At 65.2% G+C, this 49,803-nt stretch carries 42 protein-coding genes and 2 pseudogenes; 24 read left to right on the top strand and 20 right to left on the bottom strand.

From position 1 onward, the window contains the following. Positions 1 to 31: 31 nt before the first annotated feature. The 5 genes from HMPREF0321_RS04520 to trpS form a co-directional block, all read right to left on the bottom strand. Positions 32 to 772, bottom strand: a complete 741-nt coding sequence (locus tag HMPREF0321_RS04520) for a succinate dehydrogenase/fumarate reductase iron-sulfur subunit (RefSeq protein WP_006944460.1) — start codon at positions 770 to 772, stop codon at positions 32 to 34. Continuing rightward, positions 769 to 2,703 carry a fumarate reductase/succinate dehydrogenase flavoprotein subunit gene (locus HMPREF0321_RS04515; protein WP_040014475.1) on the bottom strand — a complete coding sequence of 645 codons (1,935 nt, stop codon included), beginning with the start codon at positions 2,701 to 2,703 and terminating at the stop codon, positions 769 to 771. Before HMPREF0321_RS04515 ends, HMPREF0321_RS04520 begins: the two co-directional genes overlap by 4 nt. Before the next feature lie 169 nt (positions 2,704 to 2,872). Next, a complete protein-coding gene (locus HMPREF0321_RS04510; RefSeq protein WP_040014462.1) occupies positions 2,873 to 3,577 on the bottom strand; it encodes a succinate dehydrogenase cytochrome b subunit in 705 nt (234 codons plus the stop codon). A gap of 134 nt (positions 3,578 to 3,711) precedes the next feature. Continuing rightward, positions 3,712 to 4,224, bottom strand: a complete 513-nt coding sequence (locus tag HMPREF0321_RS04505) for a 2'-5' RNA ligase family protein (protein ID WP_006944501.1) — start codon at positions 4,222 to 4,224, stop codon at positions 3,712 to 3,714. A gap of 12 nt (positions 4,225 to 4,236) precedes the next feature. Next, positions 4,237 to 5,280 carry a tryptophan--tRNA ligase gene (trpS, locus tag HMPREF0321_RS04500; protein ID WP_006944447.1) on the bottom strand — a complete coding sequence of 348 codons (1,044 nt, stop codon included), beginning with the start codon at positions 5,278 to 5,280 and terminating at the stop codon, positions 4,237 to 4,239. Positions 5,281 to 5,525: 245 nt separating this feature from the next. Here trpS and HMPREF0321_RS04495 point away from each other — a divergent pair, with 245 nt between their 5' ends. After that, on the top strand, positions 5,526 to 6,329 hold the full coding sequence (locus tag HMPREF0321_RS04495) for a DeoR/GlpR family DNA-binding transcription regulator (RefSeq protein WP_006944445.1): 804 nt from the start codon (positions 5,526 to 5,528) through the stop codon (positions 6,327 to 6,329). A gap of 146 nt (positions 6,330 to 6,475) precedes the next feature. After that, entirely contained in the window at positions 6,476 to 8,152 is a 1,677-nt protein-coding gene (locus HMPREF0321_RS04490; RefSeq protein ID WP_006944462.1) for a polysaccharide biosynthesis tyrosine autokinase, read from the top strand. Positions 8,153 to 8,158: 6 nt separating this feature from the next. Here the strand turns inward: HMPREF0321_RS04490 and HMPREF0321_RS04485 are convergent, their stop codons facing one another. Then, positions 8,159 to 9,346: a glycosyltransferase gene (locus HMPREF0321_RS04485; protein ID WP_006944461.1), complete on the bottom strand. Its 1,188-nt coding sequence runs from the start codon at positions 9,344 to 9,346 to the stop codon at positions 8,159 to 8,161. Between the two features lie 2 nt (positions 9,347 to 9,348). Beyond that, positions 9,349 to 10,389: a hypothetical protein gene (locus HMPREF0321_RS04480; RefSeq protein WP_006944477.1), complete on the bottom strand. Its 1,041-nt coding sequence runs from the start codon at positions 10,387 to 10,389 to the stop codon at positions 9,349 to 9,351. Positions 10,390 to 10,479: 90 nt separating this feature from the next. Here HMPREF0321_RS04480 and HMPREF0321_RS14700 point away from each other — a divergent pair, with 90 nt between their 5' ends. Further along, a complete protein-coding gene (locus HMPREF0321_RS14700) occupies positions 10,480 to 11,526 on the top strand; it encodes a hypothetical protein (protein ID WP_006944443.1) in 1,047 nt (348 codons plus the stop codon). Here HMPREF0321_RS14700 and HMPREF0321_RS14695 read toward each other — a convergent pair. Next, the gene (locus tag HMPREF0321_RS14695; RefSeq protein WP_139023550.1) at positions 11,481 to 12,431 is read right to left on the bottom strand and encodes a glycosyltransferase family 2 protein; all 951 of its coding nucleotides are present in this window, start codon (positions 12,429 to 12,431) and stop codon (positions 11,481 to 11,483) included. The two genes, HMPREF0321_RS14700 and HMPREF0321_RS14695, sit on opposite strands and share 46 nt — an antisense overlap. A gap of 112 nt (positions 12,432 to 12,543) precedes the next feature. Between HMPREF0321_RS14695 and HMPREF0321_RS04465 the strand changes: the two genes are divergently transcribed. The 7 genes and pseudogenes from HMPREF0321_RS04465 to HMPREF0321_RS04440 all read left to right on the top strand — a co-directional run bounded on the left by HMPREF0321_RS04465 (position 12,544) and on the right by HMPREF0321_RS04440 (position 20,879). Next, entirely contained in the window at positions 12,544 to 13,236 is a 693-nt protein-coding gene (locus HMPREF0321_RS04465) for a cytidylyltransferase domain-containing protein (RefSeq protein ID WP_040014461.1), read from the top strand. 178 nt (positions 13,237 to 13,414) lie between these two features. Continuing rightward, positions 13,415 to 15,697 carry an N-acetylneuraminate synthase family protein gene (locus HMPREF0321_RS04460; RefSeq protein WP_006944502.1) on the top strand — a complete coding sequence of 761 codons (2,283 nt, stop codon included), beginning with the start codon at positions 13,415 to 13,417 and terminating at the stop codon, positions 15,695 to 15,697. Next, positions 15,694 to 16,206, top strand: a pseudogene (locus HMPREF0321_RS17345) (glycosyltransferase family 4 protein); the annotation flags it as partial. The gene HMPREF0321_RS04460 and the pseudogene HMPREF0321_RS17345, both read left to right, overlap by 4 nt. A 45-nt stretch (positions 16,207 to 16,251) precedes the next feature. Continuing rightward, positions 16,252 to 17,721 carry a glycosyltransferase gene (locus HMPREF0321_RS15375; protein WP_254653966.1) on the top strand — a complete coding sequence of 490 codons (1,470 nt, stop codon included), beginning with the start codon at positions 16,252 to 16,254 and terminating at the stop codon, positions 17,719 to 17,721. 332 nt (positions 17,722 to 18,053) lie between these two features. Then, positions 18,054 to 18,752, top strand: a complete 699-nt coding sequence (locus HMPREF0321_RS04450; protein ID WP_160126225.1) for a glycosyltransferase — start codon at positions 18,054 to 18,056, stop codon at positions 18,750 to 18,752. After that, positions 18,749 to 19,678, top strand: coding sequence for a glycosyltransferase family 2 protein (locus HMPREF0321_RS04445; protein WP_040014460.1), 930 nt, complete (start codon positions 18,749 to 18,751; stop codon positions 19,676 to 19,678). Before HMPREF0321_RS04450 ends, HMPREF0321_RS04445 begins: the two co-directional genes overlap by 4 nt. Beyond that, a complete protein-coding gene (locus HMPREF0321_RS04440; RefSeq protein ID WP_083803194.1) occupies positions 19,671 to 20,879 on the top strand; it encodes a glycosyltransferase in 1,209 nt (402 codons plus the stop codon). Before HMPREF0321_RS04445 ends, HMPREF0321_RS04440 begins: the two co-directional genes overlap by 8 nt. Here the strand turns inward: HMPREF0321_RS04440 and HMPREF0321_RS14690 are convergent. From HMPREF0321_RS14690 to HMPREF0321_RS04385, 11 genes and pseudogenes are all read right to left on the bottom strand, one after another. Further along, on the bottom strand, positions 20,856 to 21,707 hold the full coding sequence (locus HMPREF0321_RS14690; RefSeq protein ID WP_082740771.1) for a glycosyltransferase family A protein: 852 nt from the start codon (positions 21,705 to 21,707) through the stop codon (positions 20,856 to 20,858). The two genes, HMPREF0321_RS04440 and HMPREF0321_RS14690, sit on opposite strands and share 24 nt — an antisense overlap. Then, a complete protein-coding gene (locus HMPREF0321_RS04430) occupies positions 21,704 to 22,726 on the bottom strand; it encodes a glycosyltransferase (RefSeq protein WP_050786469.1) in 1,023 nt (340 codons plus the stop codon). The genes HMPREF0321_RS14690 and HMPREF0321_RS04430 overlap by 4 nt, the downstream gene beginning before the upstream one ends. Positions 22,727 to 22,731: 5 nt before the next feature. After that, positions 22,732 to 24,591 carry an ABC transporter ATP-binding protein gene (locus HMPREF0321_RS04425; protein ID WP_006944463.1) on the bottom strand — a complete coding sequence of 620 codons (1,860 nt, stop codon included), beginning with the start codon at positions 24,589 to 24,591 and terminating at the stop codon, positions 22,732 to 22,734. Further along, positions 24,588 to 25,778 carry a glycosyltransferase gene (locus HMPREF0321_RS04420; RefSeq protein WP_006944481.1) on the bottom strand — a complete coding sequence of 397 codons (1,191 nt, stop codon included), beginning with the start codon at positions 25,776 to 25,778 and terminating at the stop codon, positions 24,588 to 24,590. Before HMPREF0321_RS04420 ends, HMPREF0321_RS04425 begins: the two co-directional genes overlap by 4 nt. Next, positions 25,775 to 26,791 carry a glycosyltransferase gene (locus HMPREF0321_RS04415; protein WP_006944450.1) on the bottom strand — a complete coding sequence of 339 codons (1,017 nt, stop codon included), beginning with the start codon at positions 26,789 to 26,791 and terminating at the stop codon, positions 25,775 to 25,777. The genes HMPREF0321_RS04420 and HMPREF0321_RS04415 overlap by 4 nt, the downstream gene beginning before the upstream one ends. Further along, positions 26,788 to 26,958, bottom strand: a pseudogene (locus HMPREF0321_RS16955) (DapH/DapD/GlmU-related protein); the annotation flags it as partial. The pseudogene HMPREF0321_RS16955 and the gene HMPREF0321_RS04415, both read right to left, overlap by 4 nt. Positions 26,959 to 27,332: 374 nt before the next feature. Then, positions 27,333 to 28,676: an O-antigen ligase family protein gene (locus HMPREF0321_RS16385; protein ID WP_006944503.1), complete on the bottom strand. Its 1,344-nt coding sequence runs from the start codon at positions 28,674 to 28,676 to the stop codon at positions 27,333 to 27,335. Further along, a complete protein-coding gene (locus HMPREF0321_RS04400; protein WP_038569058.1) occupies positions 28,663 to 28,974 on the bottom strand; it encodes a PqqD family protein in 312 nt (103 codons plus the stop codon). Before HMPREF0321_RS04400 ends, HMPREF0321_RS16385 begins: the two co-directional genes overlap by 14 nt. Beyond that, positions 28,971 to 29,858 (bottom strand): nucleotidyltransferase family protein, encoded by an 888-nt coding sequence (locus HMPREF0321_RS04395; protein WP_050786466.1) that lies wholly within the window; start codon positions 29,856 to 29,858, stop codon positions 28,971 to 28,973. Before HMPREF0321_RS04395 ends, HMPREF0321_RS04400 begins: the two co-directional genes overlap by 4 nt. A gap of 78 nt (positions 29,859 to 29,936) precedes the next feature. Continuing rightward, complete coding sequence (locus HMPREF0321_RS04390) at positions 29,937 to 30,992, bottom strand: NAD(P)-dependent oxidoreductase (protein ID WP_006944451.1); 1,056 nt, start codon at positions 30,990 to 30,992, stop codon at positions 29,937 to 29,939. Between the two features lie 130 nt (positions 30,993 to 31,122). Beyond that, complete coding sequence (locus HMPREF0321_RS04385; protein WP_006944448.1) at positions 31,123 to 32,343, bottom strand: NADP-dependent isocitrate dehydrogenase; 1,221 nt, start codon at positions 32,341 to 32,343, stop codon at positions 31,123 to 31,125. 423 nt (positions 32,344 to 32,766) lie between these two features. On the opposite strand from HMPREF0321_RS04385, the gene HMPREF0321_RS04380 reads away from it, so the two are divergent. The 13 genes from HMPREF0321_RS04380 (at position 32,767) to wecC (ending at position 48,134) form a co-directional block, all read left to right on the top strand. After that, positions 32,767 to 34,182 carry a polysaccharide biosynthesis tyrosine autokinase gene (locus tag HMPREF0321_RS04380; protein WP_006944458.1) on the top strand — a complete coding sequence of 472 codons (1,416 nt, stop codon included), beginning with the start codon at positions 32,767 to 32,769 and terminating at the stop codon, positions 34,180 to 34,182. A 4-nt stretch (positions 34,183 to 34,186) separates the two neighbouring features. Beyond that, a complete protein-coding gene (locus HMPREF0321_RS04375) occupies positions 34,187 to 36,103 on the top strand; it encodes a nucleoside-diphosphate sugar epimerase/dehydratase (protein WP_040014459.1) in 1,917 nt (638 codons plus the stop codon). Then, positions 36,103 to 37,236 carry a DegT/DnrJ/EryC1/StrS aminotransferase family protein gene (locus HMPREF0321_RS04370; RefSeq protein WP_006944470.1) on the top strand — a complete coding sequence of 378 codons (1,134 nt, stop codon included), beginning with the start codon at positions 36,103 to 36,105 and terminating at the stop codon, positions 37,234 to 37,236. Before HMPREF0321_RS04375 ends, HMPREF0321_RS04370 begins: the two co-directional genes overlap by 1 nt. Beyond that, on the top strand, positions 37,236 to 37,922 hold the full coding sequence (locus HMPREF0321_RS04365; RefSeq protein ID WP_006944499.1) for a sugar transferase: 687 nt from the start codon (positions 37,236 to 37,238) through the stop codon (positions 37,920 to 37,922). Before HMPREF0321_RS04370 ends, HMPREF0321_RS04365 begins: the two co-directional genes overlap by 1 nt. Then, positions 37,919 to 38,548, top strand: coding sequence for an acetyltransferase (locus tag HMPREF0321_RS04360; RefSeq protein WP_040014458.1), 630 nt, complete (start codon positions 37,919 to 37,921; stop codon positions 38,546 to 38,548). The genes HMPREF0321_RS04365 and HMPREF0321_RS04360 overlap by 4 nt, the downstream gene beginning before the upstream one ends. Then, positions 38,515 to 39,765 (top strand): glycosyltransferase family 4 protein, encoded by a 1,251-nt coding sequence (locus tag HMPREF0321_RS04355; RefSeq protein ID WP_006944497.1) that lies wholly within the window; start codon positions 38,515 to 38,517, stop codon positions 39,763 to 39,765. The genes HMPREF0321_RS04360 and HMPREF0321_RS04355 overlap by 34 nt, the downstream gene beginning before the upstream one ends. Further along, positions 39,762 to 40,787, top strand: coding sequence for a polysaccharide biosynthesis protein (locus HMPREF0321_RS04350; protein ID WP_006944500.1), 1,026 nt, complete (start codon positions 39,762 to 39,764; stop codon positions 40,785 to 40,787). Before HMPREF0321_RS04355 ends, HMPREF0321_RS04350 begins: the two co-directional genes overlap by 4 nt. Continuing rightward, positions 40,784 to 41,896, top strand: a complete 1,113-nt coding sequence (locus HMPREF0321_RS04345; protein WP_006944465.1) for an NAD-dependent epimerase/dehydratase family protein — start codon at positions 40,784 to 40,786, stop codon at positions 41,894 to 41,896. The genes HMPREF0321_RS04350 and HMPREF0321_RS04345 overlap by 4 nt, the downstream gene beginning before the upstream one ends. A gap of 3 nt (positions 41,897 to 41,899) precedes the next feature. Then, a complete protein-coding gene (gene wecB, locus HMPREF0321_RS04340; RefSeq protein WP_006944456.1) occupies positions 41,900 to 43,030 on the top strand; it encodes a non-hydrolyzing UDP-N-acetylglucosamine 2-epimerase in 1,131 nt (376 codons plus the stop codon). A 75-nt stretch (positions 43,031 to 43,105) separates the two neighbouring features. Further along, positions 43,106 to 44,254 (top strand): hypothetical protein, encoded by a 1,149-nt coding sequence (locus HMPREF0321_RS15945; protein WP_139023549.1) that lies wholly within the window; start codon positions 43,106 to 43,108, stop codon positions 44,252 to 44,254. 895 nt (positions 44,255 to 45,149) lie between these two features. Next, positions 45,150 to 45,731 (top strand): hypothetical protein, encoded by a 582-nt coding sequence (locus HMPREF0321_RS15940; RefSeq protein ID WP_139023548.1) that lies wholly within the window; start codon positions 45,150 to 45,152, stop codon positions 45,729 to 45,731. After that, the gene (locus HMPREF0321_RS15365) at positions 45,709 to 46,905 is read left to right on the top strand and encodes a glycosyltransferase (RefSeq protein WP_083803191.1); all 1,197 of its coding nucleotides are present in this window, start codon (positions 45,709 to 45,711) and stop codon (positions 46,903 to 46,905) included. Before HMPREF0321_RS15940 ends, HMPREF0321_RS15365 begins: the two co-directional genes overlap by 23 nt. Continuing rightward, entirely contained in the window at positions 46,902 to 48,134 is a 1,233-nt protein-coding gene (gene wecC, locus HMPREF0321_RS04330; protein ID WP_040014456.1) for a UDP-N-acetyl-D-mannosamine dehydrogenase, read from the top strand. The genes HMPREF0321_RS15365 and wecC overlap by 4 nt, the downstream gene beginning before the upstream one ends. Before the next feature lie 8 nt (positions 48,135 to 48,142). Here the strand turns inward: wecC and wecB (HMPREF0321_RS04325) are convergent, their stop codons facing one another. Further along, the gene (gene wecB / locus HMPREF0321_RS04325; RefSeq protein ID WP_040014463.1) at positions 48,143 to 49,273 is read right to left on the bottom strand and encodes a non-hydrolyzing UDP-N-acetylglucosamine 2-epimerase; all 1,131 of its coding nucleotides are present in this window, start codon (positions 49,271 to 49,273) and stop codon (positions 48,143 to 48,145) included. A gap of 67 nt (positions 49,274 to 49,340) precedes the next feature. On the opposite strand from wecB (HMPREF0321_RS04325), the gene HMPREF0321_RS04320 reads away from it, so the two are divergent. After that, on the top strand, positions 49,341 to 49,724 hold the full coding sequence (locus HMPREF0321_RS04320; RefSeq protein ID WP_083803190.1) for an AAA family ATPase: 384 nt from the start codon (positions 49,341 to 49,343) through the stop codon (positions 49,722 to 49,724). Positions 49,725 to 49,803 lie beyond the last annotated feature (79 nt).

Below are 49,803 nucleotides of genomic sequence, written 5' to 3'. Positions count from 1 at the left end.
ATTAATGACGCGCGACACTAGATGGCGATCGTCAGTGACGCGACCTGGCTGTCCGGAAGTCGGCGTTCAGCTGGCTGATGACGTCCAGCGGGATCTCCTTCGGGCAGGCCTCGGCGCACTCACCGATGTTGGTGCAGCCACCGAAGCCCTCGTGGTCGTGCGTGTTGACCATCGACACGACGCGGGCGTCGCGCTCCGGCTGGCCCTGCGGCAGCTCCCCGAGGTGCGTGATCTTCGCACCGAGGAAGAGCATGCCCGAGGCGTTCGGGCACGCCGCGACGCAGGCACCGCAGCCGATGCACTTCGCCGTCTCGAACGCACGGTCCGCGTGATCCTTCGGCACGAGCTGGCTGTGAGCCTCCGGTGCAGCGCCCGTGTTGACGGAGATGTACCCGCCCGACTGGATGATGCGGTCGAACGCGCTGCGATCGACGACGAGGTCACGCACGACCGGGAACGCGTCCGCGCGCCACGGCTCGACGGTGATCTCGTCGCCGTCCTTGAACGAGCGCATGTGCAGCTGGCAGGTCGTCGTGACCTCGGGGCCGTGCGCCATGCCCGAGATCATGAGACCGCACATGCCGCAGATGCCTTCACGGCAGTCGGAGTCGAACGCGATCGGCTCGATGCCGTCGGCCTGCAGCTGCTCGTTGAGCACGTCGAGCATCTCGAGGAACGACATGTCGTCGCTGATGTCACTGACCGGGTAGGTCTCGAAACGCCCAGCGGCGGCCGCGTTGTCCTGACGCCAGATCTTGAGGGTGAGGTTCACTTGTAGCTCCGCTGCTTCAGTTCGATGAACTTGTAGACGAGGTCTTCCTTGTGCAGGACGGGCGAGTTGGCCGCGTCCTCGGACACGAGGCCGTCCTGGCCGTACTCCCAGGCAGCGACGTAGGCGAACTCGTCGTCGTGACGCAGCGCCTCGCCGTCCTCGGTCTGGCTCTCGGCGCGGAAGTGACCACCACACGATTCGCGGCGGTGCAGCGCGTCGATGCACATGAGCTCGCCCAGCTCGATGAAGTCGGCCACACGACCGGCCTTCTCGAGCGACTGGTTGAGGGTGTCGGCAGCGCCGAGCACCTTGACGTTGCTCCAGAACTCCTTCTTGAGCTCGCGGATGAGACCGATGGCCTTCGTCAGGCCGGCCTCTGAGCGCTCCATGCCGCAGTACTCCCACATGATGCGGCCGAGCTCCTTGTGGAAGCTGTCGACCGTGCGGGTGCCGTTGATGGAGAGGAACTTGTTGATGCGCTCCTCGACCGAGCGACGCGCCTCGACGACGGCCGGGTCGTTCTCGTCGACCTTCTCGAACGGACCCTCGGCGAGGTAGTTGCGGATCGTGTTCGGCAGGACGAAGTAGCCGTCCGCGAGGCACTGCATGAGCGAGCTGGCGCCCAGACGGTTCGCACCGTGGTCCGAGAAGTTCGCCTCGCCCGTGCAGTACAGACCGGTGATGGAGGTCTCGAGGTCGTAGTCGACCCACAGGCCACCCATCGTGTAGTGCACAGCCGGGTAGATGCGCATCGGCGTCTTGTACGGGTCCTCACCGGTGATGCGGGCGTACATGTCGAACAGGTTGCCGTACTTCTCCTTGACGGCCGCCTCACCCATGCGCTCCATGGCGGCGGTGAAGTCGAGGTAGACACCGCGACGCATCTGGCGCTTGTTGCCGTGCTCGTCGACCTCGTCGACGAGCGGGCCGACGCCGCGGCCCTCGTCACACATGTTCTTCGCCTGACGCGACGCGATGTCACGCGGCACGAGGTTTCCGAACGCCGGGTAGATGCGCTCGAGGTAGTAGTCGCGCGCCTCCTCGGGGATGTCGCGCGGGTCCTTGTCGCAGTCGGCTGCGTTCTTCGGCACCCAGATGCGGCCGTCGTTGCGCAGCGACTCCGACATCAGCGTCAGCTTCGACTGGTGGTCGCCGGAGACGGGGATGCAGGTCGGGTGGATCTGCGTGTAGCACGGGTTGCCGAAGTAGGCACCCTTCTTGTGCGCACGCCACGTCGCGGTGACGTTGCAGCCCATCGCGTTCGTCGACAGGAAGAACACGTTGCCGTAGCCACCCGTCGCGAGGACGACGACGTCGGCGAGGTGGGTGTCGATGGCGCCGGTGACCATGTCACGCGTGATGATGCCGCGCGCACGACCGTCCTTGATGATCACCTCGAGCATCTCGTGGCGCTTGTACTCCTTGACGGTGCCCTTCGCGACCTGGCGCTCCATGGCCTGGTAGGCGCCGATGAGCAGCTGCTGGCCCGTCTGACCCGCGGCGTAGAACGTACGCGCGACCTGCACACCACCGAACGAACGGTTGTCGAGGTAGCCGCCGTACTCACGCGCGAACGGAACACCCTGGGCGACGCACTGGTCGATGATGTTCGTGCTGACCTCGGCGAGGCGGTAGACGTTGGTCTCGCGGCTGCGGTAGTCGCCGCCCTTGACCGTGTCGTAGAAGAGGCGGTACGTGGAGTCACCGTCGTCGTTGTAGTTCTTCGCGGCGTTGATACCGCCCTGCGCGGCGATCGAGTGCGCGCGACGGGCCGAGTCCTGGTAGAAGAACGTCTTGACGTTGTACCCGGCCTCACCCATCGTCGCGGCGGCCGAGGCGCCGGCGAGACCGGTGCCGACGATGATGACCTCGAGCTTGCGACGGTTCGAGGGGTTGACGAGCTTGTCGTCGAACTTGTGCTGCGTCCACATCTGCGCGATGTCGACGTCGGGAGCCTTGGTGTCCTTGATCGGCGCGCCCTCGGTGAAGAAGGCGTGGGCGTCGTTGCGCCCGCCCTTCTCCTGGGTCGCGGTCGGCGTGTCGCCGGAGCCGCTCTGCGCCGTTTCACCCATGGGAGTACTCATGGTGTCTTGTCTCCTGTCAGATGAGGTGGAAGAGGACGGCGAGCGGCGGGATGAGGAAGCCGACGGCGATGACGGCGGCCGTCAGGTGCGCCACGAGCTTGGCCTTCCTGCGGGCCGACGGGGACCCGGTGCACCCGAGCGTCTGAGCCGCGCTCCAGATGCCGTGCATGAGGTGCATGCCGAGGGCGATCATCGCGAGGATGTAGATGAGCGCGACCCACCACAGACGGAAGCTGTCGTGCACGAGCCAGTACGGGTTGTCCGTCTGGTCACCGTTGAAGTTCACCTTCGGCAGCGTGAACTGGATCAGGTGGAAGATGACGAACAGCAGGAGGAACAGCCCGCCCCAACGCATCGCCTTGGTGGCGTGACCACCGAGACCCACCTGGGTCTTCTTCACGGCGTACCGCTGCGAACGAGCCGCGCCTGCGCGCTGCCACAGCTTGAGCGCCGAGTAGACGTGCGCGATGAGCGCGAGGACGAGGAGGACCTCGATGATGTACAGGAGCCCACGATGCGGGAGCATGGGCTCGCCGATCGTGCGCAGGTGATGGGCATAGGTGTTGAACGACTCCTCGCCCCACAGGAGCTTCAGGTTGCCGTACATATGCCCAAGAACGAAGAGCACAAAGAAGAGTCCTGAGCCCGCCATCAGCGTCTTCAGGAAGAGGGTGCTCCCAGCCTTGCCAGTCCGCTTCGCGGGGAGAGTATTCGTTGCCACGGAAGGCACTTTACGCCGTCGGAGCACGGCTCCCGCGGCCAGGTGTTCCCCCCGCAAGCAAATCGTGACATAACACACAAGCCTTAGGGCTACCTAAGTGGACGCTGGGAGGGTAGTGGGTGGTGGCAGGCGTCTCAGCCCTGGAGCGGGAACGCCTCGACGGGAGACCACACGCCGTCATCCTCCTGGAAGTAGAGGTGGAACTCGCTCACCGTGAACGCCGCCTCGTAGTGCTTGTTCACCTCGAAGGCATGCGTCAAGGCGCCGTCGTCGACGTGGTGGGCGATCGTCACGTGAGGGTGGTAGCGGAACTCGAGGTCGCGGCCGATGGGTCCGCTGCGCACCGCCGATTCCAGCTGCTCACACGAGTCGACGCCCTGCGCGAGCTGGACGAAGACGACCGGAGAGGTGGGCCGGAACGTGCCGGTGCCGCGCAGGATCATGTCGAAGGGCGCGAAGTCGCGCGCCACGTCGTGCAGGTGAGTGGTGAACGCGGGGATCAGCCCGTCCGCCACCTCCGTCGGCGGCATGAGCGTGACGTGCGGCGGCACCGCGTCAGCCTGGGGGTCGCCCGCGGCGCGACGCATCTCGCGCAGCTGCGAGAAGTACGGCTCGGGGACGGCGATGCTGACGCCGACGGTGCGCACGATCCGTCCCGCTCAGCGCGTCGCCGGCACCAGGCCGACGGCGTCGTAGGCGCGGGCGAGCGTCGGCGCGGCGATCTCGCGCGCGCGGGCCGCACCGTCGGCGAGGATGCGGTCGAGCTCGCCGCGGTCAGCCATGAATTCGAGGTAGCGCTCACGGAAGGGGCCCTGGACGGAGGCGACCACCTCGGCCACCTCGGTCTTGAGCGCGCCGTACCGGTTCTCCCCGGCGAAACGTTCGACGAGGGTTTCGATCGACTCGCCCGAGATGGCCGAGTGGATGCGCAGCAGGTTCGCGATGCCCGGCTTGTTCTCGACGTCGAACGCCACGAAGTTGTCGAGGTCGGTGACGGCCGACTTGATCTTCTTCGTGTTCTTCTTCGTCTCGTCGAGCATGTTGATCGAGGCGTTCGCGTTCTCGTCCGACTTGCTCATCTTCTTCGTCGGATCCTGCAGCGACATCACCCTCGCCGTGCCCTCCGGGATGTACGGCTCGGGCACGACGAACGTCTCGCCGAAACGGGAGTTGAAGCGCTGCGCGAGGTTGCGGGTCAGCTCGAGGTGCTGACGCTGGTCCTCCCCCACCGGCACGTACTGCGCGTCGTAGAGCAGGATGTCCGCGGCCATGAGGATCGGGTAGGTGAACAGCCCGACGCTCGTGTTGTCGTTGCCGCGCTTGCCGGCCTTGTCCTTGAACTGCGTCATGCGCCCGGCCTCGCCGAAACCGGTGATGCAGTTGAGCACCCACGCCAGTTCGGCGTGCTCACGCACGTGGCTCTGGACGAAGACGGCCGAGCGCGCCGGGTCGACGCCGCCCGCGAGGTATTGCGCAGCCGTCGCGTAGGAGCGTTCACGCAGCAGCGCCGGGTCGGGGCTGACGGTGAGAGCGTGCAGGTCGACGACGCAGAAGTACGGCGTGAACCCCTCCTGCATCCTCACCCAGTTGATCTGCGCACCGAGGTAGTTGCCGAGATGCAGCGAGTCGGACGTCGGCTGCATTCCGGACAGGATGTGCGGGCGGGTCTGGCCCGCCACGAGGGGTGAGGTGTTGTCGGACATGTGCCCCATTCTGACACCGCCGGCGCGTCCGCGCGCGTTCGGATCGTCGACGTACCCTCCACCGCGGCGGCTCGAGGGGTGACGCCGGCCGGCTGCGGCGCGGGCTCACGCCCGCCTGAGGGGCGGGCATCGACGCACAGGTTCGCACTTGCGTCTATGTTGGTTTCTGTTGAATCGACCGAACGCTCCGAGCCGCGGTCGAGCACGAGCGGGGCGCGCTGCGCCCCGGACCATCGGGAGGGTGGATGCTCGCACGTCAGCGTCAGGAAGCGATCCTGCACGGCATCGAGGACGACGGTGGGGTGCGCGTCAGCGACCTCGTCGAACGGCTCGGTGTCTCCGACATGACGATCCGTCGTGACATCGAGTTCCTCGCCGGCAAGGGTCTCGTACTCAAGGTGCACGGCGGCGCGACGGCCGTCGGGGATCACCCCATCGACGAGCCTGGCTTCTGGGTGAAGTCGGCGATGAACCCCGTGCAGAAGTCGGAGATCGCCCGGACTGCCGCGAGCCTCATCGGCAACGGCCAGACGATCGCGGTCAGCGCGGGGACGACGGCCTACGCCGTCGCCGTCGAACTGCGGCCCGTCAAGCGGCTGACGGTCGTGACGAACTCCCCCCGAGTCGCGGAGCTGCTCTACGACCCGGTGCGTGAAGATCAGAACATCGTGCTCACCGGCGGCGTGCGCACCCCGTCCGACGCCCTCGCCGGCCCCGTCGCGAACCAGATGCTCGCTGACATCCACGTCGACACGCTCATCCTCGGCATCCACGGCATCGACCTCGACGCGGGCCTGACGACGCCCAACCTGCTCGAGGCGGAGACGAACCGGCTGCTCATCGCGGCGGCGCGCAAGGTCATCGTCGTCGCCGACCACACGAAGTGGGGCGTCGTCGGGCTGTCGACCATCGCTCCCCTCGAACGCGTCGACGTGCTCGTCACCGACGCTCAGCTCGACGTCGAGGCACGACGCCTCGTGAGCGACAAGGTCGGCCAGCTCATCGTGGCCAAGCGTGATGACACCCCAGGCGATCAGGCCGACGGGTGACCCCCACCCCCTCGAGCGCAAACGTGAGACACGCAACCGGGCCTTGAAGCACCCGCATTCAGACGGCCGTCCTAGACTGACCCCGACCCTTCTCACCAGTGATACGTCGCCACGGGGGCACAACGTGGGCGACGACAGGAGCACCCGTGACCATTCTGGACCTGGTTCGTATCATTCGGACGAACCTCAAACTGCTGCTGCTCAGCATGTTGCTCGGCATCGTCGTAGCCGCTGGTTACACCCTGACCAGGCCTGTCGAGTATCAGGCCACCTCGACGGCCCAGATCATGGCCGGCGCCTCCAATGATGCGAGTGCCGCCATGGTCAACCAGCAACTGGCCAACCAGCGTTCCGGTGCGTACGCCCAGCTGGCCTCAGGATCGGGTGTCGCCGACCGCGTCGTCGCCCTGTCCAAGGGGGCCCTCTCGCCTGGTGACTTCGTGCTCGCAGGCGCTGGATCTGAGGGCACCTCGAATCTGTCGCTGACCGCATCCTCGAGTTCAGCCGCCAAGGCGCAGCAAGCAGCCAACCTGGCACCCGCGGCTCTCTCGCAGGAGATCAAGCACATCGAGACCCTCAATGGCGCCAAGTCGACGGTGTACGACGCCTATCCTCTCTCACGAGCAGGCCTGCCGGCGTCGCAGACGTCACCCAAGTGGCCCGTCAACCTTCTCATCGGCGCCTTTCTGGGCCTGGTCGCGGGGACGGTCCTGGTCGTGCTGCGCAAGCAGCTCGACTCGCGCATTCGTCACACCAGCGACCTGGAGAAGGTCACCGGCGTGGGCACCCTGGGAGTCATTCCGAAGGCCAAGAACCTGCAGACCAAGAGTCGGGGAGGCCTGGGGGCGCTCGGCAGCACGTCTGAGGCCTTCCGAATGCTGCGGACGAATCTGCGGTATGTCTCGGCTGAGCAGCCACCCCGATCCCTCGTGATCACCTCGGCCGTCCAGAGCGAGGGAAAGTCCACGGTCGCGTCCAACCTGGCGCGCGTGCTGGCTGCCGCCGGCCAGCACGTCGTCCTCGTGGACACCGACCTCCGCCGCCCCGTGATCCACGAGACATTCGACGTGGACAACGCCGTGGGTCTCACGGAGGTGTTGACGGGCCAGGCCTCGCTACGTCAGGCGATCCAGCCCGGCGACCACAAGAACTTGTCGATCATCACGTCCGGACGCATCCCGCCGAACCCCTCAGAACTTCTGGGCTCGCGCCGGATGAGTGCCGTCATTGATGCCCTGGAGGAGGAGTACTTCGTGGTGCTCGACGCGCCACCACTGCTCCCGGTCACGGACGCCGGTCTGCTGTCGGTGGCGGCCAGCGGTGCGGCCGTCGTCTACCACCACGGCACCACGCACAAGGAGCAGATCGCTCTGTGCACCAAGATCCTGGATCAGGTGGGAGCCCACTACTTCGGCTCGATCCTGAACATGACCCCGCCGCGATCCATGGGTTCCACGGTCTACGGCTACGGCGCCGGCAACTACGCCACAGCCGGTTATGGATACGGCTACGGGTACGGATACGGACACACGGACGAGTCGGACGAGGCGTCCGCACTGACCCCGGCGCACGAGCTCGCCGACATCACTCTTCACGCACCCGAATCGACGCCCGCAGCGGGCCCCCAGGTGGACCGAGGCAACGCCGGGGTCCCTCTCGACACGACGAGGCACGACCCGATGCGGGGAGAGTCGTCGCAGGCGCCGAGCGCCTCTGCGAACGTTGAGCGCGCCCCCCGCCAGGCCACACCTGCGACGTCAGACTCCGACGGTGCGCCTCCGAGCCGCCGTGCTCGTCGGTTCCGCGCGAACGACGACGCCTGAGCCGGCTCAGCGCTCTTCGACCAGCTCCGTCAACCTCCGGATGAAGTTGTGCTCGCCGAACGCTTCGGCATGGGCACGAATGGCGTCCGGGTCCCACGGCTGGGAGCGCACGGCGTCCATTCCTCGGTTGATGTCGGCGGGAGCGGGCCGTTCGATGAACACGCCGTTGACTCCCTCTACGACGGTGTCGAGGTACCCCCCGGCGCGCAACGCGACGACGGGTTTGCCGAAGGCATTGCCCTCGAGAGGTGTGAGGCCGAAGTCCTCGTAGGACGCCGCGACGAGGGCTGCAGCATGGGCGTAGGCCCAGCGCAGCTCGTCGTCGCTGATGTCGGAGACGATCTCGACGTTGTCGGGGCGGCTCGCCCGCAGAGGCTCAGCCATCGGCCCTGCGCCGACCACGAGCAAGCGCTCGGAGCGCCCACGCATCGCTTCGATGACGGCGTCGACGTTCTTGTACGGCATGAGGCGTGACACCACGAGGAAGTACGGTGTCTGACCCCAGTGCGCAACGGCGGCGATGGGGGCTCGACGACCTGTCTCGTCCACGCCGAACGGCGGCGGGAGGACGGCGACGTCGTAGCCGTACGCTCGCTTGATCCGTGTGGCGATGACGTTGGCGTTGGCGACGTAGGCGTCCGCCGTGGCGGCAGCCTTCACGTCCCACGCCAGCAACGGTCGCTTGAGCACCTCGAGAGCCGCGCCCTTGACGCTGCGGCGGCCGCCCGCGCCGAGATACTCGTCTGCGGCGTAGAGCCATCGGGCGGGCGAGTGACAGTAGACGATCTTGTGGCCCGTCGTGGGAAATCCGTGAGCCCACCCGCTCGACGATGCCAGGACCACGTCGGCGTCGATCGTCATGCGGTTCGAGGCCCATGGGAGCAGGGGCAGAGCGAGCCGGTGGTGTCGGCGCAGCACCCCGATTCGGTTGAGGGGGGAGACGACGATGTTCTTGTCGACGAACTCGGGGAACGTGGTCGACGGGTTGTAGAGCGTCGTGTGGATCGGCGCGTCGGGGAAAGCGCGGCTCATGGCCAGGACCACGCGTTCGGCCCCTCCTCGTTGCGTGAGGTAGTCATGTGCGATGGCGACGCTGGGGTGGCTCGCCTGGGTCGCCAACTGATGCGGCTGGGCGGGGCCCGGGCCGGCCGCGGACTCCTGGGGTACGGCATCGTTCGGTGGCGCGTCGGTCATCGTCAGGCTCCTCGGATCACGCGCGCAAGCGTGGCGGCGGGTTCTTCGTCGAGCGTGGGCCAGGGCGGGGTCGGTTCGCCGCCCCACTCGGCGAGGCCGTATCGGCGCCAGAAGTCGCGCACCCATGGGGGTGGATCGGTGGCCGAGACCCAGGCGGGCAGGCCCCGCATCGCGGCTTCGAGCGTGCCTGTCGAGAAGATGGAGACGACGGGCTGCGTGAGCTCGGTCAGGGCGGTGCTGGTCGACGCGAACTCGACGCCCCGCCGCCGCATGAAGGCGTGGAGGGCCCGCGAGACGGCGTCCTTCTCGTTCGGGTGCGGTCGGTAGAGCATCTCGCCCTGGGCGCTCGCGTGGAGATAGGTCGTCAGCGTCTCACGCCGCGTCAGCTCCGTTCCGTGCAGCTGCCCGAGCATGACGGGTCGATCTGTCGTCATCCGTGGCCGACCTTCGTGGGAGGCTGCCCACAACATCTGAGATCCGACGACCTGGGCCGTGACGTCGGGGCGTCCGCGCGTCCAGTATTCGGCGTCACTGTCGCACCAGGCGAGCACATGCGCTCCGGCCGGTGCAGGTGGCGACCAGGGGGTGAGTAGACCGTGCTGGACGAGATGCACGGTGACGTCGCGTGCTTCCGCCCAGCGCACGGCACCCTTGCTCCAGTGGAGGTAGGCCCCGAGTGTGAGCACGGAGCCGATCGTGGCCGGCAGATCGGCGGGTCCGTCATAGGGCCGCGATTCCCACGCGCCGCCGAGGCCCTCGAGCGGATCGATGTCGAGGTCGCGTGGGGCGAGCACCGCCGTTCGAGCGAGATCCAGGTGGCGCAGCGGCTCGAGGATCGCCGCCCGGCAGCTCGGCGTCGCCTTGTCGATGACGACGAGGGTGGTGGCGGCGCTGCGCGGCAGCCACAGGCAGGCACGAGGCTCCGCCACCGGCCGGAACCGGCCCTTGGCTCGACGGACCGTCTCGACACCCCGCCGCCGGCAATCAGCCCACTGCTGCCATGCGGCCAGGTCGGGCATCAGACCCGGCACGGTCTTCGTCATCCTGTTTCCCCTCGTCGTCCGAACGGATCAGGGCCATTCTGGCGTACCGCACCCCCATGGCGTGCGTGGGCGATGCGAGAGGATGGCCACGTGAACGATTCGTCCGCCCCTGACTCCCTGGCCGCCCTGATCGCGGAACGCGACGTGCTGGTCCTGTCGCCGCACATGGACGATGCCATGCTCAGCGCCTCGGCTGTGGTGCTCGATCACCCGTGCGAGGTGTGGACGGTCTTCACGGGTGCGCCGCGCCCGCCACAGACGACGTCGTGGGACCTGAGTTGTGGGTTCTCGGACTCGGACGCGACTGTGCGTGCGCGCCTGCTTGAGGATGACACCGCCTTCGCCGGCGTCGCTGCGAGCAACCGGCGGCTCGGGTACCTCGAAGGCGCCTACGCCTCCCGCGAACAGCGTCGCCTGGAGCTCGTCGACATCGAGGGGGCCCTGCAGGCGTGGATGGATCAGCATCCGTACGGCCTCGTCGTCGCGCCGGTGTGCGCCGGCCGCCACATGCCGCCCGCCCCATGGACGAGCATGGTCGAACGTGGTCGCCGCCTGCTGAACGGGCTCAAGGGAAGGAGGCCCCTCGCCACAGCGTCGCATGAGGGCGTCCACAAGAACCTGGGCGACTCGACCGGCGTCAATCCCCCGCGCCGCGACGCGCAACCCGCCGCCGTCGCGGGCGCCTCCCATGCGGTCGCCCGCCTGAGCGCCGGCGGGAGGCGGATCCTGCGCAGCGGTGTGCAACGCGCCCTGCACGCGGAGTATCTCCACCGGCGGGCGAAGGCGATGGATGGCGGGCTGGCAGCCAACCCCGACCATCTCGTCCTGCGTGATCTCGCGCTCGACGTCGCAGTCCGCCATCCCGGGGTACGCATCGCGTTCTACGAGGACTTCCCCTATCTCTGGCATGCCCGCGGTGATGCCGAGATGGCGCGGCTGCGACACGGCCGCGGCCTCGAGGCGGACCGGGTGGTCATGCCCGTCGACGTGTTCCGCAAGCACCAGCGCCTGGCGTGCTATGTCTCTCAGCTCCCCGTCCTCGACACCGACGATCGCCTGCTGGACCCGAACGAGCTTCCGACCGAGGAGATCTACTGGCTCGTCGGCGCGTCCGTCATCCCGAGTCCTCGGTCCTGACCGATGGGACGGCCGACGATTCGGTACTCGACGAAACCGACGAACTGGCCGAGACGAAGCCCGGCGCGGCTCGCAAGCCCCCGGCGTCCGGACGCGGAGCGGTCGCGGACCGCGGTCGTGACGAGTGCTCCGGGCAACCGCAGGAGATCTCTCCACCACTCGGGGTCGTGCAGGTGAGGAGAGACCGACCACAGGTCGTGTCCTGCGCACAGCCGCATGTGCATCCGCCCCCCGTCGAAGGAGCGTCGAAAGGCCCCGGTGGCGTTGGCGCGGGGCCGCTCCGCCAAGGTCATGTCCGGCACCCGCAGGAGCGTGAAACCCTGGGCCAGAACACGCAGCCCGAGATCGTTGTCCTCCGCGCCCGGCACATACCCCTGGTCGAAGCCGCCGACCTCCATGAACGCCGCGCGTTCGACGGCGGAGGCTCCCCCCATGAAGACCGGGTAGGCGTCACGGACGACGTCCCGCGGTGCGGGCGTCGCGCTGAGGCGCGACAGCTCTTTCCACACGGCTGGGCGGCCCGAGGCGAATGATCTCCCGTTCACGGTGTGCACTCCCCCGGTGACGAAGGGCGCCGCCTCCAGCGCACTCGCGGCGGCCTGGACGAATCGGGGCCCCGCGCAGTCGTCCGCATCACAGAAGATGATGCGGTGGGCGGCCGAGCGACTCACTCCGACGTTGCGGGCGTAGGCCACACCCTGATGTTCGCTCGCGTGCACCACACGGATGTCGAGCACGTCCGACCAGCCGCTCACCACCGCATCGGGAGCTTCGGGCGAATTGTTGTCCACGACGAGCACCTCGAAGGCCGGCGCTCCTTCTTGATGGGCGAGGGCCTCGAGCTGAAGCCCCAGCGTGTCGTTCGCGTCGTAGCACGCGATCACCACACTGACCTGCGCCGTCATCAGACCCCACCCCACTCAGTACGCCCCGCCTCGGACGCCCTGCGGCGTCGGCCGTCGGTCCAGGATAGCCAGGCACGACGCGCGGGCTGTGCTCTCGCCTAGGCTGGACGTCATGTCGAACGCGACGCCCGCCATCATCCCCGCACGCGGCGGGTCGAAGGGCATCCCCCGCAAAAACCTCAAGCTGCTCGAGGGCAAGCCCCTCATCGTCTGGACGATCGAGCAGGTCCTCGCGACGCGCGGGCTGACCCCCTACGTCTCGACCGAGGACGCCGAGATCGCCGACGTCGCCCGTGGCGCCGGCGCGCAGGTCATCGAGCGTCCCGACGAGTTGGCGGGTGACACGACGGCGTCGGAGCCCGTCATCGAGCACGCCATCGAGGTCATCACCGCCGAGGTCGGCCGGCCGGATCAGGTGATGTTCCTGCAGGCCACCTCTCCCCTGCGGCTGCCCGGCACCCTCGCGCGCTGCCTCGACGAGTTCGCCGTCACGGGCGCCGACTCGATGGTGGGCGTCGTGCCGGCCGAGATCTTCATGTGGCGACGCGTGCCGCACGTCGAGGCCCTCTACCCGTACGAGGCGCGCCCCCGCCGTCAGGATCTGCTTCCCGAGCAGCTGCGCTATCGCGAGACGGGGTCGCTGTACCTCACCCGCACCGAGATCTACGAGCGCCACCACAATCGTCTCGGCGGCTCGATCGAGTTGTTCGTCATGGATCCGCTCGAGGGCATCGACATCGACGCCGAGCACGACTTCACCCTCGCCGAGAGCCTGTGGCGCCGGATGAGCGAACGCGACGCGTGAGCGATACCGCGCGGTAATGATCGGCGGTCCGGACCCCGGCGAGGCGGCGTCGAGACGGTTATGATGAGGCGCATCGGGTTGGTTGCCATGGCCTGTCCCGGTCCGCACGGGGGTGTGCAGACCGCAGCACGACGGCCGCGACACCGCGGCGCATGCGCCGAACGAGTTCAGGAGATTCATGACCACCATCGCCAGGGAGATCGCTCCCTACGTCGTGTTCAGCGATGACACGATCCTCGCGGCGCTCAACAAGATCAGCGACAACAAGGCGGGCATCGTCTTCTGCGTCGACTCGCACGGCATCCTGCAGGGCGCTCTGTCCGACGGCGACTTCCGCCGCTGGGTGACGGCGCACCCGAACGCCGACCTGAGCACGTCCGTCATGGCGGCGGCGCACACGTCACCGGTCAAGCTGGCGTACGGCACCGAGACGTCGACGATCTCCCAGGCGTTCCGTGACGGCGTGCGCGTCATCCCGCTCGTCGACGAGCGCGGGCACGTGCGTGCGGTCGCGCGCAACGCGCTCGGCAGCGAGATCCGCATTGGGCGCCACGCGATCGGTGAGGGCAACCGCTGCCTCGTCATCGCCGAGATCGGCAACAACCACCAGGGGGACATGGAGCTCGCGAAGCAGCTCGTCGACCTCGCCAAGAAGTCCGGTGCGGACGCCGTCAAGTTCCAGCTGCGCGATCTGACGGGCCTGTACCGTCAGGGCGACTTCGCCTCCAGCGCCGGCGAGGATCTCGGCGCGCAGTACACGATGAACCTGCTCGCCAAGTACTCCTTCACGAACGAGCAGATGATCGAGATCCTCGACTACTGCAAGAGCGTCGACATCGACGCGTTCTGCACGCCGTGGGACGAAGCGTCGCTCAGGGTCCTCGCCGACTACGGGGTGCCCGCGCTCAAGATCGCGAGCGCCGACATGACGAACCACGACCTCCTGCGCGCCTGCGCGGCCGAGCACCTGCCGATGCTCGTCTCGACGGGCATGTCGACGGAGGACGAGATCGTCGCGAGCGTCGACGTCATGCGTCAGGCGGGCGGTGAGTTCGTCCTGCTGCAGGTGCAGTCGACGTACCCGGCGCCGTTCAAGGACATCAACCTCAAGTACATGGATCGACTCGCCGAGCTCGGCGAGTGCCCGGTCGGCTACTCGGGCCACGAGCGTGGCTATCACGTGCCGATCGCCGCGGTGGCGCGCGGCGCGCACGTCGTCGAGAAGCACTTCACCATCGACAAGACGCTCGAGGGCAACGACCATCAGGTGTCGTTGCTGCCCGAGGAGTTCGCGGAGATGGTGACGAAGATCCGCGAGGTCGAGCTGGCGCTCGGCAACGGCGAGACGCGCGCGGTGTCGACGGGTGAGTTGATGAACCGCGCCAACCTGGCGAAGTCCCTCGTCGCGACGCGTGACATCGCCGCCGGCGAGAAGTTGACGCGCGCCGACGTGACGATCAAGTCGCCCGGCCGCGGGTTGCAGCCGAACCGGCTCGAGGCGCTCGTCGGGCGCACGATGCGTCGTCCGATCGAGTCGGGTGATTTCTTCTACGCAACCGACCTGACGGACGCCGTCGCGCACGGCCGCGCCTACGAGTTCAAGCGCCCCTGGGGGCTGCCGGTGCGCTACCACGACGCGCGCAAGCTGCTCGGCGCCGGTGAGACGCTGACGAACCCCGACTTCCTCGAGTTCCACCTGTCCTACAAGGACGTGGAGATGAGCATGGAACAGATCGGCGACGCGTTCGGCAACGCGAAGTTCGACGGCATGTTCCACACCGTCCACTGCCCCGACCTATATGCGGGCGACTTCATCATCAACCTCGCGAGCGACGACGACGCCGTCTGGGAGCGCTCGATCGTCGAGGTGCAGAAGGTCGTCGAGATCACGCGCGACCTTGGTCGCTGGTTCGACGGCAACGGTGAACCCCCCATCGTCATATGCACGATGGGCGGCTTCACGATGGACGCTTTCGACACGCCGGCGCAGCGCACCGTCAAGTACGAGCGCATCGCGAAGGCTCTCGGGCGCATCGACGACGCCGACGTGCGCCTTACCGCGCAGACGCTGCCGCCGTACCCGTGGCTCATGGGTGGCCAGCAGCACCACAACCTGTTCATGGACGTCGACGACACCGTCTGGTTCTGTCAGCAGTTCGGGCGCCGGCTGACGTTCGACCTGTCGCACTCGAAGCTGGCCGCAAACTTCACGAAGAAGCCGTTCAGCGAGTACGTCGAGAAGCTCGCCCCGCTCAGCGACCACCTGCACATCGTCGACGCCGAGGGCGTCGACGGCGAGGGGCCGCAGATCGGTGACGGCGAGATCGACTGGCCGACGACGGCCGCTCAGCTCGAGCGTCTCGCCCCGCACATCCCGTTCATTCCCGAGATCTGGCAGGGCCACGTCAACAACGGCGAGGGCTTCTGGACCGCCCTGGATCGGTTGGAGGCCTGGCTATGAACACCTCTGCCCCTGTCGCCCTGTGGGTCTCCCCCGTCTCCAATCTTGCAGGCGTGGCGCGACACATCCTGGATGTCGCGCGCCACGGTCTGCCCGGATGGCGACTCGTCGTCGCGGCGCCCGAAGGCCCCCTGCTGGATGAGCTCCGGGGCCTCGACATCCCCGTTCACACCCTCGATGTCGACCAACCCGTCCACAGGGCTGTGGCGGATCTGCGCGGAATCATCAAGCGGTTGGACCCGCACATCGTGCACTCGCACCTCGCGAAAGCGGACTTCCTCGCCACGATGGCGGCTGTCGGTCTTCCTGCCACCCTCGTCTCCACCGAACATCACATCCCCGAGGACCCGAGAGTCTTCCACTCGAGCAAGGCGAAGGCGTGGTCGCGGCAGTCCGCGCACCACGCCCGGACGCGTCGCGTCGCGCGGCTCATCGCCGTCAGTGAGTCCACGAAGCGTGACATGCAGAGGTACTGGCGTCCGAGCGCGCCGATCACCGTCATCAAGAACGGTGTGGATCGGACGACGGCGCCTCCTCGCTCCCCCGGGTTGCGGTTGCTCTCCCTGGCCCGACTCGATGCCGAGAAGAACATCGATGCAACGCTGCGCATCTTCCGTCAGGTGCGCGCCCAGCAGCCAGGGGCCACGCTGACGATCGCGGGCACGGGCCCTGAGGCCGATCGGCTACGTGCCGTGGCGCGTGAGCTCGGAGTCGACGACGCCGCCAATTTCGCTGGGTTCGTCGATGCTCGCGAAGCGCTCGCGTCGCACGACGTTCTCGTCCAGCCGTCGAGGGCCGACAATCTCTCGTACACCCTGCTTGACGCGGTGAACTCCGGTCTCGGTGTGGTGGCCAGCGACATCGGGGGCAACCCAGAGATCCTGCCACCTCGATGCCTCGCACCCTTGAGCGACGAGTCGGCCATGGCGGATGCTGTGATCGAGCAGGGTCTCGACGTGTCGAAGCGCCCGCACCTACCCGATGACATCCCGACCGTGAGCGAGATGGTCGACGCCGTCCTCGACGTGTATGCAGAACTAGGACTCGCCCCCGCTGATCTCGGCCGTGAGCTGGCCACGCCGGTGCGCGCTGCCAAGCCGGCGGTGAGCGTCGTCACCGCGTACTACAAGAATCACGCCACGCTCGGCGAGCAGCTCGACGCCCTCGTCGCGCAGGTGGACGCGCCGCCCTTCGAGGTCGTCGTCGCCGACAACGAAGGCTCTGCGAGGCTGGCGCGGATCGTGGAACGCTACCGCGGCGCGCTCGACATCCGCGTGGTGTCGGCCAATGACGTTCAGGGCCAGTGCCACGCTCGCAACGTGGGGGTGAAGGCCGCGCGCGGTGACGTCATCGCGATGTCCGATGCGGACGACGTCGTGGGCGAGCGGTGGGTGGCGACGCTGCATCGGGTGGTGTCTCAGACCGACGTCCTCGCCACCGGCATGATGCGTCTCGACGTCATCAATTCGGAGTTCGTGTGCCGTGCCAAGGCGGTCGCTGATGGGCTCGACCAGGTGCCGCATCCGTACGAGCAGGGCCCGTTCTCCTATCTGGGCTACGAGGTGTTCGTCTTCGGCTCCAACATCGGGATCCGCCGGAGCACGTACCTCGAGCTTGGCGGCATGAACGAAGCCATGCTGGGCGGCAGTGAAGACGTCGACTTCTCCTGGCGGTTGTTGGAATCGGGCCGCACGATCGTCGTGGACCCCGACGCCACGGTTCATTACCGGCTCCGCGCCGGCACCTCCGACGCGATGACGCAGGGGTATCGCTACAGCCGCGCCCAAGTGGGTCTGTGGCGCCGCAGTCAGCTGCTGGGCCGCCCGGTGCGCGGTATGTCGTTCCTGTGGGCGGTCACGGAGACGGCGAAGCTGCCGCTGGCCTGGGCCAGGGCGCCTGGGCTCAGCGCGGAAGAGCGTTTTGCCCTCGCAGGCCGAACAGGCTGGATCACCGGCAATCTGGCCGGGCAGATCGCCGTGCGCGCTCCCTGGTATCGGCCGCCGGAGGAACCGTGCTCCATCTGAATCTCTGCGCCAACCAAGGTGCGGTCGGAGGCGGGGAGGTCATGCTCTTGGCGATCGCGCAGGCGGCCCGGAGCCTGGGTCATGAGGTCACAATCATCGCGCCGGAGCAGCCTTGTGAGGTCGCCCGTGAAGCCGCTGCTCTGGGGTTCAGCACCGTCGCCCTCCACGGGGACTCGACAGCCGGGTACATGCGCGGTCTCCGACGGTGGGATGCCCGTGAGCGCACGGGCATCCTGTGGTGCAACGGGCTGCGGCCCGCCGTGGCCACGGCCGGTCACAGACGCCGCATCGTTCATCTTCACCAGGAGCCCCACGGAGTCCAACGTGTCCTGATGACGATCGCACGAGTCGGCTCCATGGTGACCCTGGTCCCCTCCGAGTTCATGGGCCGCAGAATTCCCCGCACCCGGGTGTTGGAGAACTGGGTGGATGAGCCGCCCAGCACCAGGGACAGTTCGGTCCGCCGAGATCTGAAGTCCCCGGTCATTGGATACCTCGGGCGCCTCTCGAGCGACAAAGGCGTACCGATCCTTTGCAGGGCAGTCGCGACGCTTCGCGAGGGTCATCGCAACCCGACGCTCCTGCTCGCCGGCGAATCACGGTTCGTGAGCGAGGCCGACGCCACGCGCGTTGACGCGGCTATCGCTGCGCTGGGCGCGACTGCGGTCCGAAAGGGGTGGATGGAGCGCGCCGAGTTCTTCGAGTCTGTTGATCTCGCCGTCTTCCCCTCGGTGTGGGACGAGCCCTTCGGACTTGTCGTGGCCGAAGCCATGGCCGCGCGCTGCCCGTTCGTCGTGAGCGATGCCGGGGCGCTGCCGGAGGTTGCGGGACCGGGCTATCCGTTTGTCGCAGCACGCGACGATGCCGGCTCTCTCGCCGCCGTCATCGAAGACGCTCTGAGTGAACCCACTGAGGACGTCGTGGACCGCGCTCAACAGAGGTGGCACGTGAAGTATTCACCGGAAGGGGGCCGGGAGCGTCTGCACCAATTGCTGATTGACATCCTCAGGAAAGGCGACGGCAAATCATGAAAGCATCTGTCATCGTTCCGTCCCGCGGAGGAGCAGAGCGCCTACCTCGGCTCCTCGATGCACTGAGCCGACAGACTTACGAGTCGTGGGAGGCCGTCATCGTGCTCGATGGTGACATCGACGGCTCAGCATCGGTGGTCGAGCGCTACTCGCATCTCCCGGTGCAGGTCCTCGTCTTTCCAGAGAACAGGGGCCGTGTAGCAGCACTGAACGCGGGTTTTGCCGCCGCTGACGGCGACGTCCTGATCCGGGCGGATGATGATTTCGAACCCTCCCCAACCCATATCGCGGCTCATGTCGAACCTCATCGGCGGGGTGTGTGCGGGGTGATCGGCTTACCACTGAACATCGCACCGAACAATGCCTACATGCGCGCCTACGGTACTGTCGCTGACGAGCGGGGCCGACAGGATGCATACGGGACCGCACCAGAGGATCGTTGGCGGCTCTGGGGAGGAAATACATCCGTCCGGCGGGAGATCTTCGAAGAAGTGGGCGGATTCGATCCACGCTATGTGGGGTACGGCTGGGAGGACCTCGACCTCGGATATCGCCTCCGCCGCCACGGGATACCGCTGCTCCTCGTACCCGGAGCGGAAGTGCGACACCACATGGCTGCCGTGACGACGACGGCACGGGCGCGCCGAGCTTTTCGGTCGGGGCAGGGCCGCCGACGATTCGAACACATCCACGGTCGAGGCTCCTCATCCTCGCCCCACTCGTCCCCCGCGACCGTGTGGAACACGGCCGTGTCGGGCCTAGGACGCATGCTCACGTACGACCGCACCGAACATCTGGCCTCGACCATCGATCGAATGCTCCCCCTGCTGCCGCGACCGGCCGCTCGCAAGGCGATCGCGCTCATCGTCGAGAGTGCGGCCCGGGCCGGGTTCGTCTCCGGGGAAGAGACGAGCCACCATGTCTGAATCGGTCTCACACATCCGTTTCGTCGTCCCGCGGTTTCCCGACACCAGTGGCGGAGCCACTGTCGTGGAGAACCTCATGACTGCATTCCGACAGCGCGGGATCACGGTCGACGTCGTATCGATCTACCCGGGTTCCAAGAACCAGGAGGGCGCATCGCCGACGGGTGCAGACGACGTCGTCACCGTTCTGGAGCGTGAGGACTTGCATCGATACCCCGTCTCCATCTCATACGGCCCCTTGCGCGCTGCCCCTCTTGCCCTGTTCAAGCGATGGGACCGGTGGCGCCGACTCTCTGCTCTGCGACGCACCATGGCCACGTTGCCCGCCAACAGCGTCGTCATCTACACCCACGTCCTCGGCAAGATGATGGTCGACGAGTCCGGTTTTGAGCGATCCCCGACCGGCCCACTGTTCGTCGGGCAGCACCATTCGTCGTTCGCAAGTCTCGACGACGAGCCATGGCTCCGGGAGGCTCTTCCGAAACACTTCGCTGACTGTGATGCCTTCGTCGCGCTCTCCGATGAGGACGCAGCCTCCTTCGGCTCGCTGCTCGACGTGCCGTGCGTCGCAATCCCTAACCCGGCACCAGAGGGCCGCACTCTCACCACGCAACTGGCGAAGAGAGCGGTAGCATTGGCACGCTTCTCGCACGAGAAGCAGATCCCTCTCATGGTGCGTCTCTTCGCCGCGGCGATCACCGTGCCTGAGGCAGATGGATGGTCGTTGGCCATCTACGGCGACGGGGTCGAGCGCCCCCAGGTCGCCGAGGCGGTCGAGCGCTCTGGCATGAGTACGCGGATCGAATTGGCCGGTGTCGTCGACGATTCAGCCACCGCACTGTCAGACGCGTCGTTGAATCTCCTGACATCAAGCCTTGAAGGCTTCCCCATGACGATCTTGGAGGCCGCCTGCTCAGCGGTCCCGTCGATTGCGTTCGACTGCTCCGCGGGTGTGCGGTCTCAGCTCGAGAACGAGGCCGGCTATCTCGTACATTCGCAGAATGAGGATGCCTACGTCGCGGCCTTGCGCGGCGCGATGCTGGATGACATCGAGCGGCGCCGCCGCGGGGAAAACGCGCGTGCGCGTGCTGAGCGCTATGCACCTTCACGCATCGTCGATGACTGGCTCGCTCTTACGGAGGGGAGCCGCCGGCCACACCGAGCCACGACCGTTGTATCAGCGCCACAGCTTCGCTCCTAGCCGACGAACGAGGTCGACCGAGCGAGCTTTCGCGTCCTCGAGACGGCCGTACCGACTGCGATAGTGGCGAAGCTGCCGCTGGATCTGCAAATGACGAGCCATGATGTCGACGGCGTGGTCGGCCCACACCTCCACGTTCCTTGTCACGAGTTCCAGTTGCCGGGCGTCGATGTCAGCCTGATCCATGGTCCGGGTGACCTGAGAAGCGTGCTGGCGATAGAAGTAGCGCGGCTTGGGTAGTTCGATGGCTGTGCCTCCACCTGCGAGGATCCGCACCCATAGGTCGTAGTCCTCGGCCCAGCGCACGGACTCGTCGAAACCACCGACCCGGCTCCAGTCCTCGCGTCTGATGACAGAAGACACTGGGATCTTGTTCTCGAAGAGCACGTCGACGACGCCGCGGGGCGCGCCACCGTAGCGAATGAGGCGGTCGCACACACCAAAACACTGAAGCGGGCTAGACACGATAAGCACCTCGGGCTGGTCCGCGAGTATCGCCACGGCCTCCTGCGCGTATCGAGGATCCATCTTGTCATCCGCGTCGAGAAAGAGGATGTACTCGTTCTGGGTCGATGCGACAGCGTGATTTCGCGCCGCCGAGACACCTCTGTTGCGGTCGAGCCGCAGAATCGTCACCCGTGGGTCACCTGCCGCAGCGACTTTATCAAGCACGATGCGAGTTTCTGCGCCGGTGGAGCCGTCGTCGCAGATGATGACCTCCACGTCGATCGTCTGCGCGAGAGCCGAAGCGAGCGCTTCCTTCAGGAGGTCGCCAGCTTCGTAACAGGGGATGATCACGGCTACAGATCCTGCCAGGTTCGAGTTCATCCCTGTCCCCCCGGGTCGTTCCTCCCGCAGCGAACACGCATTTGAAATTCTCGCAGGCCTCGAACGGCCGCCTCGCAAGCCGTGAGCCACGCTGGTTGTTGGCGTGCTCCACACCGTAGGAGGAGAAGTCGCAGGCGCAGTGCGCGCGACGGGGAGATAGCATGCGCCGTCTCCAGCGCTTCCTGCACCAGGGTAGGGTCGCCGCCGAACTTCCACAGCCGAATGGCGAGCGGGGTCATGGCCTCACGGATGTAGGCGTCCCCACCAGCTGAGACCCCTACTTGTTTGGCAAATATGCCCACTCTCGCTTGGAGGAAGCCGATATCGCCCTGCGTGAACCGTTCGTGGCCGAGGGAAGTCTGCAACTCGCGAAACTCGACAAGCGGCTGGTCGACGACCAGGAAGGAGCCCGTCGCGGCGAGACGTAGCCACAGATCGTGGTCCTCGAAGAACCATCGCTCGTCGTACCCCTGGACGGCGCGAACTGCCTCGGTCGATACCAGTACGGACGCTGCAGGCAACCAGCAATGACGCAGCAGACGCGTGTGGATGTTGCCTTCGAGTGCCTCAGGATCGGAGGGCCACTCGTGCAGTGTGCGGTAGTCCGGCTGCAGCAATTGGCCGTCAGCGTCGATCCGCCGTGCGTTCGAATAGACCGCAACGGCATGACCGCCATCCTTGGCCCAGCGGTCGATGAGCGCGTCCAACCGTTCAGGAAGCATTCGATCGTCTGCCGAGATATAGGTATAGAACGGGGTAGAAATCGTTGCTAAGGCTTCATTCAAACCACAGCACAACCCGGTGTTTTGAGAGTGTACGACAAGCTCGTAACCGGCCTCCGGATGTAGAGAAAGCCAAGATTCTATCCGCGAAACAGTACCATCTTCGGAGGCGTCGTCGATGATGAGAACACGCTCGGGTGTACGAGTCTGCGCGAGGATCGAGTCGAGCGACTCCGTCACATACCGCTCGTGGTTGTAACACACAACGACGACCGTGACTCCGAGGTTGCCATCCATTCGCTTCACCGCTCCTCGAGACGGCCGAGACGCACCAGGCGTGCGAACGCGGGACTCTGGTTTTGTAGTTCACCAAAGGCACCGGACCCTACGATACGGCCATCCTCCAAGTAGATCACACAATCGGCATGCTTGACGGTCGACAATCGATGGGCCACGAGAATCACCGTGATGCTTCCGTGTAGGTCACGGATGACCGTGCTGATCTTGTCCTCTGTCTCGTTGTCCAGAGCCGACGTGGCCTCGTCGAGAACGAGGACCTGCGGGCGCCGATACAGTGCCCGCGCGATACCGACGCGCTGCTTCTGCCCACCCGACAATTGGGTTCCTTGGAACCCGACGATGGCGTCCATACCCCCGGGCAGGGAATCAAGAAGCTCGCCGAGTTGCGCCAGGCGAAGGGCCGCTTCAACAGCGGTTCGGTCGACAGACTGCTCATCGGCCCCGAACGCGACGTTCTCCCACAAGGTGGCGGCCAGCAGGTAGACGTCCTGCGGAACGTAAGCGACCCTGTCGAGCCACTGCGCGTGATCGGCGACGATGTCGAGCCCATCGAACGACACACGCCCAGTATTAGGTTCTATCAGCCCGAGGACGATGTCGATGAGGGTTGTCTTGCCCGAGCCGGACAAGCCGCAAACAGCAAGTGACGATCCCTCGGGAACCACGAATGACACGCCCTGCAACACGTCGTCGACCCCATCCGGGTAACGGAACCGCACGTCGTCGACGACGAGGTCGCCGGATCCCATCGCAGTCGCCGCGTGGCCCAGGTGCGGGTCCTTCTGGGCTCGTCCAGCTCGGGCGGCCCCCTTGCGGGGGGCTTCGCTCAGTCCCCGCAAAGCTTTCGTCGTGACATGGAGGCCCTCGATGCCGAATCGGATGTTTCCCAGCGTGGCGGTGAGCGCTGTCAACGACGGCAGCAACTTCACGGCGGCCGCGACGAAGAGGGTGATGGTGGGCATTGTGTTGTCCGCCCCGCCGCTCAGCGCGCTCGAACACAGCAGAACCGCGATCCCGAGAATCGTGACGAATTCGAGGACATACTTGGGAGCCTGGGCATAGAAGTTGGCGTCCCGAGACGCGGCGGCATTACGTGTGGCCGCATCACTGTACGTCACGAGAAAGTGCTGCTCAGCCTTGTGCATTCGCACTTCGCGGGCCCCATAGATCGCTTCGAGCAACGCATGGCTCATCTGCCCCGCGGCCTCTTGCGCAGCGATACCCGCCCTTCGATTCCTCGGCGCCAAGAATCGCTGGACCAGCGCGACCGCCACGAGGGAGTACACGATGACGCCCAGGGTGGTGCCAGGGGCCACGGCGAAGAGGAAACCGGCAATGAGACTGATTGACAGGAGCTGCCCGAACACCCCGAGCACGCCTCCCAGAACGTTGGCGTGGGCGGCCTGCACCGCGGCACCCACCGTACGGACGACCGCGCCGACATCCCGTCGTCGTTGCACGAGATAGCTGTCGCTCAAGTAGCTGTGCAGCAGCCTGGTCGCTGTCAGGACTTGGAGACGGGCCACCAAGTCGAAGGACCAGCGCGCGACCGCGAGGGCAAAGATGCTCTTTGTCAAGAAAGCCAGCACCATGGCGACGCAAAGCATCACGGCGAAAGGGCCACGCTCAGGCGTGCCCGCAAGGCGATGGATGACCCCGAGGTATCCGGCCTCGAGGCTCGCCCCGGAAAGCACCTGCATGACGGGCAGGACGACTGCCAAGCCGGCGAGATCGAGCAATGAGACCACGAACTGCAGTGCAGCGTACAAGCCGAGCTGTGCGCGGGTGCCGCGTGGAAAGCTGGAGACTAGGTAGCGCAACTCGCGCACCCAGGAGGTCTCCGGTTCAACAGAAGTAGTCATGAACGAGGACTCCCGGTTTCGATGAGGGTCAGGAGGCGTGTCGCGAACGCGGCCTCGGAGAATTCTGCTGCTCGCCGCTGCGCGGCTCGACGCAAGCTGGCCATGTCTGTCGGATCGGCGCGGGCAATATTGCGTGTAGCCAGCCGCAACTCCTCCAAGCTCGTCCATCGCACGGTTCCTGGCACGTCTGCGACGACTTCTGCCGGGCCCGCGGTGTCGTACACCATGGCGATAGCTCCCGCGGACATGGCTTCCACGGTCGTGATGCCGAAGTGCTCCTGTGACTGCGGTGCCATGAGGTGTGACTCTCCGAAACCCTGTGCGTGCCAGTACACCGACGACTCGCGATAAAGCGTGTGCAGTTCTTCAAGAGAGGCATTGGGATGAAACGCGACGGGCAGGCCAACGGACATCTCACGCAGCCTGGCCAGCTCTGCCTCTGAACCAACACTCCCAGCCAGATGCAATTGCCAGCCTTCTGCGTGCAGGTCCGCCATTGCGCGGAAGGCCACGATGAGGGCTTCCTGGTTCTTGTACGGGTGACCCGGCTGCCGGTCCTGAAATCTTCCGACTGCGAGGATCGAAGGCTGCCGCCAAACCCGTCCTGCCCCGACGCCGCAACAGGGCGGGTAGAGGACGTAGGGGTCGACACCCCAACGCTGTCGCGCGTGAGAGGCGGTGAACCGTGAGTTGGCAAGGAATGACGTGTAGGTGGCTCGAAAGTCGCTCCCCCGATTCTGCAGGCGGCGCGCGTACTGCGTCCAGGAGACGTAACGTGCACGAAGACCCGTGAGCCCGGGCGTCGTCAACTGGTGCGGGAAGTGGATGTAATACAGACTGCGCTCGGCGAGTCCCGGCAGAGTCGCGCCGTACATGCACGTGAGAAAGACGTCCGGCTGCATCGAGCGCACGATGCGGGCCCAGACTAACTCTTCGATCACCGTTCGCAGCGCCTCGAAGCGTCCCATCCTCCCGACGCTGGGAAGTTCCTCGTACGCAACGCCGTCGAGGTCGATCCCGAAGTAATCGGCGTAAGCCCCGAGGTCATCAACCTGGCCGGGAGCCACGATCACCGTGTCGTAACCGGCTGCCTTGAGCGTTTCAGCTGCGACGAGCGCTACGCGCTCGGCGCCGCCGCGCGCGGCAAGCATCGGGGCGAGGACGACCGCTCGGCCCCTGTCACTCACGACCACGCCTCCAATAGAGCGTCCGCGCGGTGCGTGAAGGTGTGTTGGGCGAGAGTACGTCGACGTGCCCTCTCGCGCAGCATCATGAAGTCCTGCGGACGCGCCACCGCGTGTCGGCACAGGTCCACGAGCTCCTCGTGGCCGTCGTACACGAGGATCTCTTCGCCTGGATCGTAGAAATCCGCCACGTCGGCACGATCAATGATCTGCACCGCACCCACCCCGGCGGCCTCGAACGTTCTCATCGTGAAGCCGTCCTGATCCCCGTGGATGTTCAAGGTGGCCCTGCCGTTCCGCATGATGGCGTGCGCGGACGGGCCGGCCACGTCGCGTCTGGCCGGGATGCCGAGTGAGCGCACACGCCACGTGCGCGCGCGGTCGAACACGTGATCCGACCAGCCCCGCCCCCAGGCCTGAACGGGGACACCTGCAGAGACAAGCGCCGCGAGCGCATGCTCTCTCTTGGGCAAGGGCGCACCGACGAAACTCACGAGCCCGGCGCCCGCAGTTGTGTTGTCGATGACGCTCGATGCATCGAAACCCAAAGGCACCTGCGCGATACGATGACCAGCCGCCCGGAGCGTTGCAGCGTCCTGGGCGCTGTACGTCGCCAACTGGGCATACCGCCCGACGAGGTCCGCGTCAAAATTGGTACGGCGGATCTCGTCATACATCCACACTCCGACGAGCCGGTCGTTCTCGGCGGCGAGGGCCCAGAACTCTTCTGTCAGAACATCCCCGCGAATGACGAGGACGAAGTCTGGAGACACTTCGCGAACCCGGGCCATGGCGCGGCGCGAGACCGTGGCGCCGGACAGATGCCCTCCGTCACCTCGAAGTTTGCCGGCTAGTTCGTGTGCGGTCTTGTTCCAGAGCTTCTCAGCGGGCGACGCGGCGACGTCGTAGCAATGGGTGAGCACCTCGTACCCCAACTCACCGAACGCCCGCCCGATGGCTGCGTAATAGCCGTGGAATGAAGGAGAGATGATGAGCAGTGACCGCGAGCGCGTCACGCTTCACCTCCCATCACGCGCGCAGGAACGCCGCCCACGACGGCGCCCGGCGCCACATCCTTGACGACGACGGCGCCGGCTGCAACAGTCGCCCCTCTGCCGATGGCTACTCCTCCGAGCACCACGGCGTTCTGGCCGATGAAGACGTCGTCCTCGATGAGGACGGGCCCGGTGCCGCGGACCTCATGCCGTGAGCCTCCTCGGGCATGGTCGGTCGACGTCACCATGACGTTGTCCGCGAAGACACAACCGCGACCGATGCTCACCGGGTCGATCGAGTGCAGGTGTACGCGATGGCCGATGTAGGTGTCCGCACCGATGGCAAGGTGCCCCGCGGGGCCTTCCGCCGCCAGCCAAGCGCCGTCTCGAATGATGACCCGATCCGCGACGCTGATCCTGTCGGTCCCCTGGATCATGAGAGGCGAAACCAGCACGCTGCCCGACCCGAAGTGCGCGAAGGCCCGTCGATACAAAGGGGTCAGGAGTTGGGCCCGCCGATAGCGAACACCTGGGGTCTTCTCGATCAATGTTCGTGTCATCTTCACGCCTGGACCTCCGATCGCGAGGCGCCGACCGGAGCGCCGCGATGCAGCGGCGCCGCGCTGGATGCGCGTGGCGGGGCCATCTCGGCGGCCCGCCACGCAAGATTCGACGCGGCGGCGGGTTTGCCGAGACGGTAAGCGATGCAGATTCCGAGCACGATGAAGGCACCCACCGTCATGAACACCTCTCCCAGTTTCCACGCGCAGACGAGCACGACGATGACCGTCGCCTCTGCTGTGAGCATCTCCCATGAGACATGCAGTCGTCGATCGAGCAATCCCAGGCCGAGGAGGACGAAGGCCAGAACGGTTGACCAGAGAAAAACATGACCGCCCTCGACGAAAGCCTGCAGATACGAATCATGGAACCATTGCCGTCGATCACCGATCACCACGAACCCCTGATTGAGACCGAGGCCCGTCCACGGCGTCAGGGATGCTTTGATTTCCATCGCCTGATCGATCTGCGCCCTGTACCAATCGGTGCCTGTTCGGTCACCGAACGCGGAACTGGAGGCATAGTTGTTGATCGAGAAGACGAGAACCGCATACCCGATCGCCGCGAGGGCGATTCGATAGGCCACACCGATCCGGTTGCGGAGCAGGACCCACAGGGCGGCCAGCACGATACCTCCGAGCGCGGTTCGCGATCCGGTGAGAAAGACGAACCACGTCGAGAGGAGGAACCACGGTATGCGCCAACGCGGGGACAGAACCGCAAGCCCGAGGATCCCCCATATCGCGTAGTACATCCCTGCAACGTTCTTGTCCCCATAGAAACCGGTCAGATATGGCGGGTAATTATTCTCCGTCAGCCCGGCATAGAACAGAAGGACGTTGGCACATGCGCTCATGCATGCTCCGATGATGAACGACCGAATGTCGATCCGCCCGGTTGCGATGACAACGCACACGGCGAAGAGAATGAAGAACTTCAGGAGGCGCTGCTGCCACGGCATGCCGTGGAAGACGGAAACCAGGACGAGGAAGGCCATGAGTGCCAGGAAGGCGATGACCAGGAGACCACCGCCCGGTACGGTCAGCTTCGCTCGCCGGCAGGCACTGACGGCCACCATCACGACACCCGTTGCAAGACCGCCCACAAGACCCCCAGGCAGGGCGGTGGTGACGAACATCAGCGAGAAACCCATGACGAGGTCCAGGAGAACCACCGGCCCCCAGAAGCCGGCGACGGCCTGCCCGACCTTTTCCACGCGCGTCGAGGCGTGCGGTCCTTCCGTTGCGGCCTTGACGTTACGGGATTCAGGCACAGACGCACTTCGGCGGGTCTCAGCGCCGAGCAGGTGCTGCCACTCGGGAGCCATCCCCTCAGTTCGATTCATGGCCCGACCTCTCCTCCAGCAGGCCGTGATCGACCAAGGACATCACGAAGTTCTGCACGGGCTGCGCGATCTCGTCGGACGGCCATCCGTGCTCAGCAGCCAAGAGCGCCACGAGCCCCTCCGTGTCGGAGACCCGCGGGGACGCCCGCCAGACCAGCAACCCTACCTGCGGCAACCGCACGATGACTCCTCGAGACGCCCTGAGCACCCACACCGCAGATCGATCATCGGGGTCCGTCTCCACAGCGATGTCCTCAGGGATGGCCCATCGGCCCTGGGTTTCTTCACGGCGAGTCATCGCTCGGCCCTCGTACGCAGCCGCGTTTCAAGCCGGTGAAGCACATCACCGAGGGCCGTGACGAATCGCTGCCGGACAGCGTGCACATATTCACGGCGCGTGGGAGGGTGGCCCAGCTCGTCGCTCAAGAGGCCCTTGTTGACCATGAAGAATGCACGGAAGACCCGCCCCTTCGCCAGTGGCCCGCGTGCCGCCCGGAAACGCCCGCCCCACTCGTCCAGACGTGATCCTTGCCCGCTGGAGAAGTACTTCCACAACGCGTAGGCAGGCAGCCCACGGAATTCCTCGAGACCACCGACGGCGGCAGCCAGCGCCAGCCGAGCCTCCATCTCATCGGCGCGCCGTACCACTGCGGCGCGGCTCCCCTCGTCAGCCACGCCCCAGGCAGCCTCGAGGTCCTCGATCCGGTGGCCGCCGCTACGCGCGAAGTGAAGAAGCAGCACCAGCCGCTGATCGTTCAGCGAGGGCACATCACAGGCCACCCCGGCGATGGTCCGGATCGTGCGCTGTCCCCACATGGCTTCGAAGGCCGTCGCGGGCTCGACGTCGAACCCGGGCCACCAGCGATGTACGTCCAGAAGGCCGAGATCGTGGCGAAGGTTCATCGCGTGACCGAAAGCGGAGCCTTCGTCGAAACCTGTGATCTCGCGCCAACCTCGCGCCCGGAGCGCCTCGACAAAGGCAAGCACGTGCTGGGGGCGAACGAGGACGTCCACGTCAACGCTGTGCCGCGCCGCCCGCTGCAGGCGGAGATCCACTGCTGGGCCTTTGACGTGGAGAAGGTCGCAACCGACCTCGTCAGCGATGAGCTGTACATAAGCATGCAGCAGCCGGACACGGACTGTCTGAGGGACCTCGACGCAGTTTGCCGTCATCGTGTCCATTCGTCATCCCCTATCCTGGCCTTGCACGTTCCAACACACAGGCGCGTAGCGCCAACTTGCCTTGCCCTCGCGGCGAACTCAGCTCGTCAGACCTCTCTGCCGTAATTCGCGCAGGGCGACGTCCCATGCCTCCGAATCGGCGCCGGGCAAGCCCCACGATCGACCAATGAAGTCGGCCACGGCCTGCTCACTGCTCATCCGGGGCAATGGCGCGCCTGCGGAACGGAGACCCTCCAGAGAGGCAACGGCGTGCTCGATGTCCCCGGCCCGGCCGACATCCACATACTCCACCGGCGCACTCGCGACCGGGGCCGCAGCAGCAGCAAACCGCGCCAGGTCGGTCAACGACGTACGCTCACCGGTGCCACAGTTGAGAACCCGCAGGCTCCCGAGTCGACCCGGGTGATCGATGCACCAGGTGATCAGACGCGCAACATCGTCGACGTGCACGAAATCCCTCGTCGCAGAGCCATCGCCATAGACCGACAACGGTCGACCCTCGCGGAGGCGCGCGAGAAAAGCTGCCAGAACCCCCGTATAGGGATTGTGGAGTGCCTGTCCGAAGCCCACCACGTTCTGCGGCCGTAGAACAGTGACCGGGATCGCGGCAGCGTACTCCGCGAGGATGGCCTCCGCCTCGGACTTGGTTTCTCCGTAGACGGAAACAGGGCGGTGCGGGTCCTCCTCCCGGGACGGCGCGGCCTCTGCCTGGGGACAGCAACGCGCCCCGAACCGAGTGCCGTGGCGCCGGCACTCGTACCGTCCCTCGCCGTAGACGGCTCGGGACGACAGTGCGACGAGAGCGGCACCCCAAGAAGCCGCCGCAGCAGCCGCGAGCCGCGTCCCCTCCACGTTGACAGCCCTGTAGCGCTCGGCCTCGTACATGGATTGTGCCGTACCGGTTTCAGCAGCCAGATGAACGACGACATCGAACCCCGGCAATGCGTCCCACGTGCTTGCCTGACTGACGTCTGCGATGACGACTTGCCCCGGAAAGCGCTGCACGGCAGCTTCTGCATGCTGGTGCACCTGGGCATTCAAACTGTCGACGGCGACCAGTTCATGCTCCGAGGCCAGCATGACGGCGACATGTTGACCGATGAATCCGGCCCCGCCGGTGATGAGTATGCGCATGGCGCCCTTCGTTGTGACCCGTTGCTTCGTGCCACTCTAACGCCCCGGCATGACGGGCGTCAGAACAAGACGCCCCCGTCACATGTCCTTGAACACGCGACGGAGGGCGTCACCGGTGAGACCGCCGTGATCAGGCAGCCATGGCCTTGCTGAGGTTCTCGTCGATGGCGGCGAGGAAGTCCTGCGTGTTGAGGTACGGCTGGTCCTTGCTGATGAGCAGCGCGAGGTCCTTCGTCATCTTGCCCTCCTCGACCGTCTCGATGCAGACGCGCTCGAGGGTCTCGGCGAACTTCGTCACCTCGGGCGTGCCGTCGAGCTCGCCGCGCTTGGCGATGCCGCGCGTCCAGGCGAAGATCGACGCGATCGGGTTGGTCGACGTCTCCTTGCCCTGCTGGTGCTGACGGTAGTGACGCGTGACGGTGCCGTGCGCAGCCTCGGCCTCGACGGTCTTGCCGTCCGGCGTCATGAGGACCGACGTCATGAGGCCCAGCGAACCGAAGCCCTGCGCGACGATGTCGGACTGCACGTCACCGTCGTAGTTCTTGCAGGCCCAGACGTAGCCGCCCTCCCACTTGAGCGCCGCAGCGACCATGTCGTCGATGAGGCGGTGCTCGTAGGTGAGGCCGCGCTTGTCGAACTCGTCCTTGAACTCGCGCTCGAAGACGTCCTGGAAGATGTCCTTGAACGCACCGTCGTACGCCTTGAGGATGGTGTTCTTCGTGGACAGGTAGACCGGAACGTTCCGCTCGAGGCCGTAGTTGAACGACGCGCGGGCGAAGTCCTCGATCGACTTGTTGTAGTTGTACATGCCCATCGCGACGCCGCCGTCCTCGGGGAACTCGGCGACCTCGTAGACGACCTTCTCGCCGCCGTCGGCAGGCGTGTAGGAGATCTCGACCTTGCCGGCGCCGGGAACCTTGAAGTTCTGCGACTTGTACTGGTCGGCGTGAGCGTGGCGACCGATGATGATCGGCTTCGTCCAGCCCGGCACGAGGCGCGGCACGTTGCTCATGATGATCGGCTCACGGAAGATGACGCCGCCGAGGATGTTGCGGATCGTGCCGTTCGGGCTCTTCCACATCTCCTTGAGGCCGAACTCCTCGACGCGCGCCTCGTCGGGCGTGATGGTGGCGCACTTGACGCCGACGCCGTACTCCTTGATCGCGTTCGCCGCGTCGACGGTGACCTGGTCGTCCGTCGCGTCACGGTTCTCGATGCCGAGGTCGTAGTACTTGAGGTCGACGTCGAGGTACGGGTGGATCAGGCGGTCCTTGATGAACTGCCAGATGATGCGCGTCATCTCGTCACCGTCGAGCTCGACGATGGGGTTCTTGACCTTGATCTTCTCCATGGCCTGTGCTGGCTCCTTCGATCAGTTGGTGCGACGAATGTTCGCTGGCCTCAGGCTATCGCCATCCCACCGGCTCCCCGCAACGTCATCCTGGCGCGCGCAGCGCCTCCCACCTGCCGGGAGGCGACGCACAACAGCGACATGATGTGACCTTCATCACCATACCTGCGGGTAGCCCATCTCACTCACACCCATACCCGCTCGCCCGACATGGCCAGATGCTTGGCAGACGCTGCGAAAACCCTTGGAACCCCATGCAACTCGCGGCGAGGCACACTCAAGGGTGAGGTCGAATTAGCGTCATGACCACGTCAATGAATCAGGTCAGTTGTCCTAGATACAGACTTTGGTGTGGGTCACAGCCAGTCCGTAAGGTCTCCATGACACTCGCGCCCAGTGCGCGAACACATCAGGAGGCACCGGGTGGATCTTCAGTCGTACATGCGCGCCATCATGAAGCGCTGGCGCATCATTGCCGGCTGCGTGCTCATCGCACTCTCCCTCGCCGTGCTCCTCACTCTCTTCACGCACAAGACGTACAGCTCGTCGGTGCGCTTCTTCGTCTCGACCGCGGATGCGTCGAACAACTCGCAGCTGGCGCAGGGCAACACGTTCACGCAGGATCGCGTCAAGAGCTACACCCAGCTCATGAAGACGCCGAAGGTGCTCCAGCCCGTCGCAGACGAGGTCAAGATGCCCGGCGGCGCGACGGCGATCGAACCCAAGGTGACGGCCAAGGCGGCGCCGGACACCGTCATCATCGACACGAGCGTCGTCGACACGAGCCCGAAGCGCGCGCACGCCATCGCGCAGGCGCTCGGCGAGCAGTTCCCCAAGGCCGTCGACGAGCTCGAGAGCGTCTCGAAGGACAAGCCGAGCCCCGTCAAGGTGACGCTCGTGCAGCAGGCGACCACGAGCACGAAGGTCGGCCCAAGCTGGCCGACGAATCTCGTCCTCGCCGGCCTGCTCGGCCTGCTCGCCGGCACCGCGCTCGCGCTGCTGCGTGAGCGTCTCGACACGAAGCTGCGAACGAAGGACGACGTCCTCGAGGCCGCTGACGACGTCACCGTCCTCGGCGCCGTGCCGTTCGACAAGGACGCGAGCGCGCACCCGCTCATCGTCGCGCACGACCCGCACTCGACGCGCGCGGAGGCGTTCCGCTCGCTGCGCACCAACCTGCAGTTCGTCGACGCGACGGAGCACCCGCGCGTCATCACCGTCACCTCGTCGCTGCCCGGTGAGGGCAAGACGACGACGACGGCGAACCTCGCTCTCGCGCTCGCCGAGTCGGGTGCGAGCGTCTGCCTCATCGAGGGTGACCTGCGTCGTCCGCGTCTGCTCAGCTACATGGGTCTCGAGGGTGGCGTCGGCCTCACAGACGTGCTCATCGGCCGTGTCGCCGTGCGTGATGTGGTGCAGCGCTTCGGTGAGCGTCGTCTCATGGTGCTCGGCTCCGGTGCGACACCGCCGAACCCGAGCGAGCTGCTCGGCAGTGAGCCGATGCGCGCGATGCTCGAGGATCTGCGCGGCCGTTTCGACTACGTCATCATCGACGCGCCGCCGCTGCTGCCCGTCACCGACGCCGCCGTCCTCTCGCGGGTCACGGACGGCACGCTGGTCATCGCGGGCGCCGGGATCGTCAAGCGCGACCAATTCCTCGACGCGCTCGACCACCTCGACGCCGTCGACGCAAAGGTGCTCGGTGTCGTGCTCAACCGTGTCGAGCGGGGCCCGCGCGGCAACTACTACGACTACCGCTACGACTACTCCCCCTCCACCGCCGCCGACGACGACAAGGGCCGCACCCTGACGAGCCGTCGCTCGCGAAAGGGCAACTGAGGCGATGTCTGTGCCGGGGGGATCAACCCGACTGCCTCTGAGGGAACGTGATCGCGCCGTTCGTTACGGCTGGTTCGCGACCGACCTCGTGCTCGTCCTATGCGCCGCCTATGCCGCGGCGTGGCTGCGCTTCGACCTCGACATCTCCGATTCGGCGTCCGTCGAGATCGCCATGTTCGCGTTGCTCGCGGTCGGGTTGTACGCCGTCATCGGTTTCGTCCTCGGCCCCTATCGCATCGGGCACGTGCGCGGCTCGTTCGAGGAGACCGCCGACATCGCCAAAGCGGCGGTGGCGATGGGGCTCGTCCTCGCCGTGCTGCGTCTGGCATTCGGGGTGCCGCACGTGCCGCGCAGCATGCCGTTCACGGCGCCGATGTTCGCGCTGCTCGGCATGTTCACGCTGCGTTTCCTCGTGCGCTCGTGGCGCTGGGGCCGGCGCGTCTCGCGTGAGCAGGACGTGCAGGCCATCGTCTTCGGCGCCGGCCACAGCGGGCGTCAGCTCGTGCGCGGCTTGCACCGCGACACCTCGGAGGGCACGCGTTACGTGCCCGCCGCGCTCCTCGACGACGACCCGGGCAAGCGCCGCTTGAACGTCGACGGTCTGCGCGTCACCGGCACGCGTGAGGCCATCGCACGCGAGGCGGAGCGCACGAACGCGAGCGCGCTCATCATCGCGGCGTCCACGATGGAGGGCGAGGACGTGCGTGAGGTCACCGAGCGCGCCCGTCAGGCCGGTCTCGACGTGCTGATCATGCCGCCGCTCAACGAGATGTTCCACTCCCCACGCGGCGCGGATCTGCGTCAGCTGAACCTCGAGGATCTGCTCGGGCGTCAGCGGATCGAGTTGGATCAGACGGCGATTCGTCAGTCGATCGCGGGCAAGCGCGTGCTTGTCACGGGTGCGGGCGGTTCGATCGGTTCGGAGCTGTGCCGTCAGCTCGACAAATACGGCCCGGCGAAGCTCGTGCTGCTCGATCGGGACGAATCGGCGATGCATGCGGCGCAGATGTCGATGACGGGGCGGGCGCTGCTCGACGACGGCACGCTCGCGCTGTGCGACATCCGTGACCCGCAGTCGCTCGCGACGGTGTTCGAGCGCGAGCAGCCGCAGGTCGTGTTCCACGCCGCGGCGCTCAAGCACCTGACGTTGCTCGAGCAGTTTCCGATCGAGGCGTGGAAGACGAACGTCCTCGGCACCCTCAACGTGCTCGAGGCGGCGCAGGCCGTCGGCGTCGAGACGTTCGTCAACGTCTCGACCGACAAGGCGGCCTGGCCGTCGTCGGTGCTCGGGTACTCGAAGCGTCTCGCGGAGCGCCTCACGGCATCGTTCGCGAGCGCCGGTAACGACACGTACGTCAGTGTGCGTTTCGGCAACGTGCTCGGTTCGCGCGGGTCGGTCATCACGGCGTTCACGGCGCAGATCGAGCGCGGTGGGCCGGTGACGGTGACCCACCCGGACGTCGAGCGGTTCTTCATGCTCATCCCCGAGGCGTGTCAGCTCGTGCTGCAGGCGTCGGCGATCGGCACGGACGGCGAGGTCATGGTGCTCGCCATGGGCAAGCCGGTGAAGATCGTCGACGTGGCGCGCACGCTCATCGAGATGGCGGGCAAGCATGATATCGAGATCCAGTACACGGGGCTGCGCCCGGGTGAGAAGCTCTCGGAGCAGCTGTTCACGCCCGGCGAGGAGATCAAGACCTCCGAGCACCCGCTCGTCTCGCACGTCAACGTGCCGGCGATCGACCCGCAGCTCGTGCGCGCGCAGTACTTCGACACGGACGCCGACGCGCTCGCCTGGATGGTCGAGCACTCCGGCGGGCATCGCGATCACGACCCGAGCAAGGACATCGACATCACCGCGGAGGGGCCGATCCTCTCCCCCGATTCCGTCGCCGATCACCATGGTGGGGAGAACATCTGATGGCACGCATTCACCTGTCGAAGGCCACCGTCACCGAGCGCGAGGAGCAGCTCGTCGTCGAGGCGTTGCGCTCGGGGTGGGTCGCTCCCCTGGGCCCGATGGTCGACAGTTTCGAGGCGGAGATCGCCGAGCGCACCGGGGTCGCCGGCGCGTTGGCGCTCTCGTCGGGCACGGCTGCGCTGCACCTGGCGCTGCTGCACCACGGCGTCGGGGCCGGTGACGTCGTCGTCGTGCCGTCGATGACGTTTGCTGCCACGACGAACGCGATCGTCTACACGGGTGCGACGCCCGTGTTCGTCGATTCGCAGGCGAGTGACGCGAACGTCGATGTCGCGCTCATGATCGAGGCCGTCGACGCGCTGAGCGCGGAGGGTGAGAACGTCGCCGCGGTCGTCACGGTCGATCTGTACGGCCGTGCGGTCGACTACTCGACGCTCGTGCCCGCCCTCGCCGAGCGCGGCATTCCGCTCGTCGAGGATGCTGCGGAGGCGCTCGGTGCGAGTCTCGACGGCGCGGCGTGCGGGTCGTTCGGGTCGTGTGCGGCGATCTCGTTCAACGGCAACAAGATCATGACGACGTCCGGTGGCGGAATGTTGCTGAGCAACGACACCGAGTTGTTGGCTCGCGCGCGTTACCTGTCGACGCAGGCTCGTCAGCCCGCGCCGTGGTACGAGCACACCGAGGTGGGGTACAACTACCGCATGTCGAACCTGCTCGCGGCGCTCGGCATCGGCCAGCTCGAGCGGCTCGACGCGATGATCGCGCGCCGCCGGGAGATTCGCGACCTGTACGCCGATGCGTTCGCCGATCTAGACGGCGTGCGCCTGCTCGGCCGGAGCGAGGGTGACGACGACCGCCACGACAACTGCTGGCTCACAGGTGCCATCGTCGACGGTCGCGAGCCCGGTTTCATCGACCACGTCGTCGAGGGCTTCAACGCCGCCGACATCGAGGCGCGTCACCTGTGGAAGCCGATGCACATGCAGCCGATGTACGCCTCGGCGCGCACGTTCGGTGGTGACGTCGCGGCCGGGTTGTTCCACTCGGGTCTCAACCTGCCGTCGGGTGTCGACCTCAGCGACGACGACGTCGCGCGTGTCATCGCGACGTTCCGTGAATTGGTGGCGCGCTGATGCGCCGTCAGGCCGTTCTCAAGCGAGCGATCGATCTGACGCTGACGGCGCCGGCGTTCGCCGTGTCGTTACCGGTGCAGGCCGGCATCGCCGTCGCGGTCCGTGGGAAGCTCGGCTCACCGGTGCTGTTTCGTCAGGAGCGCCCGGGGCGTGACGGCAAGCCGTTCACGATGATCAAGTTCCGCACGATGCTGCCCGTCGACGAGTCGCGCGGGTGGGTGACGGATGAGCAGCGGATGACGTCGTTCGGCGCGTTCCTGCGCTCGACGAGTCTTGATGAGTTGCCGACGTTGTGGAACATCGTCAAGGGCGACATGTCGCTCGTCGGTCCGCGTCCACTGCTCATGGCGTACCTCGAGCGCTACTCCCCCGAGCAGGCGCGTCGACACGAGGTGCGTCCCGGTCTGACGGGCCTCGCGCAGGTGAACGGCCGCAACGCCATCTCGTGGGAGGAGAAGTTCGCCTACGACGTGCGCTACGTCGACGAGCACGACTGGCGAATGGATCTCGACATCCTGCTCAAGACCGTCAAGGGTGTCATCCGACGTGAGGGCATCTCCGCCGACGGCGTCGTGACGATGCATGAGTTCATGGGTTCCCAGGAGACTCAGGAGCCTCCCGTTCCTGCGGACGTCGCCGAGACGATGGCTGAGCAGTGCTCGTCGCAGGCGGTGGTGAAAGCATGATCCCGCTCGTCATCATCGGTTGTGGTGGGTTCGGGCGCGAGGTCTGGGGCATCGCGGAGGCCATCAATGAAAGGGCACCCCGCTTCGAGGTGTTCGGGATGGTCGATGACGCTCTCTCCGACGACAACGAGGCCGCCCTAGTCCGGCTCGGTGCGCGCCACCTGGGCGGGCTCGACTGGTTCGATGACGCGACGGCTGATGTGCAGGCCGTCATCGCCATCGGCTCCCCTGACGTGCGCCGACGCATCGACGAGCGGCTCCCGGACCGGGCCTGGGCGACGCTGGTTCATCCGGACACGACGATCGGCCCCGACGTGAAGCTTGCTCAGGGCTGCGTCGTCGCACCGGGCGCACGTTTGAGCACGAGCATCCGAGTCGGCCGCCATGTTCACATCGACCAAGGTGTCACGGTGGGCCACGACAGCCTGCTGGGCGATTTCAGCCGCCTCAACCCGCAGTCCTGCATTTCCGGCAACGTGATGATCGAGGCCGGCGCGACCGTTGGTGCATCCGCGACGGTCATTCAGGGCCTGCGAGTCGGCGCCGATGCACTCGTCGGCGCCGGGGCTGTCGTGACGCGAGACATCGAAGCATGGACGACCGTGAAGGGGGTGCCGGCCCGATGAAGATCAACTTCGTCACGCAGTGGTACCCGCCCGAGCCGGCGGGCCCGTCCTACGCACCTGCGCTTGGTCTGACTCAACGTGGGCACGAGGTCAACGTGCTCACCGGATTCCCCAACTACCCGACGGGGCAGATCTACGACGGGTACGCGATGCGTCCCTTCGCTCGGGAGCGCGGTACGGACGGAATCACGGTGCATCGTGTGCCCCTCTACCCGAGTCATGATGCGAACGCCGTCAAGCGCATGGGTAATTACCTGTCCTTCGCTACGTCGGCCACGCTGGCCGCTCAGCTGCTGCCACCGGCCGACGTGTGGTTGACGTACTCGTCGCCGGCCACGTCAGCTCTTCCCCGGATGCTGCAGAGACCGGGGCGTCGCACGCCCCACTTCATGATCATTCAGGATCTGTGGCCGGACAGTGTCACTGATAGTGGTTTCACTACGGGTCGAGTCGGCGCGGGCATCCACAAGGCGCTCGACGTGTTCTGCGATCTCTCCTACCGCGATGCGTCCGGCATCGGTGTCATCTCGCCGAGCATGCGCTCAGTGCTCACCCAGCGTGGTGTTCCGGATGCGAAGATCCATGACACCCCGAACTGGGTGGAGGATCGCCCCTTGCCAGATCGAGTCCGTACCCGACGCGAGTTGAGTCTGCCGGAGTACGGTCGAGTCTTCCTGTATGCAGGCAACCTCGGCGAGCTGCAGGCACTCGACGACCTCGTGAATGCATTCTCAGGCGCCGACGCGCACTTGGTCCTCATGGGCTCGGGGATCAAGCGCGGCGATTTGGAGCGCCGCCTCGCCTCGTCGCCGCAGTCGAACATCCACCTGCTGCCACCTGTCGCTGCCCATGAGGTGGCGGAGTACTACGAGCGGGCTGACGTGGTGATTATCTCGCTCGTGGACACGCCGTTACTGCGGGTGACGATGCCGAGCAAGGTTCAGGCATCTCTGGCGGCGGGGCGGCCCATCCTCGCTCACGCGGCAGGTGATGCCGCCCAGGTCGTTCGGGAGGCAGATGCGGGCGTCGCCGTCACGCCGGGCGACGCTGCTGCGACGCGGGCGGTCATCAACCGGCTGGCTGCGCTCGATGATGCGGCTCTGGCGCGCTTGGGCGCGAACGGCCGACGCTACTTCGACAGCAACTTCTCCGCGACCGCCGGGCTGGATCGTCTCGAGGCCGCCCTCCTCGCCATTTCGACGAAAGACAACACATGACTGACCTCACCGGCAAGACCATCGCCATCACTGGCGGCACCGGATCGTTCGGTTCGACGATGGTGCGCCACCTCCTCGCGCAGGATGTCGCGCAGGTGCACGTCCTGTCGCGCGACGAGGCGAAGCAGGATGAGATGCGCAAGCGTTTCAACGATGCGCGGCTCAAGCTGTTCCTCGGCGACGTGCGTGACGCACACTCAGTCGAGGACGCGTTCGTCGGCGCCGATCACGTCTTCCACGCGGCCGCCCTCAAACAGGTGCCGAGCTGCGAGTTCTTCCCCGACCAGGCGGTGCGCACCAACATCGACGGCAGCAACAACGTGCTGCGCGCCGCGAGCCGCGCCGGGGTCCGCTCCGTGGTGTGCCTGTCAACCGACAAGGCCGTCTACCCCGTCAACGCGATGGGTATGACGAAGGCCCTCATGGAGAAGAGCGCACAGGCGTTCGCGCGCAACAACCCCGATTCCCCCAGCGTCGTGTCGACGACGCGCTACGGCAACGTCATGTACAGCCGCGGCTCGGTGATCCCCCTGTTCGTCAGGCAGATCATGGACGGCAAGCCGCTCACCCTCACCGAGCCCAGCATGACCCGTTTCCTCATGTCGCTCGACGACTCGGTCTCACTCGTGCTCCACGCGTTCGAGAACGCCGAGCGCGGCGACCTGTTCGTCCGCAAGGCCCCCGGATGCACTGTGGAGACGCTCGCGCGGGCGACGGCCAAGGTGCTCGGCGTCGATGACCCGCAGATCAAGGTCATCGGTGCGCGCCACGGTGAGAAGATGCACGAGACGCTCCTGTCGAGCGAGGAGATGGTGAAGGCCACCGACCAGGGCGACTACTACCGCGTTCCGCTCGACGCGCGTTCGCTCGAGTACGAACTGTTCACGTCCGAGGGCGAAACCGAACTCAAGGACGCGACGGACTACACCTCCGCCAACACCGAGCAGCTCGACGTGGACGGTGCTGTCGACCTGCTCATGACCCTGCCCGAGATCCAGCAGATTGTTGAGGCCCGCGCATGAAGATCGTCATCACCGGAGCGCACGGCTTTCTCGGCTGGCACACGCGCGCACGGCTGCACACGCTGACCGACCATGACGTCGTCGCCATCGGCCGCGAGAACTGGGGCGAACTCCAGGCGCACGTCGCGGACGCCGACGCCGTCATGCATCTGGCCGGCATCAACCGTGCGGAGACGGACGCTGCCGTCGAGCAAGGCAACGTCGACCTCGCACAGGACATCGCCGACGCCGTGCGCGCAGCCGACAAGCCTGTGCGCATCGTCTACTCGAGTTCCACGCAGGTCGGCAACGGCTCTCCCTACGGCCGCGGCAAGGAGCGCGCGGGCGAGATTCTCGCCGACGCCGCCACCGCGAGCGGCGCCGCCTACGTCGAGGTACGCCTGCCCAACATCTTCGGTGAGCACGCTCGCCCGTACTACAACACGTTCGTCGCGACGTTCATCGACAAGCTGCTCGAGGGCGAGACCCCGACGGTCAACGACAATCCGGTGGAGCTGCTGCACGTGCAGGATGCCGCGGCCTCGCTCATCGAGGCCCTGTCTTCGCGCGACCGTCTCATCCGCCCCCACGGCCACGACACGCGTGTGCCGGAGGTGCTGTCGTTGCTCGAGCAGTTCCACGATGTTTACAGCCGCGGCGAGATCCCGAAGCTGCCGACGCGCTTTCACACGAACCTGTTCAATACCTACCGGGCTGCGACGTTCCCGAACAAGTACCCGTTCTCGCTCATGGTCAACGCTGACCAGCGCGGTGAACTGATCGAGACGGTGCGCGCTCACGGCAGCGGCGGCCAGTCGTTCGTGTCGTACACGAAGCCGGGCAAGACGCGCGGCGAGCACTACCACCTGAACAAGATCGAGCGTTTCGTCGTCATCAGTGGCAAGGCGCGCATCTCGCTGCGCAAGGTGCTGACCGACGAGGTCGTCGACTTCGACGTCGACGGCACGAAGCCGGCCGTCATCGACATGCCGACTCTGTGGGTGCACAACATCACGAACATCGGCGAAGAGGACCTCATCACGATGTTCTGGGCCGACCAGCTGTTCAACCCGGCCGCGCCGGACACGTACTGGGAGCCCGTGCGCCCCGCCGAGACCAAGGAGGCCTGAACGATGAAGGTCATGACCATCGTCGGCACGCGCCCGGAGATCATCCGGCTTGCGCGCGTGATGAACCGGCTGGACAACACCCCGGGCGTCGAGCACGTCATCGTGCACACGGGACAGAACTACGACTACGAGCTGAACGGCGTCTTCTTCGACGACCTCGGCGTGCGCAAGCCCGATCACTTCCTCGCCGTCGACACCTCGAGCCTCGGCGCGGTGCTCGGTGGCACGCTCATCAAGAGCGAGGAGGTGATGCGCGCCCAGCAGCCCGACGCTGTCCTCGTGCTCGGCGATACCAACTCGTGCATCGCCGCCGTCATGGCCAAGCGCCTGCGCATCCCGACATACCACATGGAGGCGGGCAACCGCTGCTTCGACGAAAACGTGCCGGAAGAGACGAACCGACGCCTCGTCGATCACGTCGCCGACTTCAACCTCGTCTACACCGAGCACGCGCGCCGCAACCTGCTCGCCGAGGGCCTGCACCCGCGCCGCATCATCAAGACGGGCTCCCCCATCCGAGAGGTCGTCGAGGCGTACACCGAGCAGATCAAGGCCTCCGACATCCTTGCCCAGCGTGGGCTCGACGAGGGCAAGTACTTCCTCGTCAGCGCGCACCGCGAGGAGAACGTCGACAGTCCTGAGCGCCTGCGCGCCCTGCTCGACGGGTTGATCGCCGTGCACGACGCCTTCGCCCTGCCCGTGTTTGTCTCGACGCACCCGCGCACGCGCAAGCGTCTCGAAGCGCTGCCGGGGTGGACGGAGCCGGAGGGCATCACGTTCAGTGAGCCGCTAGGCTTCCACGACTACAACAAGCTGCAGCTCTCGGCGGCCTGCGTGCTGTCGGATTCGGGCACGATCGCCGAGGAGAGCTCACTCATGGGCTTCCCCGCCGTCACGCTGCGCGACTCGATCGAGCGCCCCGAAGCGCTCGACACGGGCGCCATCATCATGACCGGCCTGCACGCCGACGACATGGTGACGGCCGTGCGCGTCGCCATGGAATCGGGCTACGAGCGCGACGGCGTCAGCGACATCACCCCGGAGGACTACCTCATCGACAACTGCAGCCAGCGAGCGGTGAACTTCATCCTGTCCACCGCTCCTCGGCACCGTCAGTGGGCAGGAATCCGATAGAACATGGCACGAAGAGCCCTTCTGCCTGCTGTGCGCGCGGGCTCCATATACGGAGCATCTGTCGGAACGCTCTTCGTGGCAGAATTAATTCTTTCGCGCCGCGCAGGGATGAGTGGATTCGGCGAATACCAGCTTGTTCGACAGGCGATTCCACTAATCCTGTTGATCTCTCTAATTGGAGTGGATCAGTCACTTATCCGCGTATCCATCGAGAACGGGTCTACCAGCAGATTTGTTCCCCACACAAAGGCCGCTGCCCTCCTGAGCCTAGCGTGGGGGGCCATTGCCGGGTTTGCTCTCCACAAGTTCTTTCGGACCGACCCGCTGACCACCGCGACGGTCATTATCGCCCCAGCACTCGTCGCTGTCTCTGAGTTGGGGGCAGCTGCCCTCAGAGTCAATCGCAAGTACGCCGCATCGGCAGTCCTGCAACAGGGATATCGCTTGTGCGCCGCGCTGATCTTGCTGGGCAGCATGGCACTGACGAATACTACTTCAAGCAGCGACGGAGTCATCGCCCTAGCCGTAGGCTCATTGATAGCGTGTGCCTGTGGCTGCCTAGCGCTGATAACGACAGTCCACACCGATACTTCCCTGAGTCGACACGTGTACACAATGGGACTTGGTTTTGCGGTATCAGGCCTCCCCTTCGCCGCAATTGACTGGCTGGACCAGGCACTCCTCTCCTGGAAATTTAACAACCTAGCGGCAGGCGGGCAGTATGCGACATCCAAACTGTGCATTGTCTACCCCGCGATCACCTTGGCGTCGGTGCTGGGGTTTACTGCCTTGCCCGAAGCTGTGCGCTTAAGCAAGACGATGCCTAGCCACGCCCTCAAGAAAACGAATATCTTGGCCCTGCTGGCGGTCGTACCACTGACACTACTTTTCTACATCGTTTATCTCATTTCAGATCGCTTTCTTTTCGATACCCAAGCATCACCCACCGCGGCGCTACTACTGGCCACAACAGGTTCGATTAGAGTTGCGTATGTTGTGCCCAGTGCATTGCTCGGGTCAATCTCATCCAGCCGCAGGTTGATGCGGACATCCACTCTGTCGTTAGGATCCATTGCAATTCTCACCGCAAGCATTCTGATATTACCCATCGAAAACTCCGTCACGCTTGGCGCGGCATCCCTACTATTCGCCACGTTCTTTAGGTACTTAGTAGCCCTTGTTTCAACGCACCGCGCCATCGGGGAGGTGCAGACGCGTGAGTAGCACCCGCAAACGCAGATCCACAAGCGGTGGGGAGCAGAGAAAAATCCGTCACCGAACCGCCCCTTCCTCAACGGCAGCGCTACAACTTCTCGGCTTGACAGTCGTTACCATCGGCCTGATCGCCTTGGGGCCGAGAGATGCGGCAATCGATACCGGCGGTTACGCCTGGTTAGGTTGTCTGGCAATAGCTCCGGCTGCCACGTGGGCTCTAGTCGCTATCGCGCGCGGGTACCTATTCGAATTTCTCTTGAGCCCGGCTGGCCTTGCCTTAGCCTACCTGTGGGCTTCGGTGATCATCGTCCCAATCTCCTGGAGGGCAGGCCTCGCGACTCCTTGGGATGACTTGGCGTCCCCCCAAGGACGCGTCATAGTATGGGCATGTCTGCAAATGGTCTTTCTTACTGCAGGGACGGCTTTTGCCGTTAGGCAATTCAAACCGAGACGGATTCTTCTGACGATAAACAATGAGCGACGCTTCGTACGCGCGCTTTACATCAGTGCCGCTTTTGGCGTTGTGAGCATCCTATGGCTGCTTCACGCGGCCGGGGGTCTAACGAGCCTTCTGAGCGGGTTGAGCACGCGCAGAGACATGCTAAGCGGTCTCGGGTTTATCGGCGCTCTAGCGGCGATACCCGCGGCAGCTTCATTGCTCTTACTACTAGCCCGGCCCAAAGGCCCCGCGCAACGCATCCTTGTCGTCACCCTGTCCGCAGAATATTTCGGTTACCTGTTTATTAGCGGAGCCCGATTTCCTCTAATATCCTATGCGATAGCTTTACTGCTCGCCGTATCCCACAGAAGACGAGTGCCCCCAGGTGCTTTCGTAATACTTTTGCTCGCGGCGGTCCCCTTCTCCACGTGGTACGCCATTTCCATTCGGAAGACTAGCCGCTCGGTGACGTCTCAGGGTAGCGAGGCATCGACAATCTTCTCGACACTACAATCGTCGGTAGAGCCGTTCATTAACGGCGGCGTGGACGCCCTGAGAACACTGAGCGCACCGGTAGCAGCGGCCCCTGGGGATTGGCATTTCAACATATCAAATTTCCTTGGCGGCCTCTTTACCCTTGTGCCTAGAGTCGTGTGGCCTAACAAACCCAATGGCGTCTCGATTGCATTCTCGCAACAGTACTTCAGTGACCGATGGGAACAGGGGACGGGCGTACCGCCATCCATTCTCGCCGAATCCATATTCTTCTTCGGAGCAATCGGCGGCCTCCTTTACCTGCTCCTCATTGGAATCCTGATCGGCTGGTGCTCTGTCCGCGCGTGGCGCACGACATCGCCTTTTATGCGGATTATGTTTATTTTCGCCACATCCGATGCCATTGTGTGGGTAAAGTCAGGCAGTGACTCATTCTTCCGAAGCTTAGCTCTTCATGGCCTTGGCTTGCTCGTTCTCTATTTCATGACACGGCGGATAGAAATTGTCCCAAGTTTGCGAAAGGATACAAATGACAAAACTTCTGGCCATTGACTTGGCGCCATATGAACACTCAACCCGTACCCGCAAGATCGCCCAACAAGCTGCCGAAGCCGGAGTCGACACTGTTGCAATCACTCTCTCCCGGGTTGGTCGATCGGGAATGATAGGGTCGTCACGTGATGAGCGCATCGACTCAGTCTTGAGTCTGAAAATCAAGACCCGAAAGCCCCGAGAAGGCGCATCCGTAGCGACGCAGATTGTCAACTTGGTTGGCACATATGCGTGGCCCGTGGGGGCTCTTCTTCGCAAGACCCTCGCGACACCCGCAGATACGGTACTCGTCGGTCATATTTCTCTTGGTTTTATCGGCCTACTTCATCATAGGCGCTATGGTAGCCGGGTCCTTCTAAATGGGCGGGAACGTCCGGGCGGGGTACGTACTACTGGTTCTTTAGCCTCCCTTTTTTCCCGCATCGAACCCTTGGTTTTACGTCGCCTGGCGGCTTCGAGCTGGATTCGGGTGGTAGCTGTCTGCGAAAGCCATGCGACCGAATTTCGCAGCCTGGGCGCGCGGACTTTTGTAGCTCGAAACGCGCCTCCGGCGTCATTCCGTCGCCCGTTTGCGCCTCCCCCCCCGTCGAATGATCACCTAATCGTAGGCTGCTTAGGCACCTTGTACCCTGGCCGTGGCGTCGAGACCTTGATCGAGGCCGTAGGAATGGCTCGAGACAGCGGCATTAATGTCAAGCTCGAGATGGCCGGCCGCGCTAGCGCAGAGTTTATGTCACAGCTAGAGGATGTCGCGCTGTCGACGGGTCATCTCGACGCGATCACGTTTCACGGACCATGGCCTTCGGACGAGGTGCCTTCCTTTTACCAAATGGTTCATGTGGGCACGGCGCTCTACGAAAATGTAGATGCTGCGAACGATTCTTTGTCGAATAAGATATTTGAATGCGTGGTTAGTGGTCGGCCGGTTATTGCGAGCGACCTCTCGGAAAACCGTCGCTTTGTTCAGGAGAACGAGGTGGGTTGGTTGACCGATGTGACCGCGGATGATTTGGCTGATTTACTGCGCGCCATATATAAAATGCGGCCAAACCTTTCCACCCTTTCCAAAAGGGTGTTCGAACGGTCAGCCACAATGACCTGGGAGAACGAATGCCGCGACACCATTGCCTGGATAGTACAAAGCAAGATCGAGAACAGGGATGCGAAGCTATGAAGATTTCTGTCATTGGCCTTGGCTACATCGGTTTGCCCACGAGTGCCGCTTTGGCCTCTCGGGGCACCCGAGTGCTCGGCGTCGACCTCAATACTCACTTCGTCGACGAGATCAACGCGGGCCGCGTGCCGATCGTCGAGCCAGATCTCGACGTCGCCGTCGAGAAGGCCGTGGCGGACGGAATGCTCACCGCCTCCACCCAGGTCGAGGCGGCCGACGCGTTCCTTATCGCCGTGCCCACCCCTTTCAAGGGTGAGCACGAACCCGACCTGTCGTACATCGAGTCCGCGGTCTCCTCCATCGCACCCGTGATCCAGCCCGGCAACATCGTGATCCTCGAGTCCACGAGCCCCGCCGGCACGACTCGCAAGATTTCCGAGTGGCTGGCCCAGGCGCGCCCGGACCTCACGTTCCCCCACGACCACGAGTCGCCGGACGTTTTCGTCGCGCACTGCCCCGAGCGAGTCCTGCCCGGTCGCATCATGATCGAGATGGTCAGCAATGACCGCGTCGTCGGTGGTATTTCGCCTCGTTGCGCCCAGAAGGCCGCCGAGATCTACCGAATCTTCTGCGAGGGCGAGATCCTCTTGACAGACGCGACCTCCGCGGAGATGGCCAAGCTCACCGAGAACGCCTTCCGCGACGTCAACATTGCCTTCGCCAATGAGTTGGCGGAGATCTGCCGCCACATCGGAGTCGATGTGTGGGAGGTCATCCGCCTCGCGAACCGCCACCCTCGTGTGAACATCCTCAACCCCGGCCCTGGCGTAGGCGGCCACTGCATCGCGGTCGACCCGTGGTTCATCGTGGATGCTGCACCTGACCAGGCAAACCTTATTCGCACTGCCCGCGAGACGAACGACGCACGCCCGGACACCGTGGTCGCCGACGTGGCGCGCATCGCGCCCTCCGGCGCCGTCATCGCGTGCCTCGGGCTCGCGTTCAAGGCGAACATCGACGACCTGCGCGAAAGCCCGGCTGTTACCGTGGTCTCGCGGCTGAGCAAGGCAGACCCGACGTGGCAGCTTCTTGCCGTGGAGCCCCACGTCGACCACCTGCCTGCGGCCCTCGAAACGTTGGAAAACGTCCGACTCGAGGGCCTCGATGTTGCCCTAGCATCAGCAGACGCCGTTGTGCTGCTTGTCGATCACGACCGGTTCAAGGCCATCAGCAACAAAGAGATCCGCCAGATCCCCCATGTCGACACACGGGGAATCTGGCGAGAGTAATCAAGTAATCAAGGAGTGAACTCGGCCACCCTCCGACCCACCCCGAGAAGCTCCGCCATGGCGGCCACGCAGCGTTCCGCTGCGTGGCCGTCGCCGTAGGGGTTCACGGCCGTAGCCATCGCATCGTAGGCCGCGGTGTTGTCAAGGAGCAGCTGAACCTCGGTATGGATCCGTGCACGGTCCGTGCCCACCAAACGCACAGTCCCGGCCTCCACAGCCTCGGGGCGTTCCGTCGTGTCACGCATGACGAGAACGGGCTTGCCCAGAGACGGAGCTTCCTCCTGCACCCCGCCGGAATCGGTGAGCACGATGTCGGCTGCCGCGAGCACGTGCGCGAACTCGTGGTAGCTCAGCGGCTCGGTGAGAACCACGTTCTTGGCCGCCGAGAGGATGGGTTCGATCGCCGTTCGCACGACCGGATTCTTGTGCATAGGGAGAAGCACTAGCAGATCTGGGTTCCCGGTTGCCAGGTCCGCGACGGCAGACATTGCGGCAGTCATCCGGTTCCCCCACGACTCGCGGCGGTGCGCGGTCACAAGCAAGATCCGTCGCCCGCTGTTCAACGCGTCCGCCACCTGCGGATCGGTGAAGTCTGTGTCGATGCCGGTCGTGGTCTTGAGCGCGTCGATGACCGTGTTACCCGTCACCACGATGTCCTCTGCAGCAATACCCTCACGCTGGAGGTTGGCGCGAGAAGTAGATGTCGGAGCCAAGTGCAGCGCCGCGAGTGGAGCGACCAGCCGACGATTCGCTTCCTCGGGGAACGGAGAACTCATGTTTCCGGTACGCAACCCGGCTTCCAGGTGTACCACGGGAACACGATGATAGAACGCCGCGAGGGCCCCCGCGAGCGCACTTGTCGTGTCGCCTTGCACGACCACGGCGTCCGGCTTTTCCTCGGCGATGCACTTGGCGACCGCCTCGATGGTACGTGAGGTGATTTGTTCGAGACTCGCGCCGTGAGCCATGAGGTTCATGTCCACGTTGGGCCTGATCCCGAAGAGACTGTTGACCTGGTCCAGCATTTCGCGATGTTGCCCAGTTACCGCGACAATCGGATCAAACCGCTGATCCTCGCTAAGGGCCAGAACCAATGGGGCCATCTTTATCGCTTCGGGTCTTGTGCCATAGACGGTCATGATCTTGTGAGTCACGTATTTCTCCTCCGTGTGGGGCCCGCCACGTCGTACTTTGTGAAAAGCGTACCTGCGCAGCCCAGAACGCCCTCACCCGGGACAGATTTGGGCCTCAGCACACCGAGGGCGCCTGCCGAACCGTCCCGCCACGATCGTCCTCGACGAGCCCGAACTAGGGTTGCACCCGATCGCCATTCACCTCTTGAGCGAACTTCTGCGGGTCGCAGCACGCGACAGCCACCGCGTCATCCTCGCAACCCAGTCCACGGATCTGCTCGGTGAGTTCGACCTCGAGGACATCGCAGTCGTCGAACGCCGCGACGGGTCGACCCACGTCTCCAGACCCGACCGCGGGCAACTCGACGGCTCCCTCCACACCCACTCCGTATCCGAGATGTGGGAGATGAACCTCCTCGGCGGGCGCCCGACGGCCGACAACGTCAGCGCGTCATGAAATACATCGCGCTGGTGGTGGAAGGGCAGACGGAGGAAGCCTTCGTCACGCAGATCCTCAATCCGGCTCTTCCGAGTTC

The sequence above is a fragment of the Dermacoccus sp. Ellin185 genome (assembly GCF_000152185.1).
Classification (GTDB): Bacteria; Actinomycetota; Actinomycetes; order Actinomycetales; family Dermatophilaceae; genus Dermacoccus; species Dermacoccus nishinomiyaensis.
The sequence above is the reverse complement of the archived record's forward strand: the minus strand, read 5'-3'. Positions and strand labels throughout refer to the sequence as shown.

Coding starts and splice junctions, on each gene's coding strand:
- HMPREF0321_RS04355 (WP_006944497.1), top strand. CDS start 38,515: ATGGACGACCGTGAAGGGGGTGCCGGCCCGATGAAGATCAACTTCGTC.
- wecB (WP_040014463.1), bottom strand. CDS start 49,273: ATGACCGTCTATGGCACAAGACCCGAAGCGATAAAGATGGCCCCATTG.
- HMPREF0321_RS14695 (WP_139023550.1), bottom strand. CDS start 12,431: ATGACGGCGCAGGTCAGTGTGGTGATCGCGTGCTACGACGCGAACGAC.
- HMPREF0321_RS04450 (WP_160126225.1), top strand. CDS start 18,054: ATGACGATCGCACGAGTCGGCTCCATGGTGACCCTGGTCCCCTCCGAG.
- HMPREF0321_RS14690 (WP_082740771.1), bottom strand. CDS start 21,707: ATGAACTCGAACCTGGCAGGATCTGTAGCCGTGATCATCCCCTGTTAC.
- HMPREF0321_RS04350 (WP_006944500.1), top strand. CDS start 39,762: ATGACTGACCTCACCGGCAAGACCATCGCCATCACTGGCGGCACCGGA.
- HMPREF0321_RS04485 (WP_006944461.1), bottom strand. CDS start 9,346: ATGACCGACGCGCCACCGAACGATGCCGTACCCCAGGAGTCCGCGGCC.
- HMPREF0321_RS04370 (WP_006944470.1), top strand. CDS start 36,103: ATGGCACGCATTCACCTGTCGAAGGCCACCGTCACCGAGCGCGAGGAG.
- wecC (WP_040014456.1), top strand. CDS start 46,902: ATGAAGATTTCTGTCATTGGCCTTGGCTACATCGGTTTGCCCACGAGT.
- HMPREF0321_RS04430 (WP_050786469.1), bottom strand. CDS start 22,726: ATGGATGGCAACCTCGGAGTCACGGTCGTCGTTGTGTGTTACAACCAC.
- HMPREF0321_RS04375 (WP_040014459.1), top strand. CDS start 34,187: ATGTCTGTGCCGGGGGGATCAACCCGACTGCCTCTGAGGGAACGTGAT.
- HMPREF0321_RS04460 (WP_006944502.1), top strand. CDS start 13,415: ATGACCACCATCGCCAGGGAGATCGCTCCCTACGTCGTGTTCAGCGAT.
- wecB (WP_006944456.1), top strand. CDS start 41,900: ATGAAGGTCATGACCATCGTCGGCACGCGCCCGGAGATCATCCGGCTT.
- HMPREF0321_RS04345 (WP_006944465.1), top strand. CDS start 40,784: ATGAAGATCGTCATCACCGGAGCGCACGGCTTTCTCGGCTGGCACACG.
- HMPREF0321_RS04425 (WP_006944463.1), bottom strand. CDS start 24,591: ATGACTACTTCTGTTGAACCGGAGACCTCCTGGGTGCGCGAGTTGCGC.
- HMPREF0321_RS04440 (WP_083803194.1), top strand. CDS start 19,671: ATGTCTGAATCGGTCTCACACATCCGTTTCGTCGTCCCGCGGTTTCCC.
- HMPREF0321_RS04495 (WP_006944445.1), top strand. CDS start 5,526: ATGCTCGCACGTCAGCGTCAGGAAGCGATCCTGCACGGCATCGAGGAC.
- HMPREF0321_RS04365 (WP_006944499.1), top strand. CDS start 37,236: ATGCGCCGTCAGGCCGTTCTCAAGCGAGCGATCGATCTGACGCTGACG.
- HMPREF0321_RS04515 (WP_040014475.1), bottom strand. CDS start 2,703: ATGTGGACGCAGCACAAGTTCGACGACAAGCTCGTCAACCCCTCGAAC.
- HMPREF0321_RS04445 (WP_040014460.1), top strand. CDS start 18,749: ATGAAAGCATCTGTCATCGTTCCGTCCCGCGGAGGAGCAGAGCGCCTA.
- HMPREF0321_RS04480 (WP_006944477.1), bottom strand. CDS start 10,389: ATGACGAAGACCGTGCCGGGTCTGATGCCCGACCTGGCCGCATGGCAG.
- HMPREF0321_RS04360 (WP_040014458.1), top strand. CDS start 37,919: ATGATCCCGCTCGTCATCATCGGTTGTGGTGGGTTCGGGCGCGAGGTC.
- HMPREF0321_RS04390 (WP_006944451.1), bottom strand. CDS start 30,992: ATGCGCATACTCATCACCGGCGGGGCCGGATTCATCGGTCAACATGTC.
- trpS (WP_006944447.1), bottom strand. CDS start 5,280: ATGTCCGACAACACCTCACCCCTCGTGGCGGGCCAGACCCGCCCGCAC.
- HMPREF0321_RS04400 (WP_038569058.1), bottom strand. CDS start 28,974: ATGACTCGCCGTGAAGAAACCCAGGGCCGATGGGCCATCCCTGAGGAC.
- HMPREF0321_RS04395 (WP_050786466.1), bottom strand. CDS start 29,858: ATGGACACGATGACGGCAAACTGCGTCGAGGTCCCTCAGACAGTCCGT.
- HMPREF0321_RS04465 (WP_040014461.1), top strand. CDS start 12,544: ATGTCGAACGCGACGCCCGCCATCATCCCCGCACGCGGCGGGTCGAAG.
- HMPREF0321_RS16385 (WP_006944503.1), bottom strand. CDS start 28,676: ATGAATCGAACTGAGGGGATGGCTCCCGAGTGGCAGCACCTGCTCGGC.
- HMPREF0321_RS04385 (WP_006944448.1), bottom strand. CDS start 32,343: ATGGAGAAGATCAAGGTCAAGAACCCCATCGTCGAGCTCGACGGTGAC.
- HMPREF0321_RS15365 (WP_083803191.1), top strand. CDS start 45,709: ATGACAAAACTTCTGGCCATTGACTTGGCGCCATATGAACACTCAACC.